The sequence below is a fragment of the Corynebacterium suedekumii genome (assembly GCF_030252185.1).
GTDB classification, from domain to species: Bacteria; Actinomycetota; Actinomycetes; order Mycobacteriales; family Mycobacteriaceae; genus Corynebacterium; species Corynebacterium suedekumii.
The window spans coordinates 2617742-2675412 of sequence record NZ_CP126970.1 but is presented as its reverse complement, the minus strand read 5'-3'; the positions used below and the strand labels follow the sequence as shown (position 1 = coordinate 2675412).

47 protein-coding genes, 3 pseudogenes and 1 riboswitch (2 of these 51 running past the window's edge) are annotated in these 57671 nt (G+C 68.3%); of the genes and pseudogenes, 33 read left to right on the top strand and 17 right to left on the bottom strand.

Annotation, left to right across the window (positions count from 1 at the left end; all coding sequences use genetic code 11):
• From QP029_RS13325 to sucB, 8 genes are all read right to left on the bottom strand, one after another.
• A protein-coding gene (locus QP029_RS13325; RefSeq protein ID WP_284874734.1) for an aspartate:alanine exchanger family transporter crosses the window boundary here: on the bottom strand, positions 1-416 show its 5' end (the start). Its footprint begins 1204 nt before the window's first position; 416 of the gene's 1620 nt are visible here — the first part of the coding sequence; its start codon is at positions 414-416; its stop codon lies off the left edge, out of view.
• 81 nt (positions 417-497) lie between these two features.
• Positions 498-1283, bottom strand: coding sequence for a DUF4191 domain-containing protein (locus QP029_RS13320; protein ID WP_284874733.1), 786 nt, complete (start codon positions 1281-1283; stop codon positions 498-500).
• 33 nt (positions 1284-1316) lie between these two features.
• Entirely contained in the window at positions 1317-2360 is a 1044-nt protein-coding gene (lipA, locus tag QP029_RS13315; RefSeq protein WP_284874732.1) for a lipoyl synthase, read from the bottom strand.
• A 65-nt stretch (positions 2361-2425) separates the two neighbouring features.
• A complete protein-coding gene (lipB, locus tag QP029_RS13310; protein WP_284874731.1) occupies positions 2426-3202 on the bottom strand; it encodes a lipoyl(octanoyl) transferase LipB in 777 nt (258 codons plus the stop codon).
• Between the two features lie 87 nt (positions 3203-3289).
• Positions 3290-3679, bottom strand: a complete 390-nt coding sequence (gcvH, locus tag QP029_RS13305) for a glycine cleavage system protein GcvH (protein ID WP_284874730.1) — start codon at positions 3677-3679, stop codon at positions 3290-3292.
• A 42-nt stretch (positions 3680-3721) separates the two neighbouring features.
• Positions 3722-4831: a glycine cleavage system aminomethyltransferase GcvT gene (gene gcvT / locus QP029_RS13300; RefSeq protein WP_284874729.1), complete on the bottom strand. Its 1110-nt coding sequence runs from the start codon at positions 4829-4831 to the stop codon at positions 3722-3724.
• 3 nt (positions 4832-4834) lie between these two features.
• Entirely contained in the window at positions 4835-7729 is a 2895-nt protein-coding gene (gene gcvP, locus QP029_RS13295) for an aminomethyl-transferring glycine dehydrogenase (protein ID WP_284874728.1), read from the bottom strand.
• A gap of 125 nt (positions 7730-7854) precedes the next feature.
• Positions 7855-9978, bottom strand: a complete 2124-nt coding sequence (sucB, locus tag QP029_RS13290; protein WP_284874727.1) for a 2-oxoglutarate dehydrogenase, E2 component, dihydrolipoamide succinyltransferase — start codon at positions 9976-9978, stop codon at positions 7855-7857.
• A 126-nt stretch (positions 9979-10104) separates the two neighbouring features.
• On the opposite strand from sucB, the gene QP029_RS13285 reads away from it, so the two are divergent.
• Entirely contained in the window at positions 10105-10497 is a 393-nt protein-coding gene (locus tag QP029_RS13285) for an oxidoreductase (RefSeq protein ID WP_284874726.1), read from the top strand.
• 12 nt (positions 10498-10509) lie between these two features.
• Here the strand turns inward: QP029_RS13285 and QP029_RS13280 are convergent, their stop codons facing one another.
• Positions 10510-12021 (bottom strand): leucyl aminopeptidase, encoded by a 1512-nt coding sequence (locus QP029_RS13280; protein ID WP_284874725.1) that lies wholly within the window; start codon positions 12019-12021, stop codon positions 10510-10512.
• An 82-nt stretch (positions 12022-12103) separates the two neighbouring features.
• Here QP029_RS13280 and QP029_RS13275 point away from each other — a divergent pair, with 82 nt between their 5' ends.
• Together QP029_RS13275 and QP029_RS13270 are read left to right on the top strand one after the other, a co-directional pair.
• Entirely contained in the window at positions 12104-13213 is a 1110-nt protein-coding gene (locus QP029_RS13275; protein WP_284874724.1) for a branched-chain amino acid aminotransferase, read from the top strand.
• Positions 13214-13434: 221 nt separating this feature from the next.
• The gene (locus QP029_RS13270; RefSeq protein WP_284874723.1) at positions 13435-13941 is read left to right on the top strand and encodes an alpha/beta fold hydrolase; all 507 of its coding nucleotides are present in this window, start codon (positions 13435-13437) and stop codon (positions 13939-13941) included.
• On the opposite strand, the gene QP029_RS13265 is transcribed toward QP029_RS13270, so the two are convergent.
• Together QP029_RS13265 and QP029_RS13260 are read right to left on the bottom strand one after the other, a co-directional pair.
• Entirely contained in the window at positions 13925-14944 is a 1020-nt protein-coding gene (locus tag QP029_RS13265) for a nicotinate-nucleotide--dimethylbenzimidazole phosphoribosyltransferase (RefSeq protein WP_284874722.1), read from the bottom strand. The two genes, QP029_RS13270 and QP029_RS13265, sit on opposite strands and share 17 nt — an antisense overlap.
• Positions 14945-14986: 42 nt before the next feature.
• Positions 14987-15742 (bottom strand): DUF3043 domain-containing protein, encoded by a 756-nt coding sequence (locus QP029_RS13260; protein WP_284874721.1) that lies wholly within the window; start codon positions 15740-15742, stop codon positions 14987-14989.
• A gap of 246 nt (positions 15743-15988) precedes the next feature.
• Here QP029_RS13260 and QP029_RS13255 point away from each other — a divergent pair, with 246 nt between their 5' ends.
• The gene (locus QP029_RS13255; RefSeq protein WP_284874720.1) at positions 15989-16333 is read left to right on the top strand and encodes a HesB/IscA family protein; all 345 of its coding nucleotides are present in this window, start codon (positions 15989-15991) and stop codon (positions 16331-16333) included.
• A 287-nt stretch (positions 16334-16620) separates the two neighbouring features.
• Here the strand turns inward: QP029_RS13255 and asnB are convergent.
• A pseudogene (gene asnB, locus QP029_RS13250) lies at positions 16621-18542 on the bottom strand (asparagine synthase (glutamine-hydrolyzing)).
• Between the two features lie 396 nt (positions 18543-18938).
• On the opposite strand from asnB, the pseudogene ctaC reads away from it, so the two are divergent.
• From ctaC to QP029_RS13185, 13 genes and pseudogenes are all read left to right on the top strand, one after another.
• Positions 18939-20032, top strand: a pseudogene (gene ctaC, locus QP029_RS13245) (aa3-type cytochrome oxidase subunit II).
• A 14-nt stretch (positions 20033-20046) separates the two neighbouring features.
• On the top strand, positions 20047-20478 hold the full coding sequence (ctaF, locus tag QP029_RS13240) for an aa3-type cytochrome oxidase subunit IV (RefSeq protein ID WP_284874719.1): 432 nt from the start codon (positions 20047-20049) through the stop codon (positions 20476-20478).
• A gap of 484 nt (positions 20479-20962) precedes the next feature.
• Positions 20963-21577, top strand: a complete 615-nt coding sequence (gene ctaE / locus QP029_RS13235; RefSeq protein WP_284874718.1) for an aa3-type cytochrome oxidase subunit III — start codon at positions 20963-20965, stop codon at positions 21575-21577.
• A gap of 68 nt (positions 21578-21645) precedes the next feature.
• Positions 21646-22536: a cytochrome bc1 complex diheme cytochrome c subunit gene (gene qcrC, locus QP029_RS13230; RefSeq protein WP_284874717.1), complete on the top strand. Its 891-nt coding sequence runs from the start codon at positions 21646-21648 to the stop codon at positions 22534-22536.
• Positions 22533-23750 (top strand): cytochrome bc1 complex Rieske iron-sulfur subunit, encoded by a 1218-nt coding sequence (gene qcrA / locus QP029_RS13225; RefSeq protein WP_284874716.1) that lies wholly within the window; start codon positions 22533-22535, stop codon positions 23748-23750. The genes qcrC and qcrA overlap by 4 nt, the downstream gene beginning before the upstream one ends.
• Positions 23750-25378: a cytochrome bc1 complex cytochrome b subunit gene (gene qcrB, locus QP029_RS13220; protein ID WP_284874715.1), complete on the top strand. Its 1629-nt coding sequence runs from the start codon at positions 23750-23752 to the stop codon at positions 25376-25378. Before qcrA ends, qcrB begins: the two co-directional genes overlap by 1 nt.
• Before the next feature lie 473 nt (positions 25379-25851).
• Positions 25852-26030: riboswitch (cyclic di-AMP (ydaO/yuaA leader) on the top strand.
• 10 nt (positions 26031-26040) lie between these two features.
• Complete coding sequence (locus tag QP029_RS13215; RefSeq protein ID WP_284874714.1) at positions 26041-26661, top strand: C40 family peptidase; 621 nt, start codon at positions 26041-26043, stop codon at positions 26659-26661.
• Between the two features lie 198 nt (positions 26662-26859).
• Complete coding sequence (locus QP029_RS13210; RefSeq protein ID WP_284876264.1) at positions 26860-27894, top strand: C40 family peptidase; 1035 nt, start codon at positions 26860-26862, stop codon at positions 27892-27894.
• A complete protein-coding gene (locus QP029_RS13205) occupies positions 27894-29018 on the top strand; it encodes a glycosyltransferase family 4 protein (protein WP_284874713.1) in 1125 nt (374 codons plus the stop codon). The genes QP029_RS13210 and QP029_RS13205 overlap by 1 nt, the downstream gene beginning before the upstream one ends.
• Before the next feature lie 76 nt (positions 29019-29094).
• On the top strand, positions 29095-30057 hold the full coding sequence (locus QP029_RS13200) for an ROK family protein (RefSeq protein WP_284874712.1): 963 nt from the start codon (positions 29095-29097) through the stop codon (positions 30055-30057).
• 21 nt (positions 30058-30078) lie between these two features.
• The gene (locus tag QP029_RS13195) at positions 30079-30813 is read left to right on the top strand and encodes a lysophospholipid acyltransferase family protein (protein ID WP_284874711.1); all 735 of its coding nucleotides are present in this window, start codon (positions 30079-30081) and stop codon (positions 30811-30813) included.
• A 155-nt stretch (positions 30814-30968) separates the two neighbouring features.
• A complete protein-coding gene (locus QP029_RS13190; protein WP_284874710.1) occupies positions 30969-32156 on the top strand; it encodes an acyltransferase family protein in 1188 nt (395 codons plus the stop codon).
• Between the two features lie 10 nt (positions 32157-32166).
• Positions 32167-32358 carry a hypothetical protein gene (locus QP029_RS13185; RefSeq protein WP_284874709.1) on the top strand — a complete coding sequence of 64 codons (192 nt, stop codon included), beginning with the start codon at positions 32167-32169 and terminating at the stop codon, positions 32356-32358.
• Here the strand turns inward: QP029_RS13185 and QP029_RS13180 are convergent.
• Positions 32343-33656 (bottom strand): glycosyltransferase 87 family protein, encoded by a 1314-nt coding sequence (locus QP029_RS13180; RefSeq protein WP_284874708.1) that lies wholly within the window; start codon positions 33654-33656, stop codon positions 32343-32345. The two genes, QP029_RS13185 and QP029_RS13180, sit on opposite strands and share 16 nt — an antisense overlap.
• A gap of 210 nt (positions 33657-33866) precedes the next feature.
• Between QP029_RS13180 and QP029_RS13175 the strand changes: the two genes are divergently transcribed.
• Positions 33867-34376, top strand: coding sequence for a polyadenylate-specific 3'-exoribonuclease AS (locus QP029_RS13175; protein WP_284874707.1), 510 nt, complete (start codon positions 33867-33869; stop codon positions 34374-34376).
• An 83-nt stretch (positions 34377-34459) separates the two neighbouring features.
• Positions 34460-35848 carry a class II 3-deoxy-7-phosphoheptulonate synthase gene (locus tag QP029_RS13170; protein WP_284874706.1) on the top strand — a complete coding sequence of 463 codons (1389 nt, stop codon included), beginning with the start codon at positions 34460-34462 and terminating at the stop codon, positions 35846-35848.
• Positions 35849-36040: 192 nt separating this feature from the next.
• Here QP029_RS13170 and pknB read toward each other — a convergent pair.
• A pseudogene (gene pknB / locus QP029_RS13160) lies at positions 36041-38298 on the bottom strand (Stk1 family PASTA domain-containing Ser/Thr kinase).
• Positions 38299-38437: 139 nt separating this feature from the next.
• Between pknB and QP029_RS13155 the strand changes: the two are divergent.
• A complete protein-coding gene (locus QP029_RS13155) occupies positions 38438-38758 on the top strand; it encodes an Rv2175c family DNA-binding protein (protein WP_284876263.1) in 321 nt (106 codons plus the stop codon).
• On the opposite strand, the gene QP029_RS13150 is transcribed toward QP029_RS13155, so the two are convergent.
• The 3 genes from QP029_RS13150 to QP029_RS13140 form a co-directional block, all read right to left on the bottom strand.
• Entirely contained in the window at positions 38755-40314 is a 1560-nt protein-coding gene (locus QP029_RS13150) for an alpha-(1->6)-mannopyranosyltransferase A (RefSeq protein ID WP_284874703.1), read from the bottom strand. The genes QP029_RS13155 and QP029_RS13150 overlap by 4 nt on opposite strands.
• A gap of 2 nt (positions 40315-40316) precedes the next feature.
• A complete protein-coding gene (locus QP029_RS13145; RefSeq protein WP_284874702.1) occupies positions 40317-41417 on the bottom strand; it encodes a polyprenyl synthetase family protein in 1101 nt (366 codons plus the stop codon).
• A gap of 83 nt (positions 41418-41500) precedes the next feature.
• Positions 41501-42082, bottom strand: a complete 582-nt coding sequence (locus QP029_RS13140) for a GNAT family N-acetyltransferase (RefSeq protein ID WP_284874701.1) — start codon at positions 42080-42082, stop codon at positions 41501-41503.
• 218 nt (positions 42083-42300) lie between these two features.
• On the opposite strand from QP029_RS13140, the gene QP029_RS13135 reads away from it, so the two are divergent.
• The 13 genes from QP029_RS13135 to murC form a co-directional block, all read left to right on the top strand.
• Positions 42301-42732, top strand: coding sequence for an SAV_6107 family HEPN domain-containing protein (locus tag QP029_RS13135; RefSeq protein WP_284874700.1), 432 nt, complete (start codon positions 42301-42303; stop codon positions 42730-42732).
• 98 nt (positions 42733-42830) lie between these two features.
• Positions 42831-43223: a DUF3040 domain-containing protein gene (locus QP029_RS13130; protein WP_284874699.1), complete on the top strand. Its 393-nt coding sequence runs from the start codon at positions 42831-42833 to the stop codon at positions 43221-43223.
• Positions 43224-43729: 506 nt separating this feature from the next.
• A complete protein-coding gene (mraZ, locus tag QP029_RS13125) occupies positions 43730-44164 on the top strand; it encodes a division/cell wall cluster transcriptional repressor MraZ (RefSeq protein WP_284874698.1) in 435 nt (144 codons plus the stop codon).
• Between the two features lie 174 nt (positions 44165-44338).
• Positions 44339-45343: a 16S rRNA (cytosine(1402)-N(4))-methyltransferase RsmH gene (gene rsmH / locus QP029_RS13120; RefSeq protein ID WP_284876262.1), complete on the top strand. Its 1005-nt coding sequence runs from the start codon at positions 44339-44341 to the stop codon at positions 45341-45343.
• Between the two features lie 3 nt (positions 45344-45346).
• Complete coding sequence (gene ftsL / locus QP029_RS13115) at positions 45347-46225, top strand: cell division protein FtsL (protein ID WP_284874697.1); 879 nt, start codon at positions 45347-45349, stop codon at positions 46223-46225.
• 242 nt (positions 46226-46467) lie between these two features.
• Complete coding sequence (locus QP029_RS13110) at positions 46468-48336, top strand: peptidoglycan D,D-transpeptidase FtsI family protein (protein ID WP_284874696.1); 1869 nt, start codon at positions 46468-46470, stop codon at positions 48334-48336.
• 66 nt (positions 48337-48402) lie between these two features.
• A complete protein-coding gene (locus QP029_RS13105) occupies positions 48403-49917 on the top strand; it encodes a UDP-N-acetylmuramoyl-L-alanyl-D-glutamate--2,6-diaminopimelate ligase (protein ID WP_284874695.1) in 1515 nt (504 codons plus the stop codon).
• A complete protein-coding gene (locus QP029_RS13100; protein WP_284874694.1) occupies positions 49914-51449 on the top strand; it encodes a UDP-N-acetylmuramoyl-tripeptide--D-alanyl-D-alanine ligase in 1536 nt (511 codons plus the stop codon). Before QP029_RS13105 ends, QP029_RS13100 begins: the two co-directional genes overlap by 4 nt.
• A 12-nt stretch (positions 51450-51461) precedes the next feature.
• Entirely contained in the window at positions 51462-52571 is a 1110-nt protein-coding gene (mraY, locus tag QP029_RS13095) for a phospho-N-acetylmuramoyl-pentapeptide-transferase (RefSeq protein WP_284874693.1), read from the top strand.
• Positions 52568-53995: a UDP-N-acetylmuramoyl-L-alanine--D-glutamate ligase gene (murD, locus tag QP029_RS13090; protein WP_284874692.1), complete on the top strand. Its 1428-nt coding sequence runs from the start codon at positions 52568-52570 to the stop codon at positions 53993-53995. Before mraY ends, murD begins: the two co-directional genes overlap by 4 nt.
• The gene (locus QP029_RS13085) at positions 53995-55392 is read left to right on the top strand and encodes an FtsW/RodA/SpoVE family cell cycle protein (protein ID WP_432418686.1); all 1398 of its coding nucleotides are present in this window, start codon (positions 53995-53997) and stop codon (positions 55390-55392) included. The genes murD and QP029_RS13085 overlap by 1 nt, the downstream gene beginning before the upstream one ends.
• A 3-nt stretch (positions 55393-55395) precedes the next feature.
• Positions 55396-56508, top strand: coding sequence for an undecaprenyldiphospho-muramoylpentapeptide beta-N-acetylglucosaminyltransferase (gene murG, locus QP029_RS13080; RefSeq protein ID WP_284874691.1), 1113 nt, complete (start codon positions 55396-55398; stop codon positions 56506-56508).
• A gap of 77 nt (positions 56509-56585) precedes the next feature.
• Positions 56586-57671, top strand: partial view of a UDP-N-acetylmuramate--L-alanine ligase gene (gene murC, locus QP029_RS13075; protein WP_284876260.1) — the 5' portion only. Its footprint extends 291 nt past the window's final position; the window shows 1086 of its 1377 coding nt (coding positions 1-1086); its start codon is at positions 56586-56588; the stop codon falls past the right edge of the window.

Genomic DNA, 57671 nt, shown 5'->3' with positions numbered 1-57671 from the left:
GGCAGGGCGTCGACGACGGCTGCCATCGCCGGGGTGTTGGTCAGCGCGCCGGTGAACAGGCCGGCGCCGGTCACCCCGTCGATGGTCAGCAGGCGGACCAGCCCGTAGGCCGCGGCGGTGACCACCACGAAGATGACCAGGGCCAGGGCGTTGTTGCGCAGGCCCTTCGACCGGAACGTGGCGAAGAAGTCGTGGCCGGACTCCAGGCCGATCGTGTAGACGAACAAGGACAGGCCCACCACGTAGATCAGCGACGGAATCTGGATGGCCGGCTCGACCGCCGCCATGGCCAGGCCGACGAACAGGACGGCGGCGACACCGAGCCGGAACCCGAAGATCCGGATCCGCCCGATGAGCAGGCCGACCGTCATGATGACCAGCAGGGCCAGCAGGGGATTCTCAACGAAGATGCTCACCCGCTCATCGTGCCAGAACGCACCCCACAAAGCAGAACGTCCCGCCTCCGGTGGGGAGGCGGGACGTCGATAAGCAGGAGGCTACTCGCCGCCCTTGCGCTTGTTGGCGCGCTTGATGCGGCGGTTCATGCCGCCCATGTTCGCGGCCTTCGGCATCGGGCCCTTGGGCAGGCCGGCGCCGGGGGTGCCGGTGCCGATGCGGTCCATGGCCTCGATCTTGGCGTTGACCGAGTAGACCTCGTTCTTCTTGTAGTTGCGCGGCAGCTTGAGCAGCTCACGCTGCAGCTTCTTCAGCGGGACCTGGCCCTCGCCCTCGCCGACGAGGACCTCGTAGACGGGCACGTCGCCGGCCAGGCGGTTGAGGCGCTTCTTCTGCTGGTCCATGAGCGGCTTGACGCGGTGCGGGGCACCCTCGCCGACGAGGACGACACCCGGGTTGCCCACGACGCGGTGGACGGAATCCATCTGCGTGTTCATCGCCACACCCGTCTTGGTGTGCCACACGATGCCCACGGTGTTGCGCATGTTCTCCAGCGTCCAGCCGGCGGCACCCGGGGTGTCACCGACCTTCTCGTACATCGAGCCCTCGAGGCGCTTGGAGAAGATGTACATCGCCAGCACGAAGCCGAGACCGATGCCCAGCGGCAGCATGAACCACTGCCCGCCCCACAGCAGGCCGATGAGGAAGAAGAGCAGCGCCATGCCGACGATGGCCAGCAGCATGAGCGGGATGAGCTTCTTGTCCTGCTTGCGCTGCAGGTTGAAGGCCTGCCAGAACTGGCCCCACGTCTGCTTCCGCTTGGCCCGCTTGGCGGCCCTCTCCTCCGACTTCGCGGCCTTGGCGGCCGCCTTCTGCTTGTCTGCCATGTCGTCTACCTTAGGTCAGTCGGGTGGGCGGTCCTAACGTGAGGTGACCGGTGTCTCCACCGAGGGACCGTACTTGTCCAGCAGGCTCGTCGCCTCCTGGTCCGTGGAGCCCTGGGAGGTCTGGGCGAGGTGGCGCAGATTCTCCGGGATCTCCATGCCGCGGGCGGCCATCGCCTCGGAGTAGAGGCGGCCGGCGCGGTAGGAGGACCGGACCAGCGGGCCGGACATGACGGCACCGAATCCCAGCTCGCGGGCGTGGTCGGCGTGCTCGACGAACTCCTCCGGGCGGACCCAGCGGTCGATGGGGTGGTACATCGGGCCGGGGCGCAGGTACTGGGTGATGGTGATGATGTCGCAGCCCGCGGAGTGCAGGTCGGCCAGTGCCTCGCGGATCTCCTCCGGGGTCTCACCCATGCCGAGGATGAGGTTGGATTTGGTGATCAGTCCGAAGTCACGGGCCTGGCGGATGACGTCGAGGCTACGCTCGTAACGGAAGGCCGGGCGGATGCGGCGGAAGATACGCGGCACCGTCTCCACGTTGTGGGCGAAGACCTCGGGGCGGGACTCGAAGACCTCCTGCAGCAGCTCGGGGCGGCCGGAGAAGTCGGGGACCAGGTTCTCCACACCGGTGTGCGGGTTGAGCTCGTGGATCTGGCGGACCACCTCGGCGTACAGCCAGGCGCCCTCGTCCTCGAGGTCGTCGCGGGTGACGCCGGTGATGGTGGAGTAGTTCAGCCCCATCTCGTGGACGGACTCGGCGACACGGCGCGGTTCGTCGCGGTCCAGCGGCTCCGGCTTGGCGGAGTTGATCTGGCAGAAGTCGCAGCGGCGGGAGCAGTTGGCACCGCCGATGAGGAAGGTGGCCTCGCGGGACTCCCAGCACTCGTGGATGTTGGGGCAGCCGGCCTCCTGGCAGACGGTGTGCAGGGAAGCGCCCGCCACCTTCTTCTTCATGTCCTCGTACTCGGGACCGGTCTTCACCGCGTTGCGGATCCACCGCGGCTTCGTCTCGATCGGGGTCTGCGCGTTCCGCTTCTCGACCCGCAGCAGCTTGCGTCCTTCAGGTGCGATAGTCACGCCCTCACCCTACTCGCAAAATAAATAGGCGGTAAAGGGGCTGGTGACAGGTCCACAAACCGCGGTCAGCGGCGCGGCAGCCCCTTCGTCGGGTCCGGCGCGGAGGCGAAGGTGTGGTCGGCGACGACCAGCCGCCCGGCCAGCGCATCCTCCAGCTGCGTCAGCAGCGGCCCGGTCATCTCGTCGACGCTGACGTCCCGGCCCAGCTCCAGGCTCAGCGTGGTCACGTCGGCATCATCGATCCCGCAGGCGATGATGTGGTCGTAGTGCTCGAGGGTGTTGTCGCAGTTGAGGCTCAGCCCGTGCATGGTCACCCCGCGGGTGATCCGGATCCCCAACGCGGCGACCTTCCGGTCCCGGGTCGGCGCCGCCGGATCCGCGGCAGCCACCGTCCCCGGCACCCACACCCCGGAACGGCCGTCGATCCGCCCCGCCTTATCGACGCCCGCGTCACGCACCGTCGCAATCACCGCCTCCTCGAGCCGGCGGACGTAGTCCACCACATCCACCGGCTCCGCCAGCCGGATGATCGGGTAGGCCACCAGCTGACCCTCGCCGTGCCACGTGATCCGCCCACCCCGGTCCACGTCGACGACCGGCAGCCCGTTGGTCGGGCGGTCCGCCGGCTGCGTGCGCTTGCCGGCGGTGTACACGCTCGGGTGCTCGAGGATGAGCACCGTGTCACCGATCTCGTCCGTCGCCCGTTGGGCCGCCAGCTCCGCCTGCAGGTGCCAGGCCTGTTCGTAGTCTACGACGCCGAGCCGGCGGATCTCCAACGGCTCGTCAGAGCGGGCGCGGATGGAACGGTCGGCGGGGAAGAAGGGGTCGCGCGGTGCAGTCATAGTGGGGTACAGGGTACCCCCGGACCTGGCCCGGGCATGACGAAACCCCGGCCGGAAACCGGACCGGGGTGTGCCGTGCAGGGAAAGCTACACGCCGTTGGCCTCGGCGTACTCCGCGGCCGTCATGAGCGGGCCGGCCTCGTCGACCTCGACCTGGAACAGCCATCCCTCACCGAACGGATCGGAGTTGATGATGGCGTAGTCGTCGTGCACCGCATCGTTGACGGCGGTGACGGTGCCGGTGACCGGGGAGTAGAGGTCGGAGACGGACTTGGTGGACTCCACCTCGCCACAGGTCTCACCGGCGGTGACGGTGTCGCCGACGGCGGGCAGCTCGGCGAAGACGACCTCACCGAGACGGTCGGTGGCCACTGAGGTGATACCGACCTTGACGGTGGTGCCGGCGGCGGCGTCAGCGGTCGCGTCGATCCACTCGTGGTCCTCGGAGTAGGAGAAGTTCTCGGGCAGGTTGGCCATTGGGGGTGCTCCTTGCGGGTTGGCTGGTATTAGGGTCCGATACTAGCGCTCGGCGCGCTGGTAGAACGGGGTGTCCACGACCTGGAAGGGGTGGCGTTTGCCGCGGATGTCCACCTCGAGCTGCTCGCCCGGGGCGATCTCCCCGCTGAGCAGGGCGAGCGCGACCGGGTAGCCGAGGGTGGGGGAGGGCTGCCCGGAGGTGACGGTGCCGATGAGCTCGTCACCGCGGTAGACCTCCGCACCCGAGCGGGCGGCGCGGCGGCCCTCGCCCCGCAGGCCGACGATCCGGGAGGTGGCCTCGCGGTCCGCGAGCGCAGCGCGGCCGACGAAGTCCGCCTCCTTCTTCCGGAACGCCATGGCCATGCCGGCCTCGACGGGGGTGATGTCCCGGGTCAGCTCGTTGCCGTAGAGCGGCATACCGGCCTCCAGGCGCAGGGAGTCGCGGGCGGCCAGGCCGGCGGGCAGCAGGTCGTGGGAGTCACCGGCGTTGAGCAGGGCGTCCCACAGCTGGCCGGCCTGGTCGTTGGGGACGTAGAGTTCGAAGCCGTCCTCGCCGGTGTAACCGGTCCGCGCCAGGAGGGCGTCGATGCCCGCCACGGTCAGTGGGGCGGCCGCGTAGTACTTCATGTCGTGGACGGTGGCCTCGTCCGCGTCGTCGACGACGGAGGTGATGATCTCCGCCGCGTCCGGGCCCTGCACCGCAATGAGCGCGGTGTCGAGGGACTCATTGACCAGGTCGACGTCGAAGCCGTCTGCGCGGTCCTGGAACGCCTCCCACACCACGTCGGTGTTGCCGGCGTTGGGCACCACGAGGTACTCCTCGTCGGCCAGGCGGTAGGAGATGAGGTCGTCGAGGATGCCACCGTTGTCGTCGACGATCATCGAGTACTTCGCCTTGCCCACCGGGATGGTCGACAGGGTGGAGATGAGCGCGTGGTCGAGGAACGTGCCCGCGTCCGGGCCGGTCACCCGGATCTCACCCATGTGGGAGAGGTCGAACAGGCCGGCCGAGGAGCGCACGGCGCGGTGCTCGTCGAGCTCGTTGCCGTACTTCAGCGGCATGGTCCACGCGCCGAAGGGGGTGAAGGACGCGCCGAGCTCCTCGTGGCGGGAGTGGAGCGGGCTGGTACGCAGATCGGTGGTGTCGGTCATGGGTCAGTTCTCCTCGGAGTCGGAGTCGGCGGAGGTGTCGTCGCTGAAGTCGAAGGCCTCCGGCGGCGGGCAGGAGCACACGAGGTTGCGGTCGCCGTAGGCTTCGTCGAGGCGGCGCACCGGCGGGAAGTACTTCGTGCGGCGCAGACCAGGCACGGGCCAGGCGGCCTGTTCCCGGGTGAACTCGTGGTCCCAGTCGTCGCCGGAGACCGACCAGGCGGTGTACGGGGCGTGCCGCAGGACAGAGGCCTCGTAGTCGACCTTTCCGTCGATGATCTCCTGGATCTCGGCGCGGATGGACACCATCGCCTCGATGAAGCGGTCCAGCTCGGCGAGGTCCTCGGACTCGGTCGGCTCGACCATGAGGGTGCCGGCGACGGGGAAGGCGAGGGTGGGGGCGTGGAAGCCGTAGTCGATGAGGCGCTTGGCCACATCCGCGGCGGTGACGCCGGACTGCTTGGTCAGCTCCCGCAGGTCGAGGATGCACTCGTGGGCGACGAGGTCATTCTTGCCCGTGTAGAGGATGGGGAAGGAGTCGGCCAGCGAGCGGGCGAGGTAGTTCGCGCCGAGGATGGCGTTGGCGGTGGCACGCGCCAGGCCCTCGGAGCCCATCATGGCGATGTAGGCCCAGGAGATGGGGAGCACGCCGGCGGAGCCGTAGCGGGAGGAGGAGATGGGCACGCCGGTGCCCTCCGGAGCCTCCTCATCCGGGTTGGTGCCCAGCGGGTCGGTGGGCAGGAAGGGGACGAGGTGCTCGGCGACCGCGACGGGGCCGACACCCGGGCCGCCACCACCGTGGGGGATGGTGAAGGTCTTGTGCAGGTTGAGGTGGGAGACGTCGCCGCCGAACTTGCCCGGCTGGGCCAGGCCGGTCAGGGCGTTCATGTTCGCACCGTCGATGTAGACCTGACCGCCGACGGCGTGGACCTTCTCGCACACGGTGCGCACGGTGTCCTCGAAGACGCCGTGGGTCGACGGGTAGGTGATCATGATCGCCGCCACGCGGTCACCGTGCTGCTCCAGCTTGGCGTCCAGGTCATCGAGGTCGATGGACCCGTCGTCCGCGGTGGCCACGACGACCACCCGCAGGTTCGCCAGCGTCGCCGACGCGGCGTTCGTGCCGTGGGCGGAGGCGGGCACGACACAGATGTCGCGCTCGGTGTCGCCGTTGGCCACGTGGTAGCGGCGGATGGCCAGCAGGCCGGCGAGCTCACCCTGGGAACCGGCGTTGGGCTGGACGGAGACCTTGGCGTAACCGGTCAGCGATGCCAGCCAGCCCTCGAGCTCCTCGATGAGTTCGATCCAGCCCTTCGCCTGCTCGTCCGGCGCGAACGGGTGGATGTTGGCGAACCCGGGCCAGGTGATGGTCTCCATACCGGCGGTCGGGTTGAGCTTCATCGTGCACGAGCCCAGCGGGATCATCGTCCGGTCGAGGGCGAGGTCCTTGTCCGAGAGGGTGCGCAGGTAACGCAGCATCTGGGTCTCGGAGTGGATGGAGCTGAAGATCGGGTGGGTGAGGGTCTCCGTGGTTCGGGCGACCGCCTCCGGGATCGCGGTGTCGCCGTCGACGACCGTGGCGTCGCAGAACGCGTCGGCGAGGACGTGCACGTCCCCGGCGTTGGCGGACTCACCGAAGGACACGCCGACGGTGTCGGCGTCGATGGCGCGCACGAGGAATCCGGCGTCCGCGAGCTTGTCGACGACCCCCTGTGCCCCACCGTCGCCGACGCGGACGGCGACGGTGTCGAAGAATGCGTCGTGAAGCACGGTGACACCGCCCGCCCGCAGCGTCTCCGCGAAGCTGGACGCCAGGGAATGGATGCGGTCGGCGATGGCCTTGAGCCCGTCGGCGCCGTGATAGACCGCGTACATCGAGGCGGTCACCGCCAGCAACGCCTGCGCGGTGCAGATGTTCGACGTCGCGCGCTCCCGTCGGATGTGCTGCTCACGGGTCTGCAGGGCCAGGCGGTAGGCGGGGTTGCCGTCCGCGTCGACCGAGACACCCACCAGGCGGCCCGGCATCTGACGCTTGAGGTTGTCGGCCACGGCCATGAACGCGGCGTGCGGGCCGCCGTAGAACAGTGGCACGCCGAAACGCTGCGAGTTACCCACCGCGATGTCGGCGCCCAGCTCACCGGGCGACTCGAGCAGGAACAGAGCCAGGGGATCGGTGACCACCGTGGCCAGGCCACCCCGGTCGTGGATCGACTCGATGACCTTCCGCGGATCAGTGACATCACCCTCCGTGCCCGGGTAGGCGATGACCACGCCGCACAGGTCCTCACCGACCAGCTCATCGCTGAGCCTGGTGATCTCCACCTCCAGGTCGATCGCGCGGGCCCGCTCCGTGGCCACCGCGAGGACCTGCGGGTGCAGCCGCGCATCGAGGATGACGCGGCTGCCCTTCTTCTTCGCCCGGGCCATGAGCCCGATCGACTCGGCGACGGCGGAGGCCTCATCGAGCAGGGAGGCGTTGGCGATCGGCAGGCCCGTCAGCTCCGAGATCATCGTCTGGAAGTTGAGCAGCGCCTCCAGCCGGCCCTGCGAGATCTCCGGCTGGTACGGCGTGTACGCGGTGTACCAGCCCGGATCCTCCACCACCCCGCGGCGGATGACCGGCGGGGTGATCGTGTCGGAGAAACCCTGACCGTAGAACGACCGCAGCACGGTGTTCTGGTCCGCGTAGGAGCGCAGCTTGGCCTGGGCGTCCCTCTCCGACAACGCCTCCGCCGTCTGCGGCGTGGCAGAGGCGCGGATGTCGGCGGGCAGAGCGGCATCGATGAGCTCATCGATGGAGCCGTACCCCAGCTTGTCGAGCATCACCTTCTCCTCGGCCGAATCCGGCCCCAGGTGGCGGGCGAGGTAGGAGGCGGGATCGGACACCGGATCAAAAGTCATGCTGGTCGAGCTCCTTGTCATAGGGAAAAGACGCTGCCCACAAGTATATGGAACCAACCGACACCGGTGGTGGAGATGGAAAAACCGCCACCCGACCGGAGTCGATGGCGGTGGTGTTCCGGAGCCTAGATATCCAGGTCAGACTGGAAGTCCGCGGTCTCCAGGCGGTCCTTGACGGTGGTGATGAACCGGCCCGCGTCAGCACCGTCGATCACCTGGTGATCGTAGGTGAACGGCAGGTAGCACATCTGACGGATCGCGATGGAGTCCACACCGTCATCGGTGACGACGACCGGGCGCTTCTCAATGGCCGCGGTACCCAGGATGCCGGCCTGCGGCGGCGTGAGCACCGGGGTGTCGAGCAGGGCACCCTCGGAACCGATGTTGGTCACCGTGAAGGTGCCACCGGCCAGATCGTCCGGGCGCAGCTTCTTGTTGCGGGCACGCTCGGCCAGGTCGGTGATGGCCTCGGCGATCTCGACCAGGGACTTCTCCTGGGCCTTCTTGATCACCGGAACGAGCAGACCCTGCGGGGTGTCCACTGCGATGCCGATGTTGACGTCCGCGTGGTAGGTCATCTCCTTGGTCTCCGCGTTGTAGGACGCGTTGACGTTCGGGTGGGAGACCAGGGCCTCGGCCACGGCCTTGACGATGAAGACCAGGTAGGTCGGGTTCGCACCGTGCTTGGACACGAACGTCTCCTTCGCGGACTTCCGCAGCTCCGCGACGCGGGTCATGTCGACCTCCTGCACGTGGGTCAGCTGCGCGGTGGTCTGCAGCGCCTTGACCATGGTGGCGGCGGTGATCTCGCGGATCCGGTTGACCTTCTGGGTCGTGCCGATCAGGTCGGCCTTCTCCGGATCCACGGACTTGGTGGACCAGTTGGCGCGCTCGCCCTTGGCGGCGGTCTCGTCGGCCTTCGGCTGGGTGTCACCGTCGGCGGCGGCCAGGACATCCTGCTTACGGATACGGCCACCCACGCCGGTGCCCTCGATCGTGGACAGGTCCACGCCGTGCTTGTCGGCGAGCTTACGGACCAGCGGAGTCACGTACGGGACGTTGTCGTTGTTAACCTTCTTGTCGGACTTCTCGGACTTCTTCTCGTCCTTCTCGTTGTCCTCGGCCAGCTTCTCGGCGTCCTTGCGTGCGGCGGAGTCGTCCTTGGACTTCTCCTCGTCGCCCTTGGCCTCGTCCTTCTTCGGCTCCTCCTTCTTGGGAGCCTCCTTCTTCTCGGCCTTCTTCGGGGAACCGGAGCCGACCTTGGCGATCACGGCGCCGACGTCGACGGTGTCGTCCTCATCGGCGAGGATCTCGACCAGGGTGCCGGCTACGGGGGAGGGGATCTCGGTGTCGACCTTGTCGGTGGAGACCTCGAGCAGCGGCTCGTCGACTTCGACGGTGTCGCCGACGGACTTCAGCCACTGGGTGATGGTGCCCTCGGTGACGGACTCGCCGAGCTCCGGCATCTCCACATCGGTGGACTCGCCGTCAGCGTCATCGGAGTCAGCCTCGGAGGCGTCCTCGTCGGAGTCGGCCGCCTCGTCGACGGTGTCGTTGTCGGCCTTGGACTCGGCCTCCTCAATGGCCTCGTCGGAGGGGACGTCCTCATCGTCGGAATCATCAGCGTCGTCGGAGCCACCGGCGGCGGCGTCCTCGTCGCCGATGCGGGCGATCACGGCGCCGACGTCGACGGTGTCGTCCTCATCGGCGAGGATCTCGACCAGGGTGCCGGCTACGGGGGAGGGGATCTCGGTGTCGACCTTGTCGGTGGAGACCTCTAGCAGCGGCTCGTCGACCTCGACGGTGTCGCCGACCGACTTCAGCCACTGGGTGATGGTGCCCTCGGTGACGGACTCGCCGAGCTCCGGCATCTCCACGTCGGTGGCCTCGCCACCGGAGGACTTCGAGGAGGACTTCTTCACGTCCTTCTTCGGCTCGTCCTCGGCCGGTTCGTCGGCAGACTCGTCAGCCGAATCGGAGTCGGAGTCATCGGAGGAGTCGGCGGACTCGCCCTCGTCACCGATGACGGCGATGACGGCGCCGACGTCGACGGTGTCATCCTCCTCGGCCTTGATCTCCAGGAGCACACCGGCCTTCGGGGAGGGGATCTCGGTGTCCACCTTGTCGGTGGAGACCTCGAGCAACGGCTCGTCGACCTCCACGGTGTCGCCCACCTGCTTGAGCCACTGGGTGATGGTGCCTTCGGTGACTGACTCGCCCAGCTCGGGCATCTCTACGGAGAACGCCATGGTGTTCTGACTCCTCGAAATCGTTGTGTTCATCGACGGTTAATGCCCCTCAGCGTACCGCTTAATATGGTGTCCGTGTCACCAAGGGTGTCGTGCCGAGGTCGGCTACCCCTAGAATTGTAAGGCGTGTTCAACGTATTCGGTCGCAACAAGTCCCGGTCCAGTCTCCGGCCGCCCCGCGCCCCCGGTGAGACCATCCGCGCAGCTGATGCCGAGCACCTGCGGGAGTGGTCACGTGGCCGGGCGTTCGTCGAGGCGTTCGTGGAGCCGGAGACCGTGGTCAACGAGATGTCGGTCGTCCTGGTGGATGAACACGGCGAGTTCACCCGGCGCCGGATCGGCGGGCCAAAGGGGATTGATGCGGTGGCCAAGCTGCTCGACTGTCCGGTCTATGACGTCGAGGAGACCGGGTACCCCCAGCGCATGCGCGAACGGATCGAGCGCGAGCGTCTGCTTCGCAAACGAGAAGAGCAGCGTCGCCGCCGGGCGAGATTCGACCGGGGCGAGCTGCCCGACTGACGCTGTCCGGCCCTACCTGCCCTCGGCCGCGACCTCGGCCAGCAGGGCCAGGAAGGTGCGGACGGGCACACCGGTGGCGCGCTTGTTGGTGTAGCCCGAGACGCCGCCGCCGTTGAAGGAGGGGCCGGCGATGTCCACGTGGGCCCATTCCTGACCCTCGGGAACGAACTTGGACAGGTAGAGCCCGGCGAAGAGCATGCCGCCGAAGCGGGAGTTGTGGGAGTTGCGGATGTCCGCGACCGGGGACTTCAGCTCCTCCTCCTGCTCCTCCAGCAGCGGCATGGCCCACGCGGGCTCGCCGACGGTGCGGCCGAGTTCGGCGATGCGGTCCCGCAGCTCATCGGAGCCCATGACACCGGAGGTGCGGGTGCCCAGGGCGACCATCTGCGCGCCGGTGAGGGTGGCGGTCTCGACGAGGTAGTCGGGTTTGTCTTCGCAGGCACGTGCGATGGCGTCGGCCAGGACGAGGCGACCCTCGGCGTCGGTGTTGATGATCTCGGAGGTGATGCCACCGTAGTGGGTGATCACGTCGCCCGGGCGCTGGGCGGTGCCGGAGGGCATGTTCTCGGCCAGCGGCAGGGTGGCGGTGATCTTCACGGGCAGCTTGAGCTTCGCGGCCGCGATGACCGTCGCCGCGACGGCCGCGGAGCCGCCCATGTCGGAGATCATGTCCTCCATCTTCGCGCCCGGCTTGAGGGAGATGCCGCCGGTGTCGAAGGTGATGCCCTTGCCCACGAAGGCGACGGACTTCTTCGCCTTACCCGGGTTCCAGGTCAGGCGGACCAGGCGGGGGCCGCGGGAGGAGCCCTGGCCGACGGCGAGGATGCCGCCGAAGCCCTGCTTCTTCAGGGCCTTCTCGTCGAGCACCTCGACCTCGAGGCCGGCCTCCTCGGCCTCGGCGGTGAGGATCGCAGCATAGGACTCGGGGTAGAGGTGGGAGGAGGGGGTGTTGACCAGGTCGCGGGCGAAGATGACGGCCTCGGCGGAGGTGCGGGCGGTCTCGAACTCGGCCTTGCCGGACTTGGTGTCGCCGACGAAGACGACGGTGGCCACGGGGGCGGCGGACTTCTTCTCCTCGTCGCTGCGCAGCCCGCGGTAGCGGTAGGCACCCAGGGCGATGCCCTCGACGGCGGCGGCCAGGCCGAAGACACCGAGGGTGGTGGCGGCGGTCTTCACGCCGGTCAGTGCGCGGGCGGCGGTGCCGGCGGCCTGACGCAGGGTCTCGTCGGTCAACTCCTCCGGGTCGCCGAGGCCGACGGCGATGACCTGGGCGACACCCAGATCCTCGGGGGCGGCGACGCGGGTGACCTCGCAGGCGCGGCCGGTGGCCCCGACGGCCGTGAGGGAGGAGAGGACGTGGCGCAGGGCGGCGTCGTCAAGCAGCTCGGAGGCGGGAAGCTCCGGTCCGTCCTCGCCGGCCAGCAGTGGGACGAGGTAGACGTCGGTGGACTTCGGGGCCTTCTTCGACAGTTTGAGCTGCGGGGTGGTGCAGCGGGCCGGAAGGGCGAACGAGGTTTTTGCCATGGATGAGTTCCTCCTTGATGGGGCGTGCGATTCGTCCAGCTTATAGATGTGGGTCCGGCGGGGCGGGTGTAGCGTTATCGCCATGTCGTCTCTCAACTTCACCGTGAACCGCACCAGCACGCCGACCTCCCCCGAGGCGCTCGAGGAGATTCTGGCCAACCCGAAGTTCGGCAAGAAATTCACCGACCACATGGTCACCATTCAGTGGTCCGAGCAGGACGGCTGGCACGACGCGCAGGTGCGACCCTATGAGGCGATCCCCATGGACCCGGCGACCACCGTGTTCCATTACGGGCAGGCGATCTTCGAGGGTATCAAGGCCTACCGGCAGCCCGACGGCTCCATCGCCACGTTCCGCCCCGAGGAGAACGCCGCCCGCATGCAGCGTTCCGCCGAGCGCATGGCCATGCCGCCGCTGCCCACCGAGGACTTCCTCGAGGCGATCCGCCTGCTCGTGGACATCGACCAGCAGTGGGTGCCCGCTGCCGGCGGCGAGGCCAGCCTGTACATCCGGCCCTTCATGATCTCCACCGAGGTCTCCCTGGGCGTCAGCCCGGCGAACGCCTACACCTTCATCGTCATCGCCTCGCCCGTCGGCGCCTACTTCACCGGCGGCGTCAAGCCCGTGTCCGTGTGGCTGTCCGAGGACTACACCCGCGCCGCCCCGGGCGGTACCGGTGCCGCCAAGTTCGCCGGCAACTACGCCGCCTCCCTGCTCGCCCAGGCCCAGGCCGAGGAGAAGGGCTGTGACCAGGTCGTGTGGCTGGACGCCATCGAGCACACCTACATCGAGGAGATGGGCGGCATGAACCTCTTCTTCGTCTACGGCTCCGGCGACAACGCCACCGTGGTCACCCCGGAACTGTCCGGCTCCCTGCTACCCGGCATCACCCGCGACTCCCTGCTGCAGGTCGCCCGCGACCTCGGGCACGAGACCGCCGAGAAGCGCATCTCCAAGGTCGACTGGCACGACGACGTCGCGTCCGGCGCCATGACCGAGGCCATGGCCTGCGGCACCGCCGCCGTGATCACCCCCGTCGGCCGCGTCCTGTCCAACCACGGCGAGTTCGAGATCAACGGCAACCAGCCCGGCGAGATCACCATGGCCATGCGCGAACGCCTCACCCACATCCAGCGCGGCGAGTACGAGGACACCCACGGCTGGGTGCACACCCTCGTCCCGGCGAACTAGCGAAGCCTTCCGGGCCGACCAGCTGCGTACGCTGGTGACATGGCGAGAATCGCGCTCATCCCGCCGGCGGCCAGCGGGCCTTGGTACTGGCACCTGCTCACCGCGGAGCTCACCGCCCGGGGACATGAGGTGATCCCGGTGTTCCTGCCCTACGATTCCGACACCGCACTCCTCGCGGATTACGTGGCAGCCGCAGTGGAGCAGATCGGCCGGTCACCCGGGTGCGTCGTCGTGGCACAGTCGTTCGGGCGTACCCGGGCACCCTCCTGGCGGAGGACATCGGGGCACGCCAACTCATCCTGCTCACGCCGATGCTCCCCGCGCCCGGGGAAACGCCCGCCCAGTTCTGGGATCTGCCGGGCTACGCAGCCGCCCGCCGTCGTCAGGCGGACCGGGAAGGGTGGAGCACAGCCGAGGACTCGGACGCGGCCACCATCTTCTTCCACGAGCTACCCGACTCCCTGGTCGAGAAGCTCACACACCACGCGATCGACCACACCGACAGCGCCTTCGCCGACCCGTGGCCGCTGGACCGCTGGCCAGACGTCCCCACCGCCGTGCTGCTCACCCGGGGCGACCGCCTGCTCCCCGTCGAGTACATGCAGGAACTGACCCGGCGACGGGTCGGGATCGAGGCGGACCTCATGGACGGCGGCCACCCGGTGGCGCTCAGCCGCCCGGTGGAACTGGCGGATGCGCTCGAGGTGCTGATCAGCCGCAGGAACTGAGTTCGTCAGCGACCAGCTCGACGGCCGAGGTCACCAACGGCAGGGCCGCGAGCGCCCCGGTGCCCTGCCCGGCGGTCATGTCCAGGGCGATGAGCGGCGTGAGGTCGAGCGCCTGCAGGGCGATGAGATGGGCGGGCTCCGGCGTCAGCTGCCCCGCCCAGAACCAGTCCCGGGCACCCGGGGCGAGGCGTTCGGCGACGTAGGCTGCGGTGGTGACCAGGGCGCCGTCGAGAAGCAGCGGGGTGCGGCGCACCGCGGCCTGCGCGATGAACCCCACCAGCGCCACGAAGTCCGGCGAGGAGACCATCCGGAGAACCTCCAGCGGCTGCGCCGCCAGGCCGCGCACCCGGAACATCGCGTCCCGGATGACACTGACCTTGATCTTCCACATCCCATCGGTCATCCCGACACCCGGGCCGACGATCGCCACCGGCTCCGTCCGCGTGAACGCACCGAGCACCGACGCGGCCACCGTCGTGCCGCCGACCCCCAGATCACCCGGAATGAGCAGGTCAGCGCCGCCGTCAACCTCCTGATCGGCGATCCGGCGACCGATCTCCAGCGCCCGGTCGAACTGCTCGGCGGTCATCGCGTCCTCGACGTCGACCGCCCCCGACGACCGCGCCACCCGCTCATCCCCCCACGCCTCATGGTCCAGCGACACATCCACCATGCGTATCGACGCCCCCGCCGCCCGCGCCAGCACATTCACCGCGCCGGCACCCTCCCGGACCTGCTCCGTCTGCACGACCGAGGTACCGGGATCCAGCAACGACACCCCACGGGCGGCGATCCCGTGATCCCCGGCGAACACCACCACCCGGGCACGGGTGACTGGCCGCGGCGGGACCTGCCCCTGGCAGGCGGCCACCCACCCGGCGACCTCCCCCAACCGACCCAGGCCGGCTCCCACCGTGTCGGCCTGCGCCAGACGGGTGAACACATCCTCACGGGCCTGCTCGTCGGGAGCAGCGACAGCGTCGAAGAGCGGGGTCGAATCCACGGGGAAACCTCCTGAAGGCACGGGTGGCGGACTACCTGACGATTAAACCTGCTGGCCGATCTCCACGCGCGGCTTCGGGGTACGCCACTTCCGCGGCTGCGTCGCCCGCGAGTACGTGTAGAAGCCCAGACCCAGGCCGGCGGCCGTCGTACCCGGGAACTTCGCCCGCACCGCCTTGTTCGCCCGGCTGCCCAGCCAGACGCCCTCGATGAAGAACATGAACATGAGAACCATCGCGAACATCGACATCACGTTGGCCACCTCCGGCAGCCATGTACCGATGAACAGGATCACCAGCAGACCCAACGCCACCGGCATCACCCAGTTGTTGAGGAAGCGACGCGAATCCACCCAGTCACGCACGTAACCACGCTCCTCGCCCTGGTCACGGGGCATGAGATAGCGCTCATCACCCCGGTCCATCGCCTTCTGCACCTCCCGCTGGTGCTGACGCGACTCCTCCCGCTCCTTCGCCTTGTAGGCCTTCCACTCCTCCTTGGACATGGACTTCTTCAGCTCCTTGCGCTGCGCACTACGCTGCGCCGCTGACTTCGGGGCCGAAGGATCACGGATGATGCCACGCTCGATCTCCACCTCACGACGCTTCGGCGTCGGCCGACCCTTCGGCGGGGTGTACCCCTTCGGGCGACGGGGCTCGGTGCCGTCGGCGTTGGCGGACGCGTTGGCCGTGCCTGCGCTGTCTGCAGTGCCTGCGGTGCCGGTGTGCTCGCTCAGATCCGCGCGGGTCGACCCGGCCGCGGGGGTGCTGTCATCGGATTTCTGCCAGGGAAGTTTCACGAACCCCAGGCTACAAGGCCCGGGGAACATTCCGGGAATACGGGTCGACCCCACGGCGTTGACTACAGGTAAGCGCCACCACAACTGCCGAGCCGGCCCGCCCGGCCCCGGGTTACCGTGACCTAACAAACCCAGGTGGACCTGATACTTCCCACGGGAGTATGGTGGTCGCCTATACGGGTTTCCCTTCGGTCTACGAGGGAGTTCCTGGCGCAACCGAAGTACCCAAAACGCAAGGAGACCACCATGACCGCCCCCACCTCCAGTACCGGCGTCATCCTGTCCGACACCGCCGCTGCCAAGGCCAAGGCCCTGCTCGATCAGGAAGGCCGCGACGACCTCGCCCTGCGCATCGCCGTCCAGCCCGGTGGCTGCGCCGGCCTGCGCTACCAGCTCTACTTCGACGACCGCTCCCTCGACGGCGACAAGGTCGACGAGATCGGCGGCGTCCGCCTCGTCGTGGACAAGATGTCCGTGCCGTACCTGACCGGAGCCCGCATCGACTTCGCCGACACCATCGAGTCTCAGGGCTTCACCATCGACAACCCCAACGCCGGCGGCTCCTGCGCCTGCGGCGACTCCTTCAACTAGGGGGTCCCGGCCGGTTGTCCGGCCTGACCACGCCCGTCCCCTCCGGATCCGTTCCGGGGTGGGGCGGGCGTTGTCGTGTGGGGGTCGTGTACGGGGCGGTGGGGCTGGAGAGCGAAACCCCAATTCGACATCACCAATGAATCGAGAGCGCCGGGAGGGCCACCCGATTTATTGGGGAGGTCGAATTGGGGTACTCGAATTGGGGTACTCGAATTGGGTCAGGCGAATTGGGTCAGGCGAATTGGGCCAGGCGAACTGGTGAACCAGTCCACGGACGCCTGCAGCCGTTACAACGAGACGGGGTAGTCCTTCTCCTCGATCTGCGGGTCGATCCGGTGCTCGATGAAGATGCCGTGCCAGACCATGAACGCGAGGACGGTCCACAGGCGACGGGAGTGGTCGGAGACGCCGTCGCGGTGTTCCTTGAGCATCTCCAGGACGGCCTTCCGGTTGAAGATGTCGTCGGTCTGGGACTCGTTGATGGTGTCCTGGGCCCAGCCGTAGAGTTCGTCGCCGGCGAGCCAGTGGCGCATGGGGACGGGAAAGCCGAGCTTCTTCCGGTGCAGGACGTGCGGGGGCACGATCTGCTCCATGGCCTTGCGCAGCGCGTACTTGGTGGTGCCGTTGGCGATCTTCAGGTCGGTCGGGATGGTCTCGGCGACCTTGAACACCTCCTTGTCCAGGAAGGGCACGCGCAGTTCCAGCGAGTTGGCCATGTTGATCTTGTCGGCCTTGACCAGGATGTCGCCGCGCATCCAGGTGAACAGGTCGAGGTGCTGCATCCGGGCGACGGGGTCCATGTCGCGGGAGACGTCGTAGACGGGGGCGGTGACCTCCTTGTGGTCCCATTCCTCCTTCGCCCACGGCAGGACGCGCTGGAGCTGCTCGAAGTTGAAGGAGCGGGCGTTGCCGTAGTAGCGCTCCTCCATGGTCTGGGTGCCGCGGTCGAGCAGGGACTTGCCCTTGACGCCGTCGGGGAGGACCTTGCCCAGCTGGCGCAGGCCCTTGAGCAGGGGGAGGGGATCTTCTCGAAGGGCGCGAGCGACAGCGGTTCCTTGTAGATGGTGTACCCACCGAACAGCTCATCGGCGCCTTCGCCGGAGAGGACGACCTTGACGTGCTTGCGGGCCTCCTGGGCGACGAAGAACAGCGGGACCAGGGACGGGTCGGCGACGGGGTCGTCGAGGTACCACATGATCTTGGGGATGGCGCCGGCGTACTCCTCGGGGGAGACGACCTTGACGATGTGCTCCACCCCGATCGCCGCCGCCGACTCTGCCGCGACGTCGACCTCGGAGTAGCCCTCCCGCTCGAAGCCGGTGGTGAAGGTGAGCAGGTTGGGGTTGTGGCGCTTGGCCAGCGTCGCGATGGCGGTGGAGTCGATGCCACCGGAGAGGAAGGAGCCGACGGTCACGTCTGCCCGCATGTGCTTCTCCACCGAGTCCTCGAGGACACGCGCGATGCGGTCGAACAGGTCCTGTTCCTTCCCCTTGGGGACCGGCTGTACCGGGAAGGTGGGCTTGAAGTACCGCTTGTCGACGACCGTCCCTCCCGGACGCAGCGTCACCGTGCAGCCTGACTCCACGCGACGGATGTTGGCGTGCAGCGACTCCGGTTCGGGCACGTACTGGAGGTCCACGTAGTGCTCGATGGCCCGGCGGTCAAGGCTGAGATCGAGACCCAACTCGGTCGCCATCTCCAGGATGGACTTCTTCTCGGAGGCGAAGACGGTGCCGGCGTCGGTGGTGGCGTAGTACAGCGGCTTGATGCCGAACTGGTCACGGGCCGCGAACATGACCTTCTCCTGGGTGTCCCAGATGGCGAAGGCGAACATGCCGCGCAGGTGCTCCACGACGTCTGCGCCCCAGTGGTGGTATCCGACGACGATGGTCTCGGAGTCACCCTCGGTGGTGAACGTGAGGCCGGCGGCGGTCAGTTCCTCCCGTAGCTCGACGTAGTTGTAGATCTCCCCGTTGAACACGAGGGTGTAGCGCTCCGGGTTGTCCGCCGGGCCCCACACCAGTGGCTGCTGGGAGTGATCGAGATCGACGATGGCCAGACGGTTGAAGCCGAAGACCACGTCCTCGTCGTTCCAGGTGCCGAGGTCGTCCGGGCCGCGGTGACGCATGCACGGCAGGGACCGCGTCACGGCATCGACGAACTCGGGCGCATTCGCGCCGCTGGCCACTAGGCCAATGAAGCCGCACATGTGAAAGATGTTCTCCTCTATATAACGGACAGTGATGGTCCCACGATACGACCCCGACCGCCCGGGCGCCGACACCGCCACGTCAACGGCCGGATTCGGCCGCCGGTGGGGGAGGGGGTGGGAGAAATCCCCGAACGGGTGGATACTTTCGGATGATGCCGCGCACCGGCGATTGTGAATTGGGTTACACCCCAGGGGAGGGGGTTCCGCGGTCATTCGGTGGTTATCCCACCTGGGCTGTAACATCCGGGGTACTTCGAGTGGCACAGGTGCGGCATCGCCCGACGTGGCCGGGATGAAAGCGGTCGGATGGCATCCGCCGATGAACTATCCTGCTTAGTTAGGAATGCTTCACCAGTGTTCAAGGATTTAGTGTGGACAGGAAGGCAGACACACGTGGAACAGCGTAATATTCGCGGCTTCGCCCGTAAGGCGGGTCTCGGTGGCGTCATGGCTCTCGCGGGCCTCGCGCTCGCCGGCTGTGACGTCGCTCCCCCGAGAGCGTCGGCAGGATTCTCGGCATGGGCTGGCCCCAGGGCATCACCCCGGAAGCCACGTCGATGTACAACTTCTGGATCTGGGTCTGGGTGACCGCCTGGATCATCGGCATCATCATGTGGGTCCTCATGCTCGTCGCCATCTTCAGCTGGAACGCGAAGAAGGCCGAGAAGCAGGGCAAGGGTGAGTTCCCGAAGCAGCTGCAGTACAACATTCCACTGGAACTGGTCCTGACCATCATGCCGATCATCATCGTCATGGGTCTGTTCTTCTTCACCGTCCAGACGCAGCAGAAGGTCACCGCGCTGGACAAGGATCCGCAGGTCACCGTTGACGTCACCGCATTCCAGTGGAACTGGAAGTTCGGCTACCAGAACGTCGGCGCCCAGCTGAGCCCGACCGGCTCCGAGTACATCGGTGCCGACGAGGAGCGTCAGGCTCTGGCCGACGAGTCCAAGTACGACGATCCGGAGCAGGTCAAGAACCCCAACCCGATCCACGGTATGTCCAAGGGCGACCAGTCGTACCTCCACTTCAACCAGATCGAGACCCTCGGCACCACCGAGGAGGTTCCGGTCCTGGTTCTCCCGACCAACACCCCGATCGAGTTCCAGCTCGCTTCCGGTGACGTCGCCCACTCGTTCTGGATCCCGGAATTCCTGTTCAAACGTGACGCCTACGCCCACCCGGAGACCAACCAGCAGCAGCGTGCCTTCCAGATCGAGGCCATCGAGGAAGAGGGCGCATTCGTCGGCCGCTGTGCCGAGATGTGCGGTACCTACCACTCGATGATGAACTTCGAGCTGCGCGCGGTCTCCCCGGAGGCCTTCACCGAGTACATGCAGTTCCGCATCGACAACCCGGATGCCCCGAACTCTGAGGCTCTGGCCGCCATCGGCGAGGCCCCGTACGCGACCTCCACCCACCCGTTCAACTCGTCCCGTCAGACCTGGGACGGCGAGAACGTCATCGACAACAACGAGAACGTCTAGGAAGGGGTAGCGCAATGAACGCAAGTGCAAAACTGATGTACGCCGTCGCCGCATTCATCGGGCTGGTAGCCATCATCTACATTTTCGCCACCACCTACGTCGCCGACGACGCGTACCTGTTCGGAGCGGAATGGGTCGGCATCGTCGCCCTGGTCCTCTCCTTCGCCCTAGCGATGATGCTGGGCGGGTACCTCCACTTCACCGAGCGTCGCACCGATGTCCTCCCCGAGGACTGGGAAGAGGCTGAGGTCGAGGACAAGGCCGGTATTCTCGGTTTCTTCTCCCCGAACTCCATCTGGCCCGCCGCCATGGCAGGTGCCGTCATGGTGCTCGGTCTCGGTGTCGCCTTCTGGCACTACTGGCTGATCGCCCTGGGCGCGGTCCTGCTTGTCTGGGCCGGCACCATGCTCAACCTGCAGTACGGTCTGCCGAAGGAAAAGCACTAGAGCCTCACGGCCCGCCAGCTGCCCCACGAATCCTCACGGCGCCCTCCATCACGGAGGGCGCCGTTCGTGGATTCCGGGGCGGGGTGACGCTCCCGGTGGGAGGGGGAGGGGGTGCTTCCCGAGGTCCGTGGGAGGGGAATGCGCTGGTTATCGGGGGTCAATCGAAAGTTGGTACCCGCCCCGGAACCGCCGAAAGCGTTGTGATCTGAATCTCTTGTACCCTCCTGGCGGTTCCTGCCCCGCACCGCGCGGGATGGGGTAGGGTTACGCCCAACAACTGTCACTGAGGGGTCGGCGACCGTGGTGGGGGAGATGACCAGCGGGAATGCTGCGTCGGATAGTTCCCGGAAAAGTTCCCGGGGGTGGAAACTTTTTCGCCCGTTTCGGGGGCCACGCTAAAACCGCAGGTGAAAATCGTGTTTTCGCGCCGGACACGGGGGGATACGAGGTGACTTCCGCGCCGAAAACCGTCATACTGTCCTACGTGACGAGCGCAGTTTCAAACCCAGACATGGCAGCACCACGGCGTGTTCCTGCACTGAACCGACCCAACATGGTCAGTGTCGGCACGATCGTGTTCCTGTCCCAGGAATTGATGTTCTTCGCCGGACTGTTCGCGATGTACTTCACGTCGCGTGCGAACGGCCAGGCAGGCGATTGGGCGGAGCAGACCGCCAACCTTAACGTCGTGTACGGCTTCATCATCACGACGATTCTGGTCGCCTCCTCGTTCACCGCACAGTTCGGCGTCTTCGCAGCTGAAAGGGGTGACGTTTTCGGTCTCCGACGCTGGTTCTGGATCACCGTGGCACTGGCAGTGGCCTTCCTCGGTTTCCTGGCCTTCGAGTATTACGAGATGATCCACCACGGTGTGACCATCCAGTCCAGCGTGTTCGGATCCGTCTTCTACATCATCACGGGCTTCCACGCAGCCCACGTGACCGCCGGTGTGATCGCCTTCGTGGTGATCCTCATGCGTCTGGCCAAGTCCAAGTTCACGCCCGCCCAGGCCACCGCGGCCATGGTCGTGTCGTACTACTGGCACTTCGTCGACGTCATCTGGATCGGCGTCTTCATCACTCTCTACCTAGTCCAGTAGGCCGTAGTCAGCCGAGCACTCGGCCTACAGCCATTCACTTTCCGCCACGATTTTCAAAAGGGAAACTGATGGAAACCACCCCGAACAACGCCACGGCCGGCGACACCTCGTCGTCCGCCGCGGCCAAGAAGGCCCGCAGCCGGCGCAAGATGCGTCGCACGGCCGCCGGCGCCTTCGCGCTCACCCTGGGTCTCACCGGTGCGGGCGTGCTCGCCACCGCGCTGACCCCGGATGCCCAGATCGCCACCGCGCAGCAGGATGACCAGGCGCTGATCCAGGAGGGCAAGGACCTCTACGACGTCGCCTGCATCACCTGCCACGGTGCGAACCTCCAGGGTGTGCCGGAGCGCGGCCCGTCCCTCATCGGTACCGGCGAGGGCGCCGTGTACTTCCAGGTGCACTCCGGCCGTATGCCGATGATGTCCAACGACGCCCAGGCTGAGCGCAAGACCCCGCGCTACACCGAGCAGCAGACCCTGGCCATGGCGGCCTATGTCGCTGCCAACGGTGGCGGCCCGGAGCTCGTCTACAACGAGGACGGCACCATCGCCATGGAGGAACTCCGTGGCAAGAACTACGACGGCCAGATCGCGGCCGAGGACATCGCCCGCGGTGGCGAGCTCTTCCGCCTCAACTGCGCGTCCTGCCACAACTTCACCGGTCGTGGTGGCGCACTGTCCTCCGGTAAGTATGCTCCGCCGCTGGATCCCGCGAATGAGCAGGAGATCTACCAGGCGATGCTCACCGGCCCGCAGAACATGCCGAAGTTCTCTGATCGTCAGCTCTCGGCTGAGGAGAAGAAGGACATCATCGCCTTCGTCAAGGCGTCCAAGGAGACCCCGTCCCCGGGTGGCTGGTCCCTCGGCGGCCTCGGCCCGGTCTCTGAAGGTATGGCCATGTGGTTCATCGGCATCACCCTGCTGGGTGCCGCCGCTATGTGGATTGGATCGCGCTCATGAGCAACGAGAACAAGAAGTACACCGAGCAGGAGCTCAACGCGATGAGCAACGACGAGCTCGCCCGCCTGGGCACCGAGCTCGACGGCGTGACGGTCGCGTACCGCAAGGAGCGCTTCCCGGTCGCCAATGATCCGGCGGAGAAGCGCGCCGCCCGCGGCGTCATGATCTGGCTGATCGTCGGCATCATCGCCGCCATCGCGTTCCTCGGCATCTACATCTTCTGGCCCTGGGAGTTCAAGAACCTGGGCGAGGAGGGTCACCTCTTCCACACCTTCTACACCCCGCTGCTCGGCCTGACCTCCGGCATCTCCATCCTGGCGCTCGGCTTCGCGGTCATCCAGTACGTGAAGAAGATCGTTCCCGAGGAGATCTCGGTGCAGCGTCGCCACGACGGCCCCTCTGAAGAGGTTGACCGCCGCACCATCACCGCACTGCTGAACGATTCCTGGCAGACCTCGACCCTGGGTCGTCGTAAGGCCCTCCAGGGTCTGCTCGGCGGCGCCGGCATCCTCGCCGGCCTCGTCGTGGTCGCCCCGCTCGGCGGCATGGTCAAGAACCCGTGGAAGCCCGGCGAGCTCGGCATCATGGGCAACGGCACCCTGTGGACCTCCGGCTGGACGCTGCACAACGAGGGCGTCAAGCTGTACCTGGCCCGGGACACCTCCGCCATCGCGGAGTCCCACACCGGCGAGGCCGGCACCCACTTCGTCACCGCGGGTGTCTCCCGTCTCGTCCGCGTCCGTCCCGAGGACATCGACGCCGGCGGTATGGAGACCGTGTACCCGCTGACCGAGGAAGACGTCAACGACGGTGAGAACTACGATCCGACCCGCGACGTCTACGAGAACCACATGCACTCGATCCACGGTCCGCGTAACTCGGTCATGCTGATCCGTCTGCGCTCCGAGGACGCCGAGAAGGCCGTCGAGCGCGAGGGTCAGGAAGACTTCCACTACGGCGACTACTACGCGTACTCGAAGATCTGCACGCACATCGGTTGCCCGACCTCTCTGTACGAGGCCCAGACCAACCGCATCCTGTGCCCGTGCCACCAGTCGCAGTTCGACGCGCTGCAGTACGGCAAGCCGATCTTCGGCCCGGCCGCCCGTGCTCTGCCGCAGCTGCCGATTGACGTTGATGAAGAGGGTTACCTCATCGCCAAGGGGAACTTCATTGAAGCCCTCGGCCCGGCATTCTGGGAGCGTAAGTCCTAATGAGCAACAAACTCGCCCAAGCGGGCAACAACATTGATTCCCGTTACACCCTGTCGGGTCTGGTCCGGCCCCAGCTGAACAAGGTCTTCCCGACCCACTGGTCCTTCATGCTCGGTGAGATGGCGCTGTACAGCTTCATCATCCTGCTGCTGACCGGTGTCTACCTGGCGCTGTTCTTCGACCCGTCGATCACCAAGGTGATCTACGACGGTGCCTACCTGCCGCTCAACGGTGTCGAGATGTCGCGTGCCTACGCGACCGCCCTCGACATCTCCTTCGAGGTCCGTGGTGGACTCTTCGTCCGCCAGATGCACCACTGGGCCGCCCTGATGTTCATGATGGCGATGGTCGCGCACATGCTGCGTGTCTTCTTCACCGGTGCGTTCCGTCGCCCGCGTGAGGCCAACTGGATCATCGGCTGCACGCTGATCATCCTGGGCATGGCCGAGGGCTTCATGGGTTACTCCCTCCCGGATGACCTGCTCTCCGGCGTCGGCCTCCGCATCATGTCCGCCATCATCGTCGGCCTGCCGATCATCGGCACCTGGCTGCACTGGCTGATCTTCGGCGGCGACTTCCCGTCCGACCTCATGTTGGACCGTTTCTACATCGCGCACGTGCTCATCCTGCCGGGCATCATCCTCGGCCTGATCGCAGCTCACCTCGCGCTGGTCTGGTACCAGAAGCACACCCAGTTCCCGGGCGCCGGCCGCACCGAGAACAACGTCGTCGGTATCCGCATCATGCCGCTGTTCGCCACCAAGGCCATCGGCTTCGGCCTGCTGACCGCCGGCGTGCTGGCTCTGATGTCCGGTCTCACCACCATCAACGCCATCTGGACGATCGGCCCCTACAATCCCTCGCAGGTCTCCGCCGGTTCCCAGCCTGACGTCTACATGCTGTGGACTGACGGTGTCGCCCGTGTCATGCCCGCGTGGGAGCTCTACCTGGGCAACTACACCATCCCGTCCGCGTTCTGGGTCGCCCTGGTCTGTGGTCTCATGGTGGTCCTGCTGTTCGCCTACCCGTGGATCGAGAAGAAGGCCACCGGCGACGATGCGCACCACAACCTGCTGCAGCGTCCGCGCGACGTTCCGGTCCGCACCGGTATCGGCGTCATGGCCATCAGCTTCTTCCTGCTGGTGACCATCTCCGGTGGTAACGACCACGTGGCCCACTTCTTCCAGATCTCGCTCAACGCGATGACCTGGGTCGGCCGTATCGGCGTCATCATCCTGCCGCCGCTGGCGTACTACGTCACCCACCGCATCTGCGTCGGCCTGCAGCGCTCCGACCGTGCAGTCCTCGAGCACGGCATCGAGACCGGTGTCATCAAGCAGATGCCGAACGGTGCCTTCGTGGAGATCCACCAGCCGCTCGGCCCGGTGGACGATCACGGCCACCCGCTGCCGCTGGCCTACGCCGGTGCCCCGGTGCCCAAGCGCATGAACCAGCTCGGTTTCGCCGATGTCCAGGCTCATGGCGGTGCCTTCAGCCCGGATCCGGACCACATCGCAGAGCGTCTCGACGCGATCCATCACGACAACGAGCGTGAGGAGAAGGCCATGCTGGAGAACCTCCAGGAGGCCAACCGCGCCGCAGACCGCGAGAAGGGTCTGCTGGACTAGCACCCGGCATTACTGCGCTCACCAAGGAACCCGGTTCCCTCTCACGGGGAGCCGGGTTTCCTGTTGCTTGTCGACGCCCCGCTCATCCCCGACGCCGCATTTCGCCGCCCCATTCCGCCGGTGATACGCACGAAAGATCACGGGTTTCCCCCGGGATGACACCGATGTGACTCGAATCACTGCGGATACTTTCACACGCGCCGTTCAGAGGAGGGGAGGGGTGCTGGCCCGACCCGTGAGTGTCCCGGAGGCGGTCATATCCCCAGGTTACGGCGAGATATCGCCGTGTCGGACTGGCAGGCGGCGACCAGTCCGGCCTGTCATGGATGCCGGACGCCGCGGTCCGGAGTGTGGATAACAGCTCGATAACGGCGACACGCCGGGGCCGTGCATTGGACATTTCTCGTTGCGGTTTCGTAACCTGATCGAGACATTGCGGGACTTCGCCAGAAGTCGCCGGATGAACCGAGTACCGAGAACCAACGCCTAATTCGTACAGCACCACCGCTGAGACGGAGCCGGGGATCCACCACGTTAGATATCTGGGGTTCATTCCCACCAGAGCGTCGCCCACACGGTGACGTGGAGTGGGAAAGGGAAGCTTCCTTTCCTCACCCGACAGCTAACCCGGTAGGCACAAGGAAGAATCTGGAGATTTTGAAGTGGCTAAGCACCGTCGCCTGAACAAGACCACCACCCGTCGCGTCGCAGCTGCCTCCGCAGCCGTCATGGGCGCCACCGTCCTCGCCCCGGGTGTCGCCGGCGCCGTCGAGGTCGTCGTCCCGAACACTGACGTCCGTGTCGACGTCCAGGGTCTCGACCAGGTCCAGGGTCTGCAGAATGTCCCGAACATCGAGCAGTTCGTCCCGTCCATGCAGTCCGCTCCGGCCGCCGGCAACTACGCCGCCGCCGTGACCGTCCCGACCGCCGCCCCGGCCTCCTCCGGCCAGGCCATCGTCGACGCCGTCCGCTCCAAGGTGGGCGCCCCCTACGCCTGGGGTGCCGCCGGCCCGTCCAGCTTCGACTGCTCCGGCCTGACCTCCTGGGCCTACAAGCAGGTGGGCAAGTCCATCCCGCGCACCTCCCAGGCGCAGGCCTCCGCCGGCCAGCGCGTCTCCCTCGACGCCCTGCAGCCGGGTGACATCATCGCCTACTACGGTGGTGCCTCCCACGTCGGCATCTACGTCGGCAACGGCATGATCATCGACGCCCTCGGTTCCGGCTCCCCGGTCGCCGAGCGCCCGCTGCACTACATGCCGATCCACTCGGCCGTGCGCTTCTAAGCCGCACCGCGAGGTATCGCGACCCCGCCCGTCCCGCCGTTCATCCGGCCGGGACGGGCGTTCGTCATTCGCCGGGAGGCCCGCGCCGGACACTTCCGTCACACCAGTCACGGACAAGGTGGCGATATCGATTCGGCAACGATTCGGCGCTATTGTTATCTCGTCTCCCGTCCACCCGTCCCGGAAAGTACCGTCTTGCTGTCTCACCAGGGTCTCCGTCACTCCCTCCGACTCTCCGTCGCCGCCACCGTGGGCTCCGTCCTGCTGGTCACCGGCACCGCCGCTGTGAGCACCCCGCTGCGCGCGGACGACATCGGCACCCTCATCGCCGCGATGGAGGAGGTCTCCCAGGAGGCCGCCGCGAAGAACGAGGAAGTCAAACAGCTCGAGGTGGACATCACCGACGGTGAGGGACGCCTGGCGGATCTGCGCAGCGACGCTGAGGAGGCCGGTGCTCGGGCAGCTGCCGCCGTGGCCGCCCAGGAGGCCAACCAGGTCGACGTCGACGAGGTCGCCGGTGCCCGGTACCGCGGTCTGATGATTGACCCGGTGACCAACGCCATCGCCGCCCGGAATCCGCAGAACGCCATCGACCGCGCCGCCTACCTGGCCACGCTGACCCGCAACTCCGAGCGGGCCGTCACCGAGCTCGCCGCCGCCACCGCCGAGGCCGGTCGCGCCCACACCGACGCCTCCCGGGCCCTGGCCGAGGCCGGCTTCCAGCAGACCCAGCTGGAGGAGCAGAAGAAGCGGCTCGACGAACAGCAGGCCGAGCTGGAGGCCCGCATCGCGGAGATCGAGGAGCAGGTCAACTCCCTCGACCCGGCCGCCCAGGCCCGCTGGGCCGACAAGAACAACCCGATCGACGTCGGTGGCATCGACCTCAGCGCCCTGGGCTCGGGTGCCGTCGGTGCGGCCATGTCCAAGCTGGGCTCTCCCTACGGCTGGGGAGCCGCGGGCCCGGACCAGTTCGACTGCTCGGGCCTGATGTACTGGGCCTACCAGCAGCAGGGCAAGACGATTCCGCGGACCTCGCAGGCGCAGTTGGCCGGCGGCACCCCGGTGTCCCGCGCGGAGCTGCAGCCGGGCGACATCGTCGGCTACTACCCGGGTGTCACGCACGTGGGCATGTACATCGGCAACGGCCAGCTCGTCCACGCCTCCGACTACGGCATCCCCGTCCAGGTCGTGTCCGTGGATTCCATGCCGTGGGCCGGTGCGGTCCGCTACTAGTGCCTCGCATTCTGCTGGTCACCAATGACTTCCCGCCGACCCTCGGCGGGATTCAGTCGTATCTGCGTGACTTTCTCGCCTGCCTCGACCCGGCGGAGATCGTGGTCTTCGCCTCCACCCAGGACGCCGCGGCGGCGCGGGCTCATGACGCGGAAGCGCCCTTCCGGGTGATCCGGTGGCCCCGAAAGGTCATGCTGCCCACGCCGGCGACCGCTCGGGAGATGGCGCGGATCATCGCCGAGGAGGGGGTCGAGACCGTGTGGTTCGGTGCGGCCGCCCCACTGGCCGTCATGGACGGGGCTGCGCGGCAGGCCGGTGCCCGCCGGGTTATCGCCTCCACCCACGGCCACGAGGTCGGGTGGGCGATGCTGCCCGGGGCCCGGCAGGTGCTCCGGATCATCGGCAATCGGGCGGATGTGGTCACCTACATCTCCGACTACACACTCCGCCGCATCCGCTCCGCCTTCGGCCCGCGCCCGCGTTTCGCACATCTGCCCTCCGGGGTGGACACGGAACTGTTCACGCCGGGTACGGGGGCGTCGATACGCGAACGCCTCGAGCTCGGGGACGGGCCGCTCATCGTGTGCATCTCCCGCCTGGTCCCGCGCAAGGGGCAGGATCAGCTGCTGCGCGTCCTGCCGGAGCTGCGCCGCCGCCACCCCGGCACGCGACTGGTCATCGTGGGCCGCGGACACTACGGCCGGCGGCTGCGCGCCATCGCCGAGAGCCTGCAGCTTGCCGACGCCGCCGTGTTCACCGGCGGCCTCTCCTTCACCGACATACGCGCCGTCCTCGCCACGGCGGACATCTTCGCCATGCCGGCGCGCACCCGGGGAAGGGGTCTCGACGTCGAGGGCCTGGGCATCGTCTACCTCGAGGCCCAGGCCAGCGGGGTGCCCGTCGTCGCCGGCGATTCGGGCGGTGCCCCCGAGACGGTGACCCCGGAGACCGGCATCGTCGTCGACGGCCGGGACCTCGGCGCACTCACCGAGGCACTCAGCCGGCTGCTGGGGGATCCCGCGCTGCGTGCCAGGATGGGTCGGGCCGGGCGCGCGCACGTGGAGGCGCACTGGACCTGGGAGATCATGGGGCAGCGGCTACGGCGGCTTCTCGCGCCGATGTGACCGTGACATGTCCGCCCCGATATACTTCCGGGGTTGTCTGTAACAATCCCGACGATCGACGCCGAAGGTGGCTGAAGTGGCTCAACCCCGCACTGATCTGACGATCGGTTTCGACATCGGCGGCACGAACCTGCGGGCCGGGCTGGTGACGGCTGACGGGGAGATCGTCGACACCCTCGCGGCGCCCACCCCCGGCACCGCCACCGAACTCGAGGACACCATCGCCCGCATCACCGCGGAGCTGGCCACCCGCCACGAACCGGTCGCCGTCGGCCTGGCCGTCGCCGGATTCCTCGACCCGGACTGCGAGACCGTCCGCTTCGCCCCGCACCTTCCGTGGCGCGACGCCCCGGTCCGCGCGACCCTCGAGGACCGCCTCGGCCTGCCGGTGCGTCTGGAGCACGACGCCAACTCCGCGGCCTGGGGCGAGTACCGCTTCGGCGCCGCCCGGGGTGCCGGCACGTGGGTGTTCTTCGCCGTGGGCACCGGCATCGGCGCCACGCTGATGATCGACGGTCGCATCTACCGCGGCGCCTACGGCACCGCCCCGGAGTTCGGGCACCTCACCGTCGTCCCCGGCGGACGCCAGTGCGCCTGCGGCAAGCGGGGATGCCTCGAGCGCTACGCCTCGGGCACCGCCCTGGTCGACACCGCCGTCGAGGCCCTCGCCGCCGACCCCGCGCTGGGGGAGACGACGCTGGGGAGGAGGGTCGTCGACAAGCAGGCCACCGGCACCGACATCATGCAGGCGGCGCGTGCCGGCGACGCCCTCGGACTCGCGGTGCTCGCGGACTTCTCCCACTGGCTGGGGGAGGGGCTGGCGTTCGTCGCCGACGTCCTCGACCCCGAGCTCATCGTCCTCGGCGGCGGCGTCTCCCGCGACGCTGACCTCTACCTGCCCGCCGCGCAGGAGCGGATGGCCGAGCAGATCGTCGGCGCGGGACACCGGCCGCTACCTGCGGTTGTGCGCGCGGAACTGGGTGCCGATGCGGGTATGATTGGCGTGGCTGATGTGGCCCGCGAACTTATCCGCAGGTGAGAGCGACAATCGGGAGTTGAGATGACGAACAAGTGGTACTGGGCCTTCAAGAACATCTTCATCGGGCCCTTCCTGCGGGTGTGGAACCGTCCGGAGATCGAGGGCGTGGAGCACATCCCCGCCGAGGGTGCCGCCATCGTCGCCTCCACCCACCAGGCCGTCATGGACTCCTTCTTCTTCCCGCTCATGAGCCCCCGTCAGGTCACCTTCCCCGCCAAGTCCGAGTACTTCACCGGCACGGGCGTCGTCGGCGCGGTCCAGCGCTGGTTCTTCCACGCGCTCGCCCAGGTCCCCGTCGACCGACAGGCCGCCGACGCCGGCATGGCCACCCAGAACGCCGCGATGGAGATCCTCGACCGCGGGGAGGTCTTCGCCATCTACCCGGAGGGCACCCGCTCCCCGGACGGGCGCATCTACAAGGGCAAGACCGGCATGGCCCGGATCGCGCTGGCCGCCGACGTGCCCATCATCCCCGTCGCCATGATCGGTTCCCGTGACGCCAACCCCATCGGCACGTGGATCCCGCGCCCCCGCAAAGTCCGCATGAAGGTGGGTGAGGCGATCGACGGCCGCGCCTACGTCACCTCCCTGGGCATCGACCCGGACTCCCGGGACGCCGCCCGCCCGCTCACCGACTACGTCATGGCCGTACTCACCGACCTGGCCGACCAGCCCTACGTCGACGTCTACGCCGCCGAGGTCAAGGCCTCCCTGGCCGCCGGCAACGGCTACCCCCACGGCACCGAACCGTCCTGAGCCAATTCCCACGTTTTTTCTCAGCCCGTTCTCGGCCCGGCGTAGTGCGTCTCACATCGTCATCCCCTTTGCCTGGGCGCGACCTGCCGATATAGTTGACGCTTGGATTGCAACCGGGCGATCTATCGGAATGCGTAATCAAACGGAGTGAATGGGTGGCGTCAGCGAACGGGACCCGACAGCGACTGGACTGGCCGGACGTGGCCAAGGGACTCTCCATCGTCGGAGTGGTCCTCCTCCACGTCAGTCTCGCCGTGCCCGAAGGCATGGACACCGTCGCAGCCCAGATCAACCGGATCCTCGACCCGCTGCGCATGCCGCTGTTCTTCCTCGTCAGCGGCTTCTTCTCCGCGAAGGTCTTCCGCTTCTCCTTCGCCGACCTCTTTCAGCGCCGCCTGTGGTTCTTCCTCGTGCCCTATCTGGTGTGGGGGCCTGTCGAGCTGTGGCTGAAGTTCCGCGAGTACCACATGTTCGACCATTCCCCGATGCCGGCGCTGTCGGTCTACGTGGACCAGCTGACCGTGGGCAAGTCGATGTACTGGTTCCTCTATGCCCTCGTGGTGTTCAACGTCATCCTCTGGCTGACCAGGAAACTGCCCACCTGGGCGGGCATCGCCGTCGGCTTCGCCCCGATCCTCATCCTCCCGCTGCACCTCGACTACCACATGGTGGGCAAGGCCGTCCTCTACCTGCCGGCCTTCCTCATCGGCGCACACCTGCGGGAGCGGATCGGGACGTTCGCAGCGGAGGGGGCCTCGCTGCGCAACATCGTCAACGCCTCGGCCCTCTACGTCGCCGCCTTCGCAGCTTCGGCCGCCTGGGCCTGGTACAACCTCCAGCACGAACTGGTGCTCCCGTGGCTCCTGCCGGGCGCGGAGACGGTCGGCTTCGTGGACCTGCGGTTGATCGTCAACTCGCTGATCCAGGTGGCCATGCTGCCGATGGCCATCCTCGTCGCCGTTCTGCTGGCCCGCATCCCGGTGCTCGCCGACGTGCTCAAATTCCTCGGCCGCCACACCCTGGTCATCTACCTCGGCCACGCCCTGGGCCTGACGGTGCTCTACCACTACAACCTGCGCGGCATGGACCTGGTGATCACCCGCGACGCGGACGTGTGGACCAGCTCCACGGCGTTCTGGATGGTCATCGCGACCGTCGCCGCCGTGGCCGGATCCCTGTTCCTCTGGCTGCTCACCCGCGTGCCCTACGTGCGCTGGACCCTCATGCCGCCGCCACTCGCGCGCGCGGCCCGGTCCGGAGCGACGTCCACCGTCGCCGCCGAGCCGGCCCGCCCGGAGCGCGGGGACGCGGTCGTGCACGGGGCTCGCACACCGGGGGCGTAACATCCCCGCCATGGGCAACAGAACCTTCTGGACAATCCTTGCGGTGGCGCTGCTCATCGCCGGTTACGTCGTCGTCGCCGCACTCGAGATCAACCGGGGCATCGTCGCCTCGGCCATCGTCATCGCCATCGCCGCGATCCTCTTCTGGCCACGTGGCCGCAAGGACCGGCAGCCTGACCCGGTGGATCAGAAGAACGCGTAGAACGGCACCGTCACCAGCATCGGGGCGAGGACCACCAGCGGCACCCACGACCAGATCCGCCCCGCACCCCCCGGCGAACCGGTCGCGCCGTCCGCCGGACGACGGTCGCCGGTGACCATCAGCCGCGGCATCACCAGCGCGGTGACGAGGATGAGTACGGCGAGCAGGACATAGGAGTTACCCACCGGCTGGGCCCACAGGGACCAGTCGTGTTCCCGGTTCTCCCGGTTCGGCAGCAGCCAGTGCGGGCCGGTCAGGGCGATGAAGGAGATGCCCGGGGCGAGGACACCCGCGGTGCGTCGATAAGCACCCGGTGCCACCTGCCAGGCGCGGGCGGCGAAGAACACCGCAAACAGCGCCAGCCACGTCCAGTGGTGCGACCAGGAGACCGGCGAACACAGCAGGGCGACCAGCGAGGTCACCAGGACAATGCCCACGGTGGGGGAGCCGCCGGTGCGGGCCGCGGCGCGGTCGATGAGCACCAGGGCGGTGATGATCGCCGCCAGCGACACCACGACAAGCAGCAGCCACGGCAGGCTCGAAGTCTCCACGTCCGGCTCGGCGAAGCGGGTGAGCACCCCCCGGACCGACTGATTCGAGGTGAAGGACAGGCCGCCGATCCGGGAGGGATCCGACAGCGTGTCCAGCCAGTACGTCAGCGAGTTGGCCGGGCTGATCACCGCGGCCAGAAGCGTGAAACCGACCCCCGAGGCCACCGTCGTCGCCGCCTCCCGCCACTGGCGGCGCACCACGAAGACGAGCACGAACACCGCCGGCGTGAGCTTGATCGCCGCCGCCAGGCCGATGAACACACCGCGGGGCAGCCAGGGGCGACTGGTGAGGGTGTCCACCAGCACCATCGCCATGAGCAGGACGTTGACCTGGCCGAAGCTCAGCGTCTCCCGGACCGGCTCGATGACCAGCGCCACCGGGAGGATCCAGGTGGCCAGCACCCGGTGATCGGTCAGCGCCCGGCCGGGCAGGGCGTGGCGGGCCACGATGACGATGCACCACCACAGCGCGGCCACCGTCACCAGCGTCATCGCCAGCGCGCCGATGGAGAAGGGGATCCACGCCAACGGGGCGAAGAGGATCGCCGCGAGCGGGGGATAGGTGAAGGGGAGGTTGATCCCCAGCATCTCGTAGTCCCGGGTGTACAGGTTGTCCCCGGCCAGGAACGCCTCCCCGCCCTTGCGGTAGACGTCGAAGTCGATGTGGTAGTACCAGCGCGGCCCCTCATCGATGATCCACGGCAGCACCGCCGCCACCGCCAGCAGCACGGCGATCACCGTGACCACCCGGGGCAGGGTGCCCGTCAGGCGGGCAGGGCGGTGGTCGGAGGGGTGGTCGGAGGGAGCGTCTGAAAAGTGAACAGAACTGGTCGCAGGCACAAAAAGACTATAGCCGGGGGCAGGTGATACCCGAGCACCGTCCGCCGGGCCCCGCCCGTTAGGCTGAACGGGATCCTGCCGACCGGGGCAGGGCCAGCGGAAAGGGCAGGTGGAACGGTGCGCTACTTCTACGACACCGAATTCATCGAGGACGGCCGGACCATCGACCTGGTCTCCATCGGCATCGTCGACGAGGACGGCCGTGAGTACTACGCCGTGTCCACCGACGTCGACTCGTCCAAGGCGAACGCCTGGGTGCGGGAGAACGTGCTCAACCAGCTGCCCAACCCCGGCTCGGACGTGTGGAAGTCGAACGCCACCATCCGCCGCGAGGTCCTCGAGTTCCTCACCTCCGGGTCCGGCCGCCCCGAACTGTGGGCCTGGGTCGGTGCCTACGACCACGTCGTCCTCGCGCAGCTGTGGGGCGACATGGCCGGGCTGCCCCGCTCCCTGCCCCGCTACACCCGCGAACTGCGCCAATACTGGGAGTTCGCCGGCAAGCCCGCCCTGCCGGGCATCCCCGACGGCAATCACGATGCGCTCGTCGATGCCCGCCACAACCTGGCCAAGTTCCAGGCCTGCATGAAGGCCCTCCCCCTGGGCCGGGGCAACAAGGTCCTGCACTGACCCGGCCGGCTGATTCGGCTGGTTCAGCTGGTTCAGCTGGTTCGGCATAGGAACGTATGGACGTCCGTGCTATGAATAGGGGTGTGAGTTGGACTGTTGACATCCCCAAAGAAGTTCTCCCTGACCTGCCGCCACTGCCGGACGGGCTCAACGAGCGATTCCAGGACGCGATCGCCCGGGACGCCAAGCAGCAGCCCAGCTGGGACCGCGCCCAGGCGGAGAACGTGCGCAAGATCCTCGAGTCGGTGCCGCCGATCATCGTCGCCCCCGAGGTCGCCGCGCTCAAGCGTCAGCTGGCCGACGTGGCCAACGGCAAGGCGTTCCTCCTGCAGGGTGGTGACTGCGCCGAGACGTTCGAGTCGAACACCGAACCGCACATCCGCGCCAACATCAAGACCCTGCTGCAGATGGCCGTCGTCCTCACCTACGGCGCGTCCACCCCGGTGGTCAAGCTTGCCCGCATCGCCGGCCAGTACGCCAAGCCACGCTCCCAGGACCTCGACGGCAACGGGCTGCCGAACTACCGCGGTGACATCGTCAACGGCGTCGAGCCGACCCCGGAGGCCCGTCGGCATGACCCGGCCCGCATGGTCCGCGCCTACGCCAACGCCTCCGCCGCGATGAACCTCGTCCGGGCGCTCACCGCCTCCGGCACGGCGGACCTCAAGCGCGTCCACGAGTGGAACCAGGAGTTCGTCTCCAGCTCCTCCGCAGGTGCCCGCTACCAGGCCCTGGCCGATGAGATCGAGCGTGGCCTCAGCTTCATGGACGCCTGCGGGGTCCACGACGACTCCCTGCGCACCTCCGACATCTACTGCTCGCACGAGGCACTCCTCGTCGACTACGAGCGTGCCATGCTCCGCCTGCACGAGGACGAGGACGGCGTCACCCGCCTCTACGACCTGTCGGCCCACCAGTTGTGGATCGGCGAGCGCACCCGCGGCATCGACGACTTCCACGTCAACTTCGCCGCGCTGATCGCCAACCCGGTCGGCATCAAGATCGGCCCGTCCGTCACTCCGGAGGAGGCCGTCGCCTACGCCGCCAAGCTCGATCCCGAGCGCGAGCCGGGCCGCCTCACCTTCGTCGCCCGCATGGGCTACGACAAGGTCCGCACCGTCCTCCCGCCGGTCATCCAGGCCGTCGAGGCCGCCGGCCACAAGGTGATCTGGCAGTCCGACCCGATGCACGGCAACACCTTCACCGCCTCCAACGGGTACAAGACCCGCCACTTCGACAAGGTCATCGACGAGGTCCAGGGCTTCTTCGAGGTCCACCGCGAGCTGGGCACCCACCCGGGCGGCATCCACATCGAGCTCACCGGCGAGAACGTCACCGAGTGCCTCGGCGGTGCCGAGGACATCACCGACGTGGACCTGCCGGGCCGCTACGAGTCCGCCTGCGACCCGCGCCTGAACACCCAGCAGTCCCTGGAGCTGGCGTTCCTCGTCGCGGAGATGCTCCGCAACTAGTCGCCTGCTTATCGACGCCGCGCGTTCCCCACGAGGGAGGGCGCGGCGTCGTCGTGTGTCCGTCCGGGTGCCGTCGTAAAAGTCGATCTCGTAATTACGACGGGTTCGGAGAGGCCGTGCCGGACGCGACCTGGGGAAACAGCGCGTCACCGACGGTCGGGGACGTCGTAATTACGATCGCCCCTCTGACGGTCAGCGTTCGAGGGTGACGCGGACGGTCGAGTCGACCCGGGCGTCGTCGCCGGCGGAGGGGCGCTGACGGGTGATGAGGCGGGCATCGTCACGCTCGCGGGCGTTGATCTTCAGTCCGACACCCTTGAGGGTCTCCCGGGCCTGGGCGACGGTCATCCCCTCGACGTCGGGGACGGTCACCTTGCCGGGCAGGACGATGTCCACGGTCGCGTCCTCCGGGTCGGTGCTGGTTCCGGCGGCAGGCGAGGTCTCGACGACGGTGGAGGCGGAGGCGGCGGTCTCGGAGTTGTCCCGGTCGGTGTCACCGACGGTGAACCCGGCGGCCTCGAGGGTGGAGCGGGCGGTGTCCAGGTCCATGCCCGCGACGTCCGGGACCGTCAGGGCATTGGAGACCGTGAGAGTGACCTCGCTGCCGCGGGTGAGCGTCGTGCCGGCCGGGGAGAGACCTCGAGAACCTCGCCACCGGGGGCGTCCTCGACGTACTCGCGTTCCACCGCGGAGACGGTCAGCCCCAGCCCGGCGAGTTCGGCCTCGGCGGTGGACAGGTCCTTGCCCTTGAGGTTGGGCACCTGGATGGGCTCGGGGCCACGGGAGACGTGCACGGTCACGGTCGTGCCGATGGGGACGGCCGCGCCGACGGCCGGGTCGGTGGTGGCGATGCGGCCCTCGGTCACCGAGTCGGAGTACACCGGGTCCCCGGTGGTCACCTCGAGGGTGCGTTCGGAGGCGGCCTCCTGGTAGGCGAGCACGTCCATGCCCTCCGGAGCGGGGACCGTGGGCTGCCCCTGGGAGACGAGGACCGTGACCTCTTCCCCGCGGACCAGCTTCTCCCCGGTGGCCGGGTCCGTGCCGGCGATCTGGTCGGCGGGGACGTCGTCGCTGTATATGATGCGGGTGGCGGGGGTGAATCCGGCCTCCTCGACCGCGGCGACGGCGGCCACCCGGTCCATCCCCAGGACCTGGGGGATCTCCCCGTAGCGGCCGGAACCGAACCACCAGGCGCCCAGTGCCACGGCGACGGTGATGATGGCGACCACCAACAGCCACAGGAACAGTCCCACCGTGGAGCGGTTGCTCACCGGGGGATCGGCGGGCTCCGGTTCCGGTGTGTACTCGTCGACGATCTCCTCCGGGGCCCGGTCCGGGATCCGGGCGGAGACGGCCGGGCCGGGAGTGGCCGGTGGGGTCAGGGGCGGCTGGATCAGCGGTTGGGGCGGCTGCTGTTCGAGGACGGCGGTCTCGTCGACGGGGGCTGGAGCCGACTCCTGCGTGGTGTCCGTGGTGTCCGTGGTGTCCGTGGTGTCTGTGGTGTCTGTGGTGTCAATGACCCCGGTGGCGGGGCCGACAAGGTCGGTGATGTCGGTGGGGACCGCTGCAGCCCGGTGGGCGGCGGAGTTGGTGGGGACGGGAACGGTGAAGGCGGGTAGGGCGAGGTCCCCGGCGACGTCGTCAAGCGCGGCGAGGAACTCGGTGGCGTCGGCGAAACGGTCGGCCGGGTTCCGGGAGGTGGCGGTAGCCACCAGCGCATCGACCAGCGGCGGGATCCCGGCGATCCGCGCACTCGGGGCGGGGACGTCGCCGTTGATGCGGGCGTAGGCATGCGCCAGGGGAGTGTCACCGGTGAACGGGGTGGTGCCCGTGAGCAGCTCGAACAGGACGATGCCGGCGGAGTAGACATCCGAGGCCGGGGTGATGTCGGAACCGTCGACCTGCTCGGGGGAGAGATAGGCGACCGTGCCCACGATCTGGTCCGTGCTGTGTGTCGACGCGCTCGCGGTGCGCACCAGGCCGAAGTCCGCGAGTTTGACGCGGTGATCGCCGTTGATGAGGACGTTGTCCGGCTTGATGTCCCGGTGGACCAGGCCGCTCGCGTGCGCCGCCGACAGGCCGGTGAGCACCGACCGCATCACCGCGGCCGCGGCGTGCGGGGGCATCGGGCCACGCTCGGCGAGCAGCTCCCGCAGAGTGCCGCCGGTGATGAGCTCCATGATGAGGAACAGGTGGTCCCCGTCGGAACCGAAGTCATAGACGTTGACCAGATTCGGGTGCGTGAGCTGGGCCATCGCCCGGGCCTCCCGCCGGAAACGCTGCCGGAAGACGGGGTCGGAGACGTACCTTTCGTCCATGACCTTCGCCGCCACCGCCCGCCCCAGACGGAGATCCACGCAGCGGTAGACCATGGACATACCGCCCCGCGCGATCGGATGATCGATGCGGTAGCGGTCCTCCAGAACGTCTCCCACTGCCAGTTGAGCCATGCGGACCAGTATGGTCTATCGCGCGCAGTGCACGCCAACGGTGGGCGGGCCCGTGCCGGGGCGGGACAGTAAGGTGGTCCCCGTGATCAATGACAATTCTGACGTGACCCCCCTGGAGACCCTGCTGGCGGACGAGCCGATGCTCACACTGCCGGAGACCTCGGAGAGGCTCGGCGTGGTGGTCACCCGCGTGCATGACCTGCTCAACGACAACAAGCTCATCGCCCACGTCCGCGACGGCAAGCGGTACATTCCCGCCGCCCTGTTCGGGGCGGACGGCACCTCGGGCAAGTTCGTCCCCGGGGTGATCACCCTGCTCACCGACGGCGGCTACTCCGACGAGGAGATCCTGCGGTTCCTGTTCACCGAGGATGATTCGCTGCCGGGCCGTCCCGTCGACGCGCTGCAGGGCCAGCTGGCACGCGAGGTGCTGCGCCGCGCCCAGGCGATGGCGATCTAGGGATGAGTCCGGGTCGGTGAGACGGTCGAGGCGGCTGTCTCACCGTCAGGTTCCTCCGCCGGGTGAGCCCGGTCGAGCGCGGCGACACGGCGGCCCACCGCCCCGTCCCGGAAGATGATGTCCGTGAGCAGCCAAGCCACGGCGATGGCGGGGACCATCCACCAGATGTTGTACAGCTGGTGGTTGCCGCTGCCGGTGAAGGACAGGGTGACCACGATCGACGCGCCAGTGGCCAGCCGCAGGACCCAGCCGGGCGGGCGGACGGTGCCCACCAGGGAGATGACGGACGCGTAGTACCAGGGCAGCGTCACCGAGTTGAACACGAAAGCCACCTGGTAAGCGGCGGCGGTGCCCATGATGTTGCGGCGGTCGTTCTGCCGGAACACCCACCAGGCGATGACCAGTCCGACGAGCATGGCGATCATCGACAGGTCGCGGAACACCGCCAGGGGGACGTTGTAGTCGAAGTCCTCGTTGAACATCTGGATGAACGGCGTGACCGCGCCGGCCAGCAGGGAGGGCAGGGCCAGGGGGTTGATCACCTTCGAGTTGCCCGAGATCTCCGACAGCCAGCCCCAGGACGCGCCCGAGGCCCAGGTGATCACCGCGACGACGGCGAGTGTCTCGGCCACCCCGACGAACCCGGTGACCAGGAACGACGAGACTCGCCGGCGCATCGTGGCGAACTCACCCGCGTAGTGGTTGGTGGCCATCCACACGACGAACGGCAGGGCGATGGCCGCGGTCGCCTTGAGCGAGACCGCCACCGCGATGAGGGCGACACCCAGCAGGAAACGCCGGCGCAGGCAGGCGAGCAGACCCACGCTGACGAGGCCGACCATGACGGACTCGTTGTGCATGCCGCCGACCATGTGGAGGATCATCACCGGGTTGGCCACGCCCAGCCACAACGCCAGCGCCGGGTCTCCGCCGAGCCGACGCGCGATCTTGGGCATCGCCCACGCGATCGCCATGAATCCGGCGATGGAGATGGCCTTGTAGAGCAGTACCCCGGCGGTGACGTGGTCCCCGACGATCCGAGTCACGCCTTCCCCGATCCACAGGTGCAGGGGCCCGTACGGGGTGGTGGTGTTACGCCAGTCGTGGGAGACCTCCAGCAGGTACGGGCCGGGATTGACCGCGGCACCCTGCCGGTACGGGTCGAAGCCGTCACGCAGCATCGCCCCCTGCATGAGATAGGAGTAGACATCACGCGAGAGCACCGGGGCGGCCAGCGCCAGCGGTGCGACCCAGACCCACAGGCTGCGCCGTACCGCCGCGGTCCGCGTGTCGACGCCCCCGTGCCCACCCTCACCGATCACCGTGCGGTAGCCCAGGCTCACCCATCCCGCGAGCAGGACGAGCACACCGATCCAGAACACGGTGTTGGAGATGCCGGCCCCGTGCCCGTACGCGAGGAAATCCAGACCGACAGCCTCCAGGACGCCACCGCGATTCCGGGTGGCGCCGCCACCGAAGGATCCGAGGAGGATGAGCACGGAACCGATCGCACCGAGCACCACGGGGCCCGGCAGCATGCGGGGGGAGACGGTCACGGTCAGCTCCGGCGCGCCGTGGCGCGCATCGCCAGGTCACGCAGGGTCGCGGTGACCTCCGGGGAGGTGCCGGCGGCGTCGAGATACGCCAGGCCTGACTCGGTGAGGGCGGTGATCCGTTCCTCCATGGCCGCCACCGCGCCGGTCTCCTCGATGATCTCGGCCAGGCGGGCCAGCTGCGCGGGGTCGTCGGTCCGGCCGATGCCACGTCGCAGTTCGGCGGCCGCGGCCGGGTCACGCTCGTCGGCGCGCTGCAGGGCGGTGGCCAGCAGCACCGTGCGCTTGCCCTCCCGGAGATCATCGCCGGCCGGTTTGCCCGTCACCGCCGGGTCACCGTAGACGCCCAGCTGGTCGTCGCGGAGCTGGAAGGCGATACCGATGTCCCGGCCGTACCCGCGGAAGGCTGCGATGGTGGCGTCATCGGCCCCCGCGATGGCGGCACCCAGGTGGAGGGGCCGTTCGATGGTGTAGGCGGCGGTCTTGTACCGGTTGACCGAGTCCGCGGACTCCGCGTCCTCGGCGGCGGTGGCCTCGAGGGCGATGTCCAGCAGCTGCCCACCGATGACCTCCGTGCGCATCGCGCGCCACGGATCGCGGGCTCGGGCGAGCGCCCCGGTGCTCAGTCCGGAATCCTGGAGCATGTCCTCGGCCCACACCAGGGCGAGGTCGCCGACGAGAATGGCCACCGATTCACCGAAGTGCGCCGCGTCACCGGACCAGTCGGCCGAGGCGTGCCGACGCTCCACGGCGCGGTGCACCGTGGGGTTGCCACGTCGGGTGTCGGAGGAGTCGATGATGTCGTCGTGCACGAGGGCACAGGCCTGGATGAACTCCAGGGACGCCGCGGCCCGGAGCACCGCCTGCGGGTCCTCGTCGGTGCGCTCGAGTCCGCCACCACCGGCGAAACCGGCCCAGACGTACAGCGGCCGGATGCGCTTGCCACCGCCCAGGACGAAGGACTCCAGGTGGGAGACCGCCTCGGTGACCGGGGCACCGATTGCCGCGATCTGCGACCGCCGCTCGGCGAAGAAGTCCGCCAGGACCTCCCGCGACGCGTCGGGGATCTGGTTGAGGGTCAACGTGCGGGGATCGGTGGAGGTCAACGCGTCAGGTCCTTCGGGTACGGGTGCGACGGAAAGTTCGGGTGCGGTGGTTGCCAGGATACCCAGTGCCCCGACATGTTCTCTCAGGCGGGCGAGCGCAGGCCCTGTCCGGGCAGAGGAAGGGGAGCGGACAGAACCGCAAAGGGGCGTGCGTCCCCGTCGAAGAAGAAGTGGCGCAGGACGTCCCGGAAACCCAGCGAGCGGTACAGACCGAAGGCGAAATTGGCCTCGTTATCCACCTCCGGGGTGGACAGCAGCGCATGGGAGCCTGGGGCATTCCACAGCAGTGAGGTCAGCAGCTTCCGTCCGATGCCCCGTCCCTGGTGGCCAGGGCGAACGTGGATCTCGGCGACCTCGAAGTAGTCGCGCATGAGAGCGAGCTGGTCGGTGTCGGGGCCACCCGCCTCGCGGATACCCCGGCGCACCTGACGGTCCCACCACAGATCCGGGGCGCCCAGGTATCCGTAGGCGACCCCGAGCACTGCGTCACCGTCGAGGGCCACCAGGCCGGTGAACCCGGGCTGGGTGATCTCGCGGCGCCACACGTCCGTGCGGCTCTGGCTGATGGCCGGGTCGTAATCCATGGCCTCGATGTAGATCTCGACGAGCCGGGGGGACAGTACCGCGAACTCCGGGCCGGTCAGTCGGCGAATCTCCACAGTCACACCTCTACTGAACCACGAACCGGCCGCGCGCCGGGTGGAGACCTGTCGACCAGAGTGGCAGAACAGTCGAACACCTGAACCTAAAGATGTCCCGGATACCTGGCAAGTCTTGACGTGTTCGAATGGGCGTTCTAAAATGTGGATAGGAAGTCTGGTGTTCCCTCTACGGTGAGCATCAACAGCAACGACCGAGAGGAAAAGGAAAGGAGTCGGTCACCATGGCACAGATCATGTCCGCAACAACCAGGTTCTCCGGAGCGGGTCGGGGTACCCGTCGGGCCGACTTCCTGGCCAAGGCCCGGGCTCTGCTGGCCCAGGCCGCACGGCACCGGGAGGCGGGGGAGTGGGACCAGGCGCTCGAATCCGCCTATCAGGCCGGTCTGCGGACCGCGGGGGCGAAGATCTCCGCGTCGCCGGTGGCTACCCGCAAGCGTCGTCCCACCAGTGCCTGGGAGCAGCTTCGCCTGGTCGACGAGGACGGCGAGCGGTGGGCTGCCGCCTTCGGTCAGTACTCCCGGCTTCGGTCCCGGGTGGCGTCCGGTCTGGAGCGAAACGTCGAGCCCGTGACCGTGGATCACGTCATGGCACTGTCGGCGGAGTTTCTCGCTGAGGTCGAGTCGGACGCCGGGTGGTTCCCGGTGGCCGCCTGACCAGGGGCTAACGGAGGTTGGCGTCCTTGGGAACAATCCCGATAGGCTGGGCGTTGAGGTAGTAACAGGTAAGCGCCCAGCCATATCCGGGAGGAACAGTGTCGCTTTCAGAGCAGGAGCAACGAGCGTTGCGCGAGATCGAGCAGTCGCTCCTTGCTGAGGACCCCAAGTTCGGGGCCTCCGTGTCTGGTGGCCAGAGCTTCCCCGGCTCTGGCGCTGGAGGACTCACCCTCCGCGGGATCGCCCTCGCCGTCGTCGGGCTCCTCATGCTCATCGGTGGTGTGGCGCTCTCGGCCCAGAGCCTCTGGTTCATCGCGTTGAGCGTCGTCGGCTTCCTGGTCATGTTCGGCGCCGGCGTGTGGATGCTCCGCGGTGGCGGTTCCGGTCCCCGCGTGGGGAAACCGGCCGGTGTCAAGTCCAAGCCCAGCCGGGCGGCATCCCGCGGCAGCTCCATGGAGGAGAACTTCCGTCGCCGCTTCGAGGGGCAGTGATCCCCTCCACTGACTGACGTCACCCACCCGCCGAGTGTCACTGCTCGGCGGGTTTTCTGATTCTGGGCACCCGACTGCGGGGCCCGCATCCGGGTTGATCCCCACTTTCCCCCACCAGGTTCCCCCACTTTCCCCCACAGGTCCCCGATGCGGCCGTCGCCGGTGTGGGAAGTGGTGCGATTCTGCAGTTGGACATTGCGACAGCGAGAGAAGGGGGTGGTGATTGCTTAACTTCTTTGTGGTGTTGATGGGGCTGAAGTGATTGCAGAGGTGGGCGTCCGGGGCGTCCGGGGCATGCCTGCGGGCGGCCACCCCACTTTTTTCGTGACCGTTTACCAGCGGATTCGCTGAATCCTGCCGTGTAGGTGGGGCTGATTGTTCTTGTCTGTGGGGCAAAGTGGGGTATTGTGGGGCACAGCGGTGGAGAAGTGGAGTCCGTGACTCCTCCAATCCATGGCGAGAACTGAACCGACCGGCGGAATCGAGTCAAGGAAGGTGGCCCCGGGATGTTTCTCGGTACCTACACTCCGAAGCTCGACGACAAAGGACGACTGACACTTCCGGCCAAGTTCCGCGAGGAGCTGGCCGGTGGGTTGATGATCACGAAGGGGCAGGACCACAGCCTTGCGGTCTATCCCCGGGATGAGTTCGCGGCCCGCGCCCGCAAGGCCGCGGCCGTGTCCCGCACCAACCCGGAGGCCCGTGCCTTCATCCGAAATCTGGCTGCCAGTGCGGATGAACAGCGGCCCGACGGCAACGGACGCATCACCCTGTCGGCCGGCCACCGTGAGTACGCAGGCCTGACCAAGGAATGCGTGGTCATCGGCTCGGTGGACTTTCTCGAGATCTGGGATGCCGAATCCTGGGCCGCATATCAGCAGGAGACCGAAGCCGCCTTCTCGGCGGCCGATGCAGATGACGTCCTCGGCGGGCTGCTCTGACCTGGAAGTACGGGTCGGGCGGAGCGCGTGTACGGACTCTGCCCGAGGTGAAGCTCTGGTGTACTTCCCCGACATCAGATGGACACATCGGGCAGGGCCCTACACGCACCCCGCACACCCCGGGGCATACAAGCGGAAGGGGGCGGGAGCACCGTGGCCGAGCACACCGATGACATGACCTTCGATATCCGGGCCAACCACGGCCATGTCCCCGTCCTGCGCGACCGGGTCACCGACCTGCTGGCACCGGCCGTCCGGGAACTGGGGGAGCGGGCGGTCATCGTCGACGGCACCCTCGGGGCCGGTGGCCACACTGAGCACTTCCTCCGCAGCTTCCCCGACGCCCACGTCATCGGTGTGGACCGGGATCCGGTCGCCCTGGGCAACGCCCGGCAGCGGCTCGCTCCCTTCGGTGACCGCTTCGTCGGGGTCCAGACGCGGTTCGACGGAATCGGTGACGCCATCACCGAGGACGAGGGCGCGATCATGGATCTGGCCCGGGAGTACGGCGTCGCCGGCGCCCTGTTCGATCTCGGGGTGTCGTCCATGCAGCTCGACCAGCTGGACCGGGGCTTCGCCTACCGGGTCGATGCCCCGCTGGACATGCGGATGGACCCCACCACGGGCATCACCGCCGCGGACGTCCTCAACACCTACGGCCACGGCGACCTGGCGCGCATCCTCAAGACCTACGGTGACGAGCGCTTCGCCGGGAAGATCGCCTCGGCGGTGCTCCGCGAACGGGAGAAGGAACCCTTCACCACCTCGGAACGGCTCGTGGAGCTGCTCTACGCCACGATTCCGGCGGCGACCAGGCGTACCGGCGGTCACCCCGCCAAGCGCACCTTCCAGGCGCTGCGCGTCGAGGTCAACGCCGAACTGGAGGCGCTGGAGAACGTGCTGCCGATCATCACCGGCCTGCTCACCGTCGGCGGCCGGGCGGTGTTCATGAGCTACCAGTCGCTCGAGGACCGCATCGTCAAGAACGCCTTCACCGACCTGACCAAATCCACCACTCCACCCGGCCTGCCGGTGGACCTTCCCGGAACCGCGCCGAAGTTCCGCACCGTCACCCGCGGTGCCGAGAAGGCCACCGACGCCGAAATCGACGACAATCCCCGTGCCGCACCGGTGCGGGTCCGTGCCATCGAGAAAATCTCCGCCCAGGATGAGGGGTAAGCCGTGATCACACAGGACCACGACCGCAAGGACCGGACCACCATGCGCGCCAGCCGTGACTTCACCACCGGGACCGTCACCGGCGGGTACCGGGGCAGCACCGCGGTGCTCGACCGGGACACCCAGCCACGCGCCCTGCGTCGCGACACCGCCCCCACCCGGGTGCCGGGCCGGGACCCCCACGCGCCGTTGCCGACGCGCCGGAAGCCGTACCAGAACCGGCTCGGCTCGAAGCAGGTCGTCTCCGTCCGCGGCCGTCGGGTCACCACCACCCGGCAGACCACGCTGCTGGCCAAGCTCGGTGCGACCTCCTTCGTCCTCCTCATCGCGGGCGTGGCCCTGGCCATGTGGCTGTCGGGTGTGTCCACCCAGCAGACCTTCCACATGCAGCAGCTCGCCTCCCAGGACCGGCAGCTGTCCAACCAGCTGGAGACCCTCAACCGGGACCTGGAGAACGTGCGTTCCTCCGCGGAGATCACCCGCCGGGCCGGGGAGATGGGCATGGTGCTGCCCGCCCAGCCCGGAATTCTGGCCGTGAAAGAAAACGGCGACATTGTGGAGGAGCGCCCGGCGGATCCGGCCGTGCGACCTATCATTGACGTCAACGGCGCTCCGGTCCGACCGGGGCAGGCCTCCTCCGGCTCGGAGGAGATCAACGAGCTCGGCGACAACCTCGAAGCCGTGCCGCAGGGACACCAGTTGCCGGCCACGGAACGGCCGGCGTCGGCACCCCCGGCACCTGCGCCGGGAGTGGCGCCCTACGCTCCGAACGTCCCCGCCCCGGCGGAGGCGGCCGACGAGAACGTGCCGGAGGAGGCTGCGCCGGACATGGCAGACGCAGCACCAGAGGACGACAACCAGGCAGGTGAAGACGGGCAGTGACACCCCCAGGGACCGGAGGGCCACAGCGGCCACGACGAGGTGCGGGACGAGGCGACTCGTCCCGTCGTTCGTCATCGTCCCGGGCCTATGCAGGCGCCCGCTCGGCCCAGGCCGAGCGGGCGCAGCGCGCGCAGCGGAGTCCGCAGGCACCGCATCGGGATGACCGGCGGCGTCGAGAAGCACCGGCATCACCCGCCGGAGTGAGCTACCGACCCCGGAAGGGGCCGAACGACCGCCGACGGATGACCATCTTCAAGGGTGTCTTCGTCATTCTCGCGGTCCTGCTCATCGGCCGACTCGGCTGGGTGCAGATCGTGTGGGGCCCGGAACTGGCCGCGCAGGCCGAGGAACAGCGCGCCCGCGTCTACGTCGACCCCGCCCGCCGCGGCGAGATCATCGACCGGGAAGGCAACCAGCTCGCCTACACCATGCAGGCACGAAGCCTCACCGTCTCGCCGATGCTGCTGCGGGATGAACTCCGCCAGCAGCAGGACCTGCAGATGCGGGTCGACGGTGAGAACGTGGGCAAGTCCCCCGAGCAGATCAGCGACGAACTCGACGACCGGGTGCAGGACGTCCTCGAACGCATGTCCCGGGAGATCCCCGAGATGATCGAGGACGCCGGTGCCGTGGCCGAGGGCTCCGAAGAGGTCAAGGACGAGGAGATCCTGGACAAGCTGGAGGCCGAGACCAGCTACGAGGTCCTCGTGCGCAACGTCGACCCCGACGTCGCCGCCGAGATCGCCGCCACCTTCCACGGTGTGGCCGCCGACCACCAGGACATCCGCCAGTACCCCAACGGAGCGATCGGGGAGAACATCATCGGCAAGGTGTCCATGGACGGCCAGGGCCAGTTCGGCTTCGAGGCATCCGCCGACTCCACCCTGTCCGGCATCAACGGCCGCTCCACCGAGGACGTCTCCACCGACGGGCAGGTCATTCCGGGCACCCTCCGCGACGTCGTCCCCGCCGTCGACGGCGCCGGCGTCGAACTCACCCTCGACCTGGACCTGCAGACCTACGTCCAGCAGCTGCTCGAGCAGGCCAAGTCCAACTCGCAGGCCAACTCCGCCGAGGCTGTCGTCCTCGACGTCGCCACCGGTGACGTCCTGGCCATGGCCAACACCGACACCATCGACCCGAACGGCAACATCTCGCGCCAGCTCGAGGCCGGCAAGGACTTCGAGAACAAGACCATCTCGCATCCCTTCGAGCCCGGCTCCGTGGCCAAGATCATCACCGCCGCCGCCACCCTGGAGGAAGGCCTGACCACCCCGGACGAGGTGCACCAGGTGCCCGGCTCCATCAACATGGCCGGCGTGACCGTCAAGGACGCCTGGGACCACGGCGTCGTGCCGTACACCACCACCGGCGTGTTCGGTAAGTCCTCCAACGTGGGCACCCTCATGCTCGCCGACCGACTCGGCGAGGAGAAGTTCGCCGACTACCTCTCCCGCTTCGGCATCGGCCAACCCACCGGAATCGAACTGCCCAACGAGTCCTCCGGCCTGCTGCCCCCGCTGGAGCAGTGGTCGGGCGGCACCTTCGCCAACCTGCCCATCGGCCAGGGCATGTCCCTGACCACCCTGCAGATGGCCAGCATCTACCAGGCCCTGGCCAACAACGGTGAACGCATCGAACCCCGCATCATCAACGAGATCACCGGCCCCGACGGCAGCGTCCGCGAGTCCGCCGAACCCAACCGCACCCAGGTGGTCAGCCCGGAGACCGCGGACACGGTGATCAACATGTTCGAGTCCGTCACCCAGTCCGACCCCTCCGGCGTCCAGTCCGGCACCGGCGTCGGCGGTGCCATCCCCGGCTACCAGACCTCCGGCAAGACCGGTACCGCGCAAAAGGTCGACCCCAACACCGGGGCCTACTCGCAGAGCGCCTACTGGATCACCTTCGCCGGAGTCGCACCCGCCGACGACCCGCGCTTCGTCGTCGCCGTCATGGTCGACGAGCCGACCCGCGGCGTCGAGGAGGGTGGGGCCGGCGGCCAATCCGCCGCCCCGATCTACCGGGACATCGCCTCCTGGCTGCTCAACCGGGACAACATCCCACCCTCACCGCCGGACGAGGAACTCAAGATCCTCCAGGCCTACTGATCTCCCCCCGCACCACGGCCCACCCCCGCCACCCCGAGACATCCCGCCCGACACAGGAGGACGAGAATGACCCCGAAGACCACCACCCTGTCGCACCTGGCACAGCTGGCCGGCGGTGAACTCATCGCCGCCGGCGACGGTGACGGTGACCAGGTCATCACCTCGATCGGTCTGGACTCCACCGCCCTGGAACCCGGCGCCCTGTTCGCCGCCCTGCCGGGCACCCGCCGACACGGTGCGGAGTTCGCCCCCGACACCGCCGACACCGCCGTCGCCGTCCTCACGGACCCGGCCGGCCGGGAGATCCTGGCGCAGGCGGGGGAGCAGCGCCCGGTCATCGTCGTCGACGACATCCGGGCCATCCTCGGTGACCTCGCCGCCGAGATCTACGGCCACCCCTCGAGGGAGATGACCGTCATCGGCGTGACGGGAACCTCGGGCAAGACCACGACGAGCTACCTGCTGGAGGCCGGGCTCATGGCCGCCGGCCACACGGTCGGCCTCATCGGCACCACCGGCACCCGCATCAACGGCCGGGCGGTACCCACCAAGTTGACCACCCCGGAGGCACCGACCCTTCAGGCACTGTTCGCCCGCATGCTCGCCGAGGGTGTCACCCACGTGGTCATGGAGGTCTCCTCCCACGCCCTCGAGCTCGGCCGGGTCACCGGCACGGAGTTCGACGTCGCCGGCTTCACCAACCTCTCCCAGGACCACCTGGACTTCCACCCGACGATGGCGGAGTACTTCGAGGCCAAGGCCCGGTTCTTCGATCTGGCCTCACCGGTGGCCGCCCGTCGCGCCGTGGTCTGCGTCGACGACAGCTGGGGTGAGCAGATGGCCGCCCGCGCCACCGACCCGGTCACCGTCAGCACCACCGACGGCGGCTCCGCCGACGTCAAGGCCCGTCAGGTGCACCTGGCACCCACCGGCGCGCAGACCGTCGAGCTCACCCTGCCGGAGCACGCTCCGCTCACCTTCGATCTTCCCCTCCCGGGCGACTTCAACATCGCCAACGCGGCCCTGGCCACGGCGTGTGCCTGGGCGGCCGGGGCTGACCCGGACGCCTTCGTCCGCGGCATCACCGAGGTCGCCGTCCCGGGCCGCATGGAGCGGATCGACGCCGGCCAGGACTTCCTCGCCGTCGTCGACTACGCCCACAAGCCGGCCGCCGTCGCCGCCGTCCTGGACACCCTCCGCGGGCAGATCACCGGCCGCCTCGGCGTCATCGTCGGCGCCGGCGGGGACCGCGACCCGAGCAAGCGGCCCATCATGGGTGCGGAGGCGGCACGCCGCGCCGACCTGGTCATCATCACCGACGACAACCCGCGCAGCGAGGACCCGGCGACCATCCGCGCCGCCGTCGTCGCCGGTGCCCACGACGCCGGCACCGACGCCGAGATCCGTGAGATCGGGGACCGCGCCGCGGCCATCGACGCGCTCATCGCCTGGGCACGACCCGGGGACGGCGTCATCGTCGCCGGCAAGGGACACGAGGTCGGACAGCTGGTCAACGGCGTCGACCACCACTTCGACGACCGCGAGGAAGTCCGCCGCGCACTGGATGAGAGGAACTCATGATCGCCTTCACCCTCGCCGAGATCGCCGAGATCACCGGCGGTGAACTCCACGACGTTCCCGACCCGCAGGCCACCGTCACCGGCACCGTCGAGTTCGACTCCCGGAAGATCACCCCGGGCGGGCTGTTCCTCGCCCTGCCCGGCGCCCGCGTCGACGGCCACGACTACGCCGCCACCGCCGTCGAGCTCGGTGCCGTCGCCGTCCTGGCTGCCCGCCCCGTCGGGGTGCCCGCCATCGTGGTCACCCCCACCGGGCGCACGGACTCCAACGCCGACATCTACGCCCACGACACCGACGGCTCCGCCAAGGCGGTCGTCGACGCCCTCTCCGCCCTGGCCCGCGCCGTGGTCACCGGGCTGCCCGAGCTGACCGTCGTCGGCATCACCGGCTCCGCGGGCAAAACCTCCACCAAGGACCTCGTGGCCTCCGTCCTGCGGTCGGCGGGGGAGACCATCGCCCCGCCCGGTTCCTTCAACAACGAGATCGGCCACCCCTACACCGCACTACGCTGCGACGGGGACACCCGTTTCCTGGTGGCCGAGATGTCCGCCCGCGGCATCGGCCACATCGCCCACCTGGCCACCATCGCGCCACCCCGGATCGGGGCCGTCCTCAACGTCGGCTCCGCCCACCTGGGCGAGTTCGGTTCCCGGGAGAACATCGCCCAGGCGAAGGGGGAGCTCGTCGAGTCCCTCCCGCCGGCGGAGGAGGGTGGCGTGGCCATCCTCAACGCCGACGAACCCTTCGTCGCGGCGATGGCCCCGCGCACCACCGCCCGCGTGGTCACCTACTCCGCGACCACCCCGCCGGCCTCCGGCGTGGACCTGTGGGCCACCGACGTCCGCCTCGACGACGTCGCCCGGGCCTCCTTCCTCCTCCACGCCGGCGGCGCGTCCGCCCCGGTGACGCTGCGGGTGTTCGGCGAGCACCAGGTGTCCAACGCCCTGGCCGCCGCGGCCGTGGGCATCGAGGCGGGTCTGAGCGTGGCCGAGGTCGCTGAGCGGCTCGGCGCCCACGAGAACGCCTCCGCCCACCGCATGGACGTGCGCACCCGCGCCGACGGGGTCACCGTGATCAACGACTCCTACAACGCCAACCCGGACTCCATGCGCGCCGGCATCGCCGCCCTGGCCTACACCGCCGCCGCCCGGCCCCACGCCCGCTCCATCGCCGTCCTCGGCGAGATGAGCGAGCTCGGGCCGGACGCGCAGGAGTCGCACCGCCAGCTCGGTGAGGAGCTCGACCGCTACCGCATCAGCCACCTCATCGCCGTCGTGGACAACCCCAACAGTCGCGCCATGACCGACGAAGCGGCGAACCGGGGTATAACTACGTCAGTCGCAGCCGACGTCGAGGAGGCCACCCGCCTCGTCGAGGACGTGCTGCGCACCCGCCCGGCCGAGCACGACCGAACCGGTAACCCCGGCGACGTCGTACTGGTCAAGGCCTCGAACTCACAGGGGCTGTGGCGGGTGGCAGAGGCACTGCTGGCTGACCGCCGGCACAACCGAGACAGTCTGAAGGGTTCATAGGGGACATACGTCGTGACACAGATCATCATCGCAGGCACGGTCAGCTTCCTCGTCGCCATCTTCCTCACCCCGGTGCTCATCCGGCGGTTCTCCGCCGAGGGCCTGGGGCAGGAGATCCGGGAGGAGGGCCCGAAGTCCCACCTGCGCAAGCGCGGCACCCCGACGATGGGTGGCATCGCCATCCTCGTGGGCATCCTCGTGGCCTACCTCGCGGTCGGCACCTACGGGCTCATCACCGGCACCGGCGGTTTCACCGTCTCCGGCCTGCTGGTCCTCGGCCTGACCCTCGGCCTCGGCGGGCTCGGTTTCGCCGACGACTTCATCAAGCTCTACCTCGGCCGCAACCTCGGCCTGAACAAGAAGGCGAAGCTGCTCGGTCAGCTGGTTCTGGCCATCGCGTTCGGTCTGCTCATCCTCCAGTTCCCGGACGAGCAGGGCCTGACCCCGGGGTCGACGCACCTGTCGTTCATCCGGGACATCGACACCCTCGACATCTCCTTCGGCGGCAGCATCATCGGGATCATCGTGTTCCTGGTGTTCATCTACGTCCTCATCGCCGCCTGGTCGAATGCCGTCAACCTCACCGACGGTCTCGACGGTCTCGCCGCGGGCTCCACCGCCCTGGTCATGGGCGCCTACGGCATCATCACCTTCTGGCAGTTCCGCAACTCCTGCTCCGTGTCCGTCGAGCCGGGCTGCTACTCGGTCCGTGACCCCCTCGACCTGGCCGTCCTCGCCGCCGCCGGCCTCGGGGCCTGCCTCGGCTTCCTGTGGTGGAACGCCGCCCCGGCGAAGATCTTCATGGGTGACACCGGCTCCCTGGCCCTCGGCGGCCTCGTGGCCGGCCTGTCCGTCGCCTCCCGCACGGAACTGCTCATGATCATCGTCGGTGCCCTGTTCGTCATGGAGGCCGCCTCCGTGGTCATCCAGATCATCGTGTTCCGCACCTCCGGACGTCGCTTCTTCCGTATGGCACCGTTCCACCACCACTTCGAGAACGGCGGCTGGGCCGAGACCACTGTCGTCATCCGTTTCTGGCTCATCGCCGCCATGGCCGTGATGATCGGCGTGTCCATCTTCTACGGCGAGTGGCTCTCCGCCACGGGAGTGAGCCTGCGATGAATCCCACCCTCCCCACGGAACTGACCGGCCGCGTGCTCGTGGCCGGCGCCGGCGTCTCCGGTGCCGGCTGCGCCCGACTGCTCTCCGACCTCGGCGTGGACACCGTCGTGGCCGACGACAACGCCGACGCCCTGGCCGCCCTGGTCTCGGCCTGCGGGGGGAGGATCTCCGGTATCGGCGTCGCCGACGCCCGCACCCGGCTGGGGGAGTACTCCCTCGTGGTCACCTCCCCGGGCTGGCGTCCTGACTCACCGCTGCTTGTCGACGCCGCCGCGGCCCACCTCGACGTCATCGGCGACGTCGAGCTCGCCTACCGCCTCGACCGCGCCGAGGTGTTCGGCCCGCCGCGGACGTGGCTCGTGGTTACCGGCACCAACGGCAAGACCACCACCACCGCGATGCTCGCCGCGATGATGACCCAGGCCGCGACCGACTCCGGCCGTCGCGCCGAGGCCGTGGGCAACATCGGTGTCGCCGTCTCCGACGCCCTGGCCGACCCGGACCGCGTCGACGTCCTCGTCGCCGAGCTCTCCAGCTTCCAGCTGCACTGGTCCACCGAACTGACCCCCGACGCCGGTGTCCTGCTCAACCTCGCCGAGGACCACATCGACTGGCACGGCAGCTTCGACGCCTACGCCGACGACAAGGCCCGCGTGCTCACCGGTCCCGTCGCCGTCGCCGGCATCGACGACCCACACGTCCGGTCGCTGTCCGCCGGCATCCGCGGCCTCATCGGCTTCACCCTCGGGGAACCCGCCCGCGGGCAGTTCGGCGTCATCGACGGACGGCTCATCGACCACACCGGTGATGAACCGGTCGAGCTCGCGCCGGTCGAAGGCATCGAACCACCCGGCCCGGCCGGGATCTACGACGCCCTCGCGGCGGCCGCCATCGCCCGCTCCCAGGGAGCGACCCCGGACCACATCGCCGCCGCCCTCGACTCCTTCGCCGTCGCCGGACACCGCGGTCAGATCGTCGCCACCGGAGGCGGGGTCCGCTGGATCGACAACTCCAAGGCCACCAACCCGCACGCGGCGGACGCCGCCCTCGCCGGCCTGGACCGGGTCATCTGGCTGGCCGGCGGGCAGTTGAAGGGCGCGGACGTCACCGACCTCATCACCACCCACGCCCACCGCCTCAAGGCCGTCGGTCTGCTGGGGCAGGACGGGCAGGCCATCGCCACCGCCCTCCGTGATCTCGCGCCCGACGTCCCCGTCGAGATCACCGACCTCACCGACCCGGTCGCCGCGATGGACACCCTCGTCGACCTGGTCACCCCCCACCTCGAGGACGGGGACACGGTCCTCCTGGCGCCGGCCGCCGCCTCCCTGGACATGTACACCGGCATGGGCCAACGCGGAGACCTGTTCACCGCCGCAGCCAGGCGGGTGGCCGGCGCCGCACCCGAACCCGAGGAGTCCTGATGAGCACCGCAGCACCGGAACGTTCCTCCGACCGCACCGCCAGCGGGATGATCTCCGCGGCCCGGGACTGGCTCGAGGCCCGTCCCGGGGCGGACTACTTCATCCTGCGGTCGGTGATCTTCCTGCTCACCGGCATCGGCGTCGTCATGGTGATGTCGTCGTCCATGACCTGGTCGGTCATCGAGGGAAGCACCGTGTGGGGTGCCGCGATCCGGCAGGGCGCGATGGTCGTCGTCGGTCTGGTCGCCTTCTGGATCGCACTGCGGGTGAAACCGCAGACGGTCCGACGCCTCGCCCCGTGGCTGCTGGGCCTCTCGATCATCCTGCTCATCCTGGTGCTCATTCCCGGCATCGGCACCGGCCGCGAGGAGGTCGGCTCCCAATCGTGGATCGTCCTCGGCCCGGTCCGGCTGCAGCCCTCCGAGGTGGCCAAGGTGGCCATCGCCGTGTGGGGCGCCAGCTACCTGTCCGACAAGCCCACTCCCCGCAGCTTCCTGTCCAGTCACTTCACCTGGTTCACCGTCGTCTCGCTGTTCATGTTCGGCCTCATCTTCGCCGAGGATGATCTGGGTATGGCTGTCGCCTTCGCCATGGTCGTCGTGTTGACCCTGCTGTTTGCCGGGGTGGACTTCCGGTGGATCGTCGGTGCGGTCATCGCCGGCGGACTCCTGCTCGCCGGAATCTTCGCCTCGGGTGGTTTCCGCTCCAACCGGTTCCACGTCTACTTCGACGCGCTGTTCGGCCACTTCGACGACACGCGGGGCACCGCCTTCCAGTCCTATCAGGGCTTCCTCTCTCTGGCGGACGGCTCCGCCACCGGCGTCGGCCTGGGCCAGTCCCGCGCCAAGTGGTTCTACCTGCCGGAGGCCAAGAACGACTTCATCTTCGCCGTCATCGGCGAGGAACTCGGCCTGTGGGGCGGAGCCCTGGTCATCGTCCTGTTCATGCTCCTGGGCTACTTCGGGCTGCGGACCGCGATGCGGGCGCAGAACCAGTTCCAGTCCCTCATGGCGGCGACGCTGACCGCCGGTGTGGTCTCCCAGGCGTTCATCAACATCGGCTACGTCATCGGCCTGCTGCCGGTCACCGGCATCCAGCTGCCCATGATCTCCGCGGGCGGTACCTCCGCGATCATCACCCTCGGGTCCATGGGGCTGCTCGCCTCCGTCGCGCGGCACGAGCCTCAGGCCGTGTCCGCCACCCAGTCCTACGGTCGCCCCCTGTTCGACCGGATCTTCTTCCTGCCGGAGCCGACCGTGCCCACCCCGGCCGGCCAGCGCACCCGTCGCCGCGAGGCCGCTCCGGCACCGCGTTCGGCTGGCCCGCGGGAGCGGTTCGGTGAGCCGGTGACTGGTAGCGTCAGGAGAAACCGGCCCCACCACGACAGGAGACGATGACCCATGCCCGACAGCCTGACTGACGGCCCCACCACCGGCCTGTCCGTCGTCGTCGCCGGCGGAGGCACCGCGGGCCACATCGAACCCGCACTCGCCGTCGCCGAGGCGCTCCAGCAGCGGCACGGCGCGACGGTCACCGCCCTGGGCACCACTCGTGGGCTCGAGCGAGATCTTGTCCCGGACCGCGGATTCGACCTGAAGTACATCGACCCGGTGCCCGTGCCCCGTCGCCCCGGCATGGACCTGGTCAAGCTGCCGTGGCGGGTGGTCACCGCCGTCCGCCAGGCGCGCGGCATCCTCCGGGAGGTCGGGGCCGACGCCGTCGTCGGGTTCGGCGGTTACGTCGCCGCCCCGGCGTACCTCGCGGCCCGCTCACTCGGGATCCCCTTCTACGTGCACGAGGCCAACGCCCGGGCGGGCATGGCCAACAAGCTCGGCGTCCGGCTCGGCGGCACCGGTTTCAACGCGGTCGCCGAATCCGGCATGCCGGGTGAGGTGATCGGCATTCCCGTCCGGGCGGATCTGCGTACCGGGGACACCGCGGCCGCCGCCGAACGCGGGCGGACGCAGTGGGGGCTGGATCCGGCCCGGAAGACACTCCTGGTCACCGGGGGTTCCCAGGGCGCGGTCAGCCTCAACAAGGCGGTCGCGGGAGCCGTGGACACCCTCGCCGAGGCGGCCGGGTTCCAGGTGCTGCACGCCTACGGCAAGCGCAACTCCGCCCCGGCCGAACACGAGAACTACGTGGCCCTGCCCTACATCGAGGACATGGCCGCCGCCTACGCCGTCGCTGACCTCATCGTCTGCCGTTCCGGGGCGATGACGGTCGCCGAGGTCACCGCCTCCGGTCTGCCCGCCGTGTACGTGCCGCTGCCGCACGGCAACGGCGAGCAGGCGCTCAACGCCACCGCCGTCGTCGAGGCCGGTGCCGCCCGCCTCATCGCCGACGCCGACCTCACCCCCGACCGCCTCGTCACCGAGGTCACGGAGATCCTCGGGGACGAGGACCGTCTCGCCGGCATGCGGGCCGCTGCCCGTGGACATGCGGCAGGGGACGCGGCGGGACAGCTCGCCGACGTCGTCGCGGCGGGCGTCGACACGCAGCGGCACCCGTAACCACCACCCATTCCCCAAGGAGTCCTGCAGTGACCGACCTGTCCCGCGTCCACCTCATCGGCATCGGCGGATCCGGCATGTCCGGCGTCGCCCGGATCCTGCTCGCCCGGGATTCGGTGGTCACCGGCTCCGACGTCAAGGACTCCCGGCCGGTCCGCGCGCTGCGGTCCATGGGCGCGCACATCGCCGTGGGGCATGACGCCGCCAACCTCGAGCTCGCCGGTGAGCTGCCCACCGTCGTCGTCGTGTCCTTCGCCGCCATCCCGCAGGACAACCCGGAACTGGCCGCCGCGCAGGCCCACGGCATCCCCGTCATCCGCCGTTCGGACCTGCTCGGCGAGCTCATGGCCGGTTACCGGCAGGTGCTCATCGCCGGAACGCACGGCAAGACCTCGACGACCTCCATGGCGGTCGCGGCGATGCAGGCCGCGGGCCTGGATCCCAGCTTCGCCATCGGCGGGCAGCTCAACCGCTCAGGGACTAACGCCCACCACGGCACCGGGGACGCGTTCGTCGCGGAGGCCGACGAGTCGGACGCCTCCCTGCTGCGCTACGCCCCGGACATCGCCGTGGTCACCAACATCGAGCCGGACCACCTCGACTACTTCGGCACCGCGCAGGCCTACCACCAGGTCTTCGAGGACTTCGCCGACCGGCTGACCGATACGGGGCACCTCGTCGTCTGCCTCGACGACGTCCACGCCGCCGCCCTCGGCGAGCGCTGCGTGGAGAAGGGCCTGTCCGTCCTCGGCTACGGCACCACCGACGCCGCGGCCCTGCACCCGCAGGTCCCGCTCGGCGCCGAGATCATCAACACCGAGGTCACGGAGGCGGGCACCGAGGCGCGCGTGCAGATCGACGACCGCGAGATCACCGTCACCCTGCAGATCCCGGGTCAGCACATGGTCCTCAACGGCGCCGGCGCGCTGCTCGCCGGACACCTCGCCGGGGGAGACCTCGACCAGCTGGCCGCCGGGCTCAGCGACTTCAACGGCGTGCGCCGCCGCTTCGAGTACCGCGGCACCGCGTCCGGTGTCCGGGTCTTCGACGACTACGCCCACCATCCCACCGAGGTCACCGCCGTCCTGCAGGCCGCCCGCCAGAAGGTCGACGCCGAGGGCGACGGTGCCCGCGTGATCGTCATCTTCCAGCCGCACCTGTAC

Coding starts and splice junctions, on each gene's coding strand:
- QP029_RS13320 (WP_284874733.1), bottom strand. CDS start 1,283: ATGGCAGACAAGCAGAAGGCGGCCGCCAAGGCCGCGAAGTCGGAGGAG.
- lipB (WP_284874731.1), bottom strand. CDS start 3,202: ATGACTGCACCGCGCGACCCCTTCTTCCCCGCCGACCGTTCCATCCGC.
- gcvH (WP_284874730.1), bottom strand. CDS start 3,679: ATGGCCAACCTGCCCGAGAACTTCTCCTACTCCGAGGACCACGAGTGG.
- gcvT (WP_284874729.1), bottom strand. CDS start 4,831: ATGACCGACACCACCGATCTGCGTACCAGCCCGCTCCACTCCCGCCAC.
- gcvP (WP_284874728.1), bottom strand. CDS start 7,729: ATGACTTTTGATCCGGTGTCCGATCCCGCCTCCTACCTCGCCCGCCAC.
- sucB (WP_284874727.1), bottom strand. CDS start 9,978: ATGGCGTTCTCCGTAGAGATGCCCGAGCTGGGCGAGTCAGTCACCGAA.
- QP029_RS13280 (WP_284874725.1), bottom strand. CDS start 12,021: ATGGCAAAAACCTCGTTCGCCCTTCCGGCCCGCTGCACCACCCCGCAG.
- QP029_RS13275 (WP_284874724.1), top strand. CDS start 12,104: ATGTCGTCTCTCAACTTCACCGTGAACCGCACCAGCACGCCGACCTCC.
- QP029_RS13255 (WP_284874720.1), top strand. CDS start 15,989: ATGACCGCCCCCACCTCCAGTACCGGCGTCATCCTGTCCGACACCGCC.
- ctaF (WP_284874719.1), top strand. CDS start 20,047: ATGAACGCAAGTGCAAAACTGATGTACGCCGTCGCCGCATTCATCGGG.
- qcrC (WP_284874717.1), top strand. CDS start 21,646: ATGGAAACCACCCCGAACAACGCCACGGCCGGCGACACCTCGTCGTCC.
- qcrA (WP_284874716.1), top strand. CDS start 22,533: ATGAGCAACGAGAACAAGAAGTACACCGAGCAGGAGCTCAACGCGATG.
- qcrB (WP_284874715.1), top strand. CDS start 23,750: ATGAGCAACAAACTCGCCCAAGCGGGCAACAACATTGATTCCCGTTAC.
- QP029_RS13195 (WP_284874711.1), top strand. CDS start 30,079: ATGACGAACAAGTGGTACTGGGCCTTCAAGAACATCTTCATCGGGCCC.
- QP029_RS13185 (WP_284874709.1), top strand. CDS start 32,167: ATGGGCAACAGAACCTTCTGGACAATCCTTGCGGTGGCGCTGCTCATC.
- QP029_RS13155 (WP_284876263.1), top strand. CDS start 38,438: ATGCTCACACTGCCGGAGACCTCGGAGAGGCTCGGCGTGGTGGTCACC.
- QP029_RS13135 (WP_284874700.1), top strand. CDS start 42,301: ATGGCACAGATCATGTCCGCAACAACCAGGTTCTCCGGAGCGGGTCGG.
- mraZ (WP_284874698.1), top strand. CDS start 43,730: ATGTTTCTCGGTACCTACACTCCGAAGCTCGACGACAAAGGACGACTG.
- rsmH (WP_284876262.1), top strand. CDS start 44,339: ATGACCTTCGATATCCGGGCCAACCACGGCCATGTCCCCGTCCTGCGC.
- QP029_RS13110 (WP_284874696.1), top strand. CDS start 46,468: ATGACCATCTTCAAGGGTGTCTTCGTCATTCTCGCGGTCCTGCTCATC.
- QP029_RS13105 (WP_284874695.1), top strand. CDS start 48,403: ATGACCCCGAAGACCACCACCCTGTCGCACCTGGCACAGCTGGCCGGC.
- QP029_RS13100 (WP_284874694.1), top strand. CDS start 49,914: ATGATCGCCTTCACCCTCGCCGAGATCGCCGAGATCACCGGCGGTGAA.
- murD (WP_284874692.1), top strand. CDS start 52,568: ATGAATCCCACCCTCCCCACGGAACTGACCGGCCGCGTGCTCGTGGCC.
- QP029_RS13085 (WP_432418686.1), top strand. CDS start 53,995: ATGAGCACCGCAGCACCGGAACGTTCCTCCGACCGCACCGCCAGCGGG.
- murG (WP_284874691.1), top strand. CDS start 55,396: ATGCCCGACAGCCTGACTGACGGCCCCACCACCGGCCTGTCCGTCGTC.